General features: G+C 63.7%; 38 protein-coding genes. 24 read left to right on the plus strand and 14 right to left on the minus strand.

Annotated features, from left to right (window positions below):
• Window positions 1–65: 65 nt before the first annotated feature.
• From F2P46_RS38650 to F2P46_RS32065, 4 genes are all read right to left on the minus strand, one after another.
• Window positions 66–1,340 (minus strand): methyl-accepting chemotaxis protein, encoded by a 1,275-nt coding sequence (locus F2P46_RS38650; RefSeq protein ID WP_166898079.1) that lies wholly within the window; start codon window positions 1,338–1,340, stop codon window positions 66–68.
• Window positions 1,341–1,465: 125 nt separating this feature from the next.
• The gene (locus tag F2P46_RS32055) at window positions 1,466–1,666 is read right to left on the minus strand and encodes a hypothetical protein (protein ID WP_166898081.1); all 201 of its coding nucleotides are present in this window, start codon (window positions 1,664–1,666) and stop codon (window positions 1,466–1,468) included.
• A 280-nt stretch (window positions 1,667–1,946) separates the two neighbouring features.
• Window positions 1,947–2,615 (minus strand): hypothetical protein, encoded by a 669-nt coding sequence (locus tag F2P46_RS32060; RefSeq protein WP_166898083.1) that lies wholly within the window; start codon window positions 2,613–2,615, stop codon window positions 1,947–1,949.
• 3 nt (window positions 2,616–2,618) lie between these two features.
• Window positions 2,619–4,322: a hypothetical protein gene (locus tag F2P46_RS32065; RefSeq protein ID WP_166898084.1), complete on the minus strand. Its 1,704-nt coding sequence runs from the start codon at window positions 4,320–4,322 to the stop codon at window positions 2,619–2,621.
• Window positions 4,323–4,555: 233 nt separating this feature from the next.
• Here F2P46_RS32065 and F2P46_RS32070 point away from each other — a divergent pair, with 233 nt between their 5' ends.
• The 10 genes from F2P46_RS32070 (at window position 4,556) to F2P46_RS32115 (ending at window position 14,521) form a co-directional block, all read left to right on the plus strand.
• Window positions 4,556–4,798, plus strand: coding sequence for a XapX domain-containing protein (locus F2P46_RS32070; protein ID WP_166898086.1), 243 nt, complete (start codon window positions 4,556–4,558; stop codon window positions 4,796–4,798).
• Window positions 4,795–6,642: an amidohydrolase gene (locus tag F2P46_RS32075; protein WP_166898088.1), complete on the plus strand. Its 1,848-nt coding sequence runs from the start codon at window positions 4,795–4,797 to the stop codon at window positions 6,640–6,642. The genes F2P46_RS32070 and F2P46_RS32075 overlap by 4 nt, the downstream gene beginning before the upstream one ends.
• A 34-nt stretch (window positions 6,643–6,676) precedes the next feature.
• Entirely contained in the window at window positions 6,677–7,360 is a 684-nt protein-coding gene (locus F2P46_RS32080) for a hydrolase (RefSeq protein WP_166898090.1), read from the plus strand.
• 88 nt (window positions 7,361–7,448) lie between these two features.
• Window positions 7,449–8,417 (plus strand): alpha/beta fold hydrolase, encoded by a 969-nt coding sequence (locus F2P46_RS32085; protein ID WP_166898140.1) that lies wholly within the window; start codon window positions 7,449–7,451, stop codon window positions 8,415–8,417.
• Complete coding sequence (locus F2P46_RS32090; RefSeq protein ID WP_166898091.1) at window positions 8,414–9,100, plus strand: YoaK family protein; 687 nt, start codon at window positions 8,414–8,416, stop codon at window positions 9,098–9,100. Before F2P46_RS32085 ends, F2P46_RS32090 begins: the two co-directional genes overlap by 4 nt.
• Window positions 9,097–9,654, plus strand: a complete 558-nt coding sequence (locus tag F2P46_RS32095; RefSeq protein ID WP_166898093.1) for a TMEM175 family protein — start codon at window positions 9,097–9,099, stop codon at window positions 9,652–9,654. Before F2P46_RS32090 ends, F2P46_RS32095 begins: the two co-directional genes overlap by 4 nt.
• 85 nt (window positions 9,655–9,739) lie before the next feature.
• Entirely contained in the window at window positions 9,740–12,814 is a 3,075-nt protein-coding gene (locus tag F2P46_RS32100) for a sensor histidine kinase (RefSeq protein WP_166898094.1), read from the plus strand.
• On the plus strand, window positions 12,811–13,443 hold the full coding sequence (locus tag F2P46_RS32105; RefSeq protein ID WP_166898096.1) for a response regulator transcription factor: 633 nt from the start codon (window positions 12,811–12,813) through the stop codon (window positions 13,441–13,443). Before F2P46_RS32100 ends, F2P46_RS32105 begins: the two co-directional genes overlap by 4 nt.
• Window positions 13,444–13,573: 130 nt before the next feature.
• Entirely contained in the window at window positions 13,574–13,969 is a 396-nt protein-coding gene (locus F2P46_RS32110; RefSeq protein ID WP_166898098.1) for a hypothetical protein, read from the plus strand.
• Window positions 13,970–14,086: 117 nt separating this feature from the next.
• On the plus strand, window positions 14,087–14,521 hold the full coding sequence (locus F2P46_RS32115) for an AraC family transcriptional regulator (protein WP_166898099.1): 435 nt from the start codon (window positions 14,087–14,089) through the stop codon (window positions 14,519–14,521).
• Window positions 14,522–14,527: 6 nt separating this feature from the next.
• On the opposite strand, the gene F2P46_RS32120 is transcribed toward F2P46_RS32115, so the two are convergent.
• Window positions 14,528–15,313, minus strand: a complete 786-nt coding sequence (locus F2P46_RS32120) for a helix-turn-helix domain-containing protein (protein WP_166898101.1) — start codon at window positions 15,311–15,313, stop codon at window positions 14,528–14,530.
• 326 nt (window positions 15,314–15,639) lie between these two features.
• Between F2P46_RS32120 and F2P46_RS32125 the strand changes: the two genes are divergently transcribed.
• The 4 genes from F2P46_RS32125 to F2P46_RS32140 all read left to right on the plus strand — a co-directional run bounded on the left by F2P46_RS32125 (window position 15,640) and on the right by F2P46_RS32140 (window position 19,495).
• Entirely contained in the window at window positions 15,640–16,272 is a 633-nt protein-coding gene (locus F2P46_RS32125) for an MSMEG_1061 family FMN-dependent PPOX-type flavoprotein (protein WP_229509546.1), read from the plus strand.
• A gap of 92 nt (window positions 16,273–16,364) precedes the next feature.
• Window positions 16,365–17,138: a CPBP family intramembrane glutamic endopeptidase gene (locus F2P46_RS32130; protein WP_166898103.1), complete on the plus strand. Its 774-nt coding sequence runs from the start codon at window positions 16,365–16,367 to the stop codon at window positions 17,136–17,138.
• A 269-nt stretch (window positions 17,139–17,407) separates the two neighbouring features.
• The gene (locus F2P46_RS32135; RefSeq protein ID WP_166898105.1) at window positions 17,408–18,721 is read left to right on the plus strand and encodes a family 16 glycosylhydrolase; all 1,314 of its coding nucleotides are present in this window, start codon (window positions 17,408–17,410) and stop codon (window positions 18,719–18,721) included.
• A 321-nt stretch (window positions 18,722–19,042) separates the two neighbouring features.
• Window positions 19,043–19,495 carry a hypothetical protein gene (locus tag F2P46_RS32140; RefSeq protein ID WP_166898107.1) on the plus strand — a complete coding sequence of 151 codons (453 nt, stop codon included), beginning with the start codon at window positions 19,043–19,045 and terminating at the stop codon, window positions 19,493–19,495.
• Window positions 19,496–19,676: 181 nt separating this feature from the next.
• Here F2P46_RS32140 and F2P46_RS32145 read toward each other — a convergent pair whose 3' ends face one another.
• Both F2P46_RS32145 and F2P46_RS32150 read right to left on the minus strand, forming a co-directional pair.
• On the minus strand, window positions 19,677–20,351 hold the full coding sequence (locus F2P46_RS32145; protein ID WP_166898108.1) for a hypothetical protein: 675 nt from the start codon (window positions 20,349–20,351) through the stop codon (window positions 19,677–19,679).
• A 6-nt stretch (window positions 20,352–20,357) separates the two neighbouring features.
• A complete protein-coding gene (locus F2P46_RS32150; protein ID WP_166898110.1) occupies window positions 20,358–20,957 on the minus strand; it encodes a short chain dehydrogenase in 600 nt (199 codons plus the stop codon).
• A gap of 103 nt (window positions 20,958–21,060) precedes the next feature.
• On the opposite strand from F2P46_RS32150, the gene F2P46_RS32155 reads away from it, so the two are divergent.
• Entirely contained in the window at window positions 21,061–21,945 is an 885-nt protein-coding gene (locus F2P46_RS32155) for a LysR family transcriptional regulator (RefSeq protein WP_166898112.1), read from the plus strand.
• Window positions 21,946–22,148: 203 nt separating this feature from the next.
• On the opposite strand, the gene F2P46_RS32160 is transcribed toward F2P46_RS32155, so the two are convergent.
• From F2P46_RS32160 to F2P46_RS32170, 3 genes are read right to left on the minus strand one after another with little or no spacing between them, the layout of a single operon-like run.
• Window positions 22,149–23,588 (minus strand): efflux transporter outer membrane subunit, encoded by a 1,440-nt coding sequence (locus tag F2P46_RS32160; protein ID WP_208296862.1) that lies wholly within the window; start codon window positions 23,586–23,588, stop codon window positions 22,149–22,151.
• 17 nt (window positions 23,589–23,605) lie between these two features.
• Window positions 23,606–25,213, minus strand: coding sequence for a DHA2 family efflux MFS transporter permease subunit (locus tag F2P46_RS32165; RefSeq protein ID WP_166898114.1), 1,608 nt, complete (start codon window positions 25,211–25,213; stop codon window positions 23,606–23,608).
• A gap of 9 nt (window positions 25,214–25,222) precedes the next feature.
• Window positions 25,223–26,383, minus strand: coding sequence for an HlyD family secretion protein (locus tag F2P46_RS32170; protein ID WP_166898116.1), 1,161 nt, complete (start codon window positions 26,381–26,383; stop codon window positions 25,223–25,225).
• A 109-nt stretch (window positions 26,384–26,492) separates the two neighbouring features.
• Between F2P46_RS32170 and F2P46_RS32175 the strand changes: the two genes are divergently transcribed.
• Together F2P46_RS32175 and F2P46_RS32180 are read left to right on the plus strand one after the other, a co-directional pair.
• Window positions 26,493–27,164 carry a TetR/AcrR family transcriptional regulator gene (locus F2P46_RS32175; protein ID WP_166898118.1) on the plus strand — a complete coding sequence of 224 codons (672 nt, stop codon included), beginning with the start codon at window positions 26,493–26,495 and terminating at the stop codon, window positions 27,162–27,164.
• 86 nt (window positions 27,165–27,250) lie between these two features.
• Window positions 27,251–27,436, plus strand: a complete 186-nt coding sequence (locus F2P46_RS32180) for a hypothetical protein (protein WP_099875462.1) — start codon at window positions 27,251–27,253, stop codon at window positions 27,434–27,436.
• 214 nt (window positions 27,437–27,650) lie between these two features.
• Here the strand turns inward: F2P46_RS32180 and lpdA are convergent, their stop codons facing one another.
• From lpdA to aceE, 3 genes are all read right to left on the minus strand, one after another.
• Window positions 27,651–29,465, minus strand: a complete 1,815-nt coding sequence (gene lpdA / locus F2P46_RS32185) for a dihydrolipoyl dehydrogenase (protein WP_166898120.1) — start codon at window positions 29,463–29,465, stop codon at window positions 27,651–27,653.
• 13 nt (window positions 29,466–29,478) lie between these two features.
• Window positions 29,479–30,831, minus strand: coding sequence for a dihydrolipoyllysine-residue acetyltransferase (gene aceF / locus F2P46_RS32190; RefSeq protein ID WP_166898122.1), 1,353 nt, complete (start codon window positions 30,829–30,831; stop codon window positions 29,479–29,481).
• A gap of 151 nt (window positions 30,832–30,982) precedes the next feature.
• Complete coding sequence (gene aceE, locus F2P46_RS32195; protein WP_166898124.1) at window positions 30,983–33,679, minus strand: pyruvate dehydrogenase (acetyl-transferring), homodimeric type; 2,697 nt, start codon at window positions 33,677–33,679, stop codon at window positions 30,983–30,985.
• 297 nt (window positions 33,680–33,976) lie between these two features.
• On the opposite strand from aceE, the gene folD reads away from it, so the two are divergent.
• The 6 genes from folD (at window position 33,977) to F2P46_RS32225 (ending at window position 39,844) form a co-directional block, all read left to right on the plus strand.
• A complete protein-coding gene (gene folD / locus F2P46_RS32200; protein WP_166898126.1) occupies window positions 33,977–34,831 on the plus strand; it encodes a bifunctional methylenetetrahydrofolate dehydrogenase/methenyltetrahydrofolate cyclohydrolase FolD in 855 nt (284 codons plus the stop codon).
• Between the two features lie 72 nt (window positions 34,832–34,903).
• A complete protein-coding gene (locus F2P46_RS32205) occupies window positions 34,904–36,988 on the plus strand; it encodes a M3 family metallopeptidase (protein ID WP_166898127.1) in 2,085 nt (694 codons plus the stop codon).
• Between the two features lie 26 nt (window positions 36,989–37,014).
• Entirely contained in the window at window positions 37,015–37,647 is a 633-nt protein-coding gene (locus tag F2P46_RS32210; RefSeq protein WP_166898129.1) for a glutaredoxin family protein, read from the plus strand.
• Between the two features lie 8 nt (window positions 37,648–37,655).
• Window positions 37,656–38,081, plus strand: coding sequence for a DNA polymerase III subunit chi (locus F2P46_RS32215; RefSeq protein WP_166898131.1), 426 nt, complete (start codon window positions 37,656–37,658; stop codon window positions 38,079–38,081).
• Window positions 38,078–38,452 (plus strand): hypothetical protein, encoded by a 375-nt coding sequence (locus F2P46_RS32220; protein WP_166898133.1) that lies wholly within the window; start codon window positions 38,078–38,080, stop codon window positions 38,450–38,452. The genes F2P46_RS32215 and F2P46_RS32220 overlap by 4 nt, the downstream gene beginning before the upstream one ends.
• Window positions 38,453–38,698: 246 nt before the next feature.
• On the plus strand, window positions 38,699–39,844 hold the full coding sequence (locus F2P46_RS32225; RefSeq protein ID WP_166898135.1) for a branched-chain amino acid ABC transporter substrate-binding protein: 1,146 nt from the start codon (window positions 38,699–38,701) through the stop codon (window positions 39,842–39,844).
• Window positions 39,845–39,926: 82 nt separating this feature from the next.
• Here the strand turns inward: F2P46_RS32225 and F2P46_RS32230 are convergent, their stop codons facing one another.
• A complete protein-coding gene (locus F2P46_RS32230; protein WP_166898137.1) occupies window positions 39,927–40,235 on the minus strand; it encodes a c-type cytochrome in 309 nt (102 codons plus the stop codon).
• A 185-nt stretch (window positions 40,236–40,420) separates the two neighbouring features.
• Here F2P46_RS32230 and F2P46_RS32235 point away from each other — a divergent pair, with 185 nt between their 5' ends.
• Window positions 40,421–40,651: a TIGR04438 family Trp-rich protein gene (locus tag F2P46_RS32235; protein ID WP_166898138.1), complete on the plus strand. Its 231-nt coding sequence runs from the start codon at window positions 40,421–40,423 to the stop codon at window positions 40,649–40,651.
• Window positions 40,652–40,788 lie beyond the last annotated feature (137 nt).

Genomic DNA, 40,788 nt, shown 5'->3' on the forward strand with positions numbered 1-40,788 from the left:
AACGTCATGTCCCTGACTCCATTACAACGCTACGCGCGCTCATCGCCAGTGCAATCGCAACTCAACTACAGCGTTGCCCTTGCTGCTTTCAGATTAAACTTACTTTGTGACACAGTAAGACTAGGCGCAACGCGCGCCGGCGCTGCGGCGCGTTCGGCGCCGTCGGCCAGCACGAACACGCCCACCACCTCGGTCAGCGACGCCGCCTCGTCATTGAGCGAGGAGGCCGCCGCCGCAGCCTGCTCGACCAGCGCCGCGTTCTGCTGGGTCGCCTGGTCCATCTGCCCGATCGCCAGGTTCACCTGTTCGATGCCGGCCGTCTGTTCCTGGCTGGCCAGGCTGATTTCGGCCATGATGTCGGTCACCCGTTTCACGCTGGAGACGATCTCCTGCATCGTGCTGCCGGCCTGGTCCACCAGGCGCGCACCGGCGTCGACCCGCTCGACCGAATTGCCGATCAGGGTCTTGATTTCTTGCGCCGCCGCCGCCGAGCGCTGGGCCAGGTTGCGCACTTCCGACGCCACCACCGCAAAACCGCGGCCCTGCTCGCCGGCACGGGCCGCTTCCACGGCCGCGTTCAAGGCCAAAATATTGGTCTGGAAAGCAATACTGTCGATGACGCCAATGATGTCGACGATCTTTTTCGACGATTCATTGATCGACGCCATCGTATCGACCACTTGCGAGACCACCGCGCCGCCCTTGACCGCCACCTCCGAGGCCGACAGCGCCAGCACATTGGCCTGGCGCGCGTTGTCGGCATTCTGGCGCACGGTGCTGGTCAGCTCTTCCATCGAGGAGGCGGTTTCTTCCAGCGTACCGGCCTGGCTTTCGGTGCGGGCCGACAAGTCCAGGTTGCCGGCCGCAATTTCAGACGAGGCGGTCGTGATGGTGGCCGTGCCGGCCCGCACCTGGGCCACGATGGCCACCAGGCTGTCGCGCATGCCTTTCATGGCGAACAGCAAGCTGCTGTTGTCGCCGTTAACGGTGTCGATCTGGACCGCCAGGTTACCGGCGGCAATGCTGGCCACCACATTGGCCGCGTAATCGGGCTGGCCGCCGAGCTGGCGCAGCAGGCCGCGGCTGATATACCAGGCCGCCACCGACCCGACCGCCACCGCAATCGCGCACAGCACCGCCATCCACAGCAGGAAGGAACTGGCCAGGGTCGACGCGTTATCGGCCTGCACCCCGGTCATCTTCTCTTCCAGGTCGATCAGGCGGTTGATGCTGGCCAGCCAGCCTACAAAAGCCGGGGCCGCCTGCTGCGCCAGCAGGGCGTGGGCCTCGGGCAGCTTGTCGGCCAGGCGCAGCGCGATCACGTTGGCGATCAGCGGCATGGTCTTGTTTTCACTGTCCTTGATACCGGCCAGCGCGGATTTTTCCTCGGATGTGGTATCGGCGTGGCCGACCAGCGCATCGAGCGGCGCGGCCGAGCGCGCATAGTTGTCGGCCAGTTGCTTGATCAGGTCCAGATGCGGCTGGCGCCAGCGGCGTCGGCCGCCAGCACCATGTCGCGCAGCGCGATGGCGCGGTCATGCACGCTGCCACGGAAATTGATCGCGTAGCGCTGCTTGACGTTATTGACCTTGTTGATTTGATTCAGGCTCGCTTCGATGCTGCCCACGCTCGAAATCGCCATCGCCGACAGCACCACGATCAGCAAAAAAAACGCCGCCGAAGCCCACCGCCAGGCGGCGTCCGATGCTCATTCCAGAAGTATTCATGTCTCGCTCGCGAACGTTATATAAGTGCCATGTGGCACCATCAATAAACGCTAGCACGGGCGTGGGTGCGCACAGTGGCCTCCGGTCAAAACCGAGCGAATGTTCGGAGAAATCATCGTCAGGACAAGGAAAACCCCGCGAATGCGTGGTTTTCCTGTCTGAACACAAGGCCATGATTGGCGTTTCATTCATGCACGGTTGAATTGAACAATCCCGCTGCTAGCGACCGTCCCACCAGAGAGCGGGATCGACCCCTACCGGCAAGCCCTCGACCCTGTAGTTGTCGAGCCGGCCGCCCTCCATCAAACAGTAGCGGCAATGCTGGCCGTCGGTGCATTCGCGCTTGCAGAACCGTTCGAGGTCGTCGATGGCCGCGTTCAGCCGGGCGGCGTTGACCTCGTACGCCTCGGTCGGCGTTCTGGCGTCGAAGGAGAATGGCAACCATGCGTCGCTATGCGGAAATATCTCAAAATCCCTGCAATTGAAATGCACGTCGATACTGAGCAATCTGTCGTGGGTTGATAACGTCCCGTCGTCGCCGATCAATCGTGTCCGCCCGTTTATGCTGATCAGCGAGGGGAATATATCGTCCCGTAAATGCTGCTGGCGCTTGACTTCCTCGATGACCAACTGATCGAAGCGCGTCCCCGGCGTGTAGGCAATATCGACGAATTCCTCATGATGTTTGCTCCCTGGCCCGCTGGCGTGCCAGTTCAGGCACTGGATTTGCGACGGGATGAACAGTTCTCTCTCGCTCAGCAAGGCGATGCACGGATCGAGTTGACCCAGAAATTGCATGAAATCGGCCGCCTGGTCGCCGCTACGGGGGGAGTCAAACGGCACGAACTCGTACGTCCAATAGGCCATCGTATAGATTGATCTATTCATGCCTTATCGTCCAAGCAGCGTCGCCGCCGTGGTGAAGGCGGGACGAATATCGTTCGGCACCGCTTTCATCTTGTCGAGCGCTTTCTGCACGTCCGGCCGGATGACCACGTACTTGCTCATCATCTCCTTGGCGCGGGCATAATCGCCGGTCGCCTCGATCGTCAAAAACTCGCGGTTCAAGTCGATCACCGCCTGCTTGATCTTCTTGAAATCGACCGAAAACGTGCCGTCGCCGTGCGACACGAAGCCGCCTTGATCGAGCAGGTAATTGAGCTGGATCGCCATGCCGCGCGCATGCGAATCGGTCAGCCCGAAATGCAGCGTGCGAAAGGCCGACGCCAGGAAGGTGTTATACAGCTTGCGCTCGGCCAGCGCGCCCTGCCCCAGCGTGTCTTTCAGTTGGCCCTTGTCCATCATGTACGCCAGCGCCCACAGGCCGGCCATGTCGGCCTTGGCTTCCTCGATGGTCGAATAGGCGTCTTTCAGATCCTGGCGCGGGGTCGATGGCTTGCCGTCTTGCGTGGTGGCGTGCGGTCCCAGACCGTGCGTGATTTCGTGCGCCAGGATATGCGTGAAAAAGGAATCGAAATCGAGGTCCTTTTGCGCCTCCGGGCGCAGTACCAGTTTGGTAATCGGCGTCAAGGTCGACTTGAACTTCGCTTCCTGGATATTTTTCAGCATCACGCGCTTGGAACCGCGCTCACTGATGATGCGCTCGTCGTTCGGCAGGTTGTACGCGGCCGTCTGCACGCCCATATTGCCGTCGCCGGCGCCATACACCTGGTTCACCACCACCATCGGCGCCAGCGCACCGACCTTGGGATTGCGGTACTGCTTGTCGAGCGGAAGGTTGTCTTCCAGTTCCTGCATGTGCTTGCTGAAAAAATCGAGCTTGCGGGTTTCTTTCTCGTCGCGGATATTCACATACGCCTCGAATGCCGCCTTGTAGCCGAACAGTTCATCGTTATACGTTTCGTAGGGGCCGATGGTGATGTCGACCGGCGCATCGAGGTCCATCCACGCAAAGTCGGACGCCAGGTAATCGTTCGATAAAAACGCATCGGCGCGCAGGGTCAGGAATTTTTTGAGCGAGGCGTTATCGGTGGACGCCGCCGCTTCGCGCAGCAAGGTCGCCAGCTTCCCGAGCTCGGCCTTGTACTCCTCGGCATACGTCACCGTCTTGAATGTGCCCTCGGCGCCGTTGCGGATGGTGGTGAAGAACCACTGCGCCTGTTCCTTGTCTTTCGAGGCGAGCGCGTTCATCCATGCTTCGAGCGCGGCCTTGGTGGCGCCTTCGGGGTAGAAATTGGCGCCTTCCGGTTTCTTGGACGGGATGGTGATGCCGGCGTACGTGGCGGGCATGAATGAATTATTCCCGTCGAGGATGGACCAGGGGCCTTTGTTCAGCCAAAAATAGTCCAGCCGGGCCTTGCCGAGGGCGGTTTTGTCTTTTTTGAGCGCGCTCCACAGGGCTTCGTTATGCGCCCAGCGCTGGCGCAGCTGCAAGGTATCGATGATTCTGGCCGCTTCGATCAGTTTGACGATGGCGGCCTTGTCGCCTTTGGACAGGGCCGACGTATCGGCGCGCAGCTCGACCGGCGCGTAGCGCTTGGCCATCTGCTTCAGTTGCACCACATTGGCGGGTTGCTCGGCGGCGTTTGCGGCGCCAGCCAGCATCAGCAGGACGGGAAGGATAAGTTTTTTCATGGGACCTTGGAGAAGATAGGTAGCCGTCCCCACCCCGTCGTTCCCGCGCAGGCGGGAAGTCGGTTCCGGCAATGCCGGGAACGACGCGGCGTGGGCGGCAGGACGGACGCGGCAGGCATCCGACGACGAGAATGGCAAAAACAGCATCCTGATTCTATCCCGCCTGCGCCCGGCCTTCCATACTCGTTTCGACAGGACCACCATCCGGCCCTGCCAATCTGAAGGAGTAAGCAATGTATCTGATGTCGATCGGAGCCGGCGTGCTGGTAGGGATCATATACGCGTTAATCAACGTGCGTTCGCCCGCGCCGCCGGTCGTCGCACTGTTGGGGCTGCTTGGAATGCTGATCGGCGAACAGATGGTGCCCATCGCCAAGCGCGTCATCGCCGGCGAACCTTTGAGCATCGCCTGGTTCAAAACCGAATGCACCCCGAAAATCACCGGCCTCCCAGCCAAAGACAAGGATTCCGCATGAGCGCCTCCCTGATTCTCATCAACGGCCGTTTCCACACCACCGACCGCGCCAACCCGATCGCCAACGCGGTCGCCATCGCCGACGAGCGCTTCCTGGAAGTGGGCGAGCTTGAGGCCGTGATGCGCCACCGCGGCGCCACCACCGACGTCATCGACCTGGCCGGGCGCACCGTCATCCCGGGCCTGAACGACTCGCACATGCACCTGATCCGCGGAGGCCTGAACTACAACCTCGAACTGCGCTGGGAAGGCGTGCCCTCGCTGGCCGACGCCATACGCATGCTGCGCGAACAGGCCCAACGCACGCCCTCGCCGCAATGGGTGCGCGTGGTGGGCGGCTGGACCGGATTCCAGTTCGCCGAAAAGCGCATGCCGACCATCGAGGAACTCAACGCCGCTGCCCCCGACACGCCGGTCTTCGTGCTGCACCTGTACGACCGCGCCCTGCTCAACGGCGCCGCGCTGCGGGCGGTCGGCTACACCCGCGACACCCCCAACCCGCCGGGCGGCGAGATCGTGCGCGACGCCGCCGGCCACCCGACCGGCATGCTGATCGCCCGTCCCAACGCGATGATCCTGTACGCCACCCTGGCCAAGGGTCCGGCCCTGGCGCTCGAACACCAGGTCAACTCCACGCGCCAGTTCATGCGCGAACTCAATCGCCTGGGCGTGACCAGCGTGATCGACGCCGGCGGCGGCTTCCAGAACTTCCCCGACGATTACGCCATCGTCGACCAGCTCGCGCGCGACAAGCAGCTCACCGTGCGCATCGCCTACAACCTGTTCACCCAGAACAAAGGCGCCGAACTGCAGGACTTCCAGGCCTGGACCAAGATGATCAAGCCGGGTGACGGCAGCGACTACTACCGCCATAACGGCGCCGGCGAAATGCTGGTGTTCTCGGCCGCCGACTTCGAAGACTTCCTCGAACCGCGTCCCGAACTGGCCGCCGGCATGGAAGACGAACTCGAAAAGGTCGTCCGCCACCTGGTCGAGCAGCGCTGGCCGTTCCGCCTGCACGCCACCTACGACGAATCGATCTCGCGCATGCTCGACGTGTTCGAAAAGGTCAACCGCGACATTCCCTTCGACGGCCTGCGCTGGATGTTCGACCACGCCGAAACCATCACCCCGCGCAATATCGACCGCGTGCGCGCGCTCGGCGGCGGCATCGCCATCCAGCACCGCATGGCCTTCCAGGGCGAGTACTTCGTCGAGCGCTACGGCGCCGAAGCGGCCCGCCACACGCCGCCGATCGCCCGCATGCTGGAAGCCGGCGTGCCGGTTGGCGCCGGCACCGACGCCACGCGCGTGGCCAGCTACAACCCGTGGACGGCGCTCTACTGGCTGGTGTCCGGCCGCACCGTCGGCGGCTTGCGCCTGTACGGGGCCGACCAGCAGATGCCGCGCGCCACCGCGCTCGAACTGTGGACCTCGGGCAGCGCCTGGTTCTCCAGCGAGCAGCATCGAAAGGGGCGCATCAAGGCCGGCCAGCTGGCCGATCTGGCAGTGTTGTCGGGCGACTTCTTCAGCGTGGCGGAAGACGACATCAAGGCGCTCGAATCGGTGCTCACCGTCGTCGGCGGCAAGGTGGTGTACGGCGCGGGCGACTTTGCCCCATTGGCGCCGGCCCCGATTCCGGCGCTGCCCGACTGGTCGCCCGTGAACGCCTACGGCGGCCATTACCGGCCCGCAGCCAACACCCGCAGCGCGCTGCCGCACCTGTGCGCCGGATCGTGCGGCGTGCATGGCCACGCGCATGGCATCGCGCGCAAATCGACCATTCCGGTCACCAGCCACACCGGCTTCTGGGGCGCGCTTGGCTGCAGCTGCTTCGCGTTCTGACCAGCCCGATTTTTCAACCAAAGGAGTGCATTGCATGAATCCGAAACTCGACGTCCTGACCCCGCAAAACTCGCAACTGATCTTCATCGACCACCAGCCGCAGATGGCGTTCGGCGTGCAGTCGATCGACCGCCAGGTCCTCAAGAACAACACGGTGGCGCTGGCCAAGGCCGCCAAGGCCTTCAACATCCCGACCGTGATCACCACCGTCGAAACCCAGGCGTTTTCGGGCCACACCTATCCGGAACTGCTGGACGTGTTCCCGAACCAGAAAATCCTCGAGCGCAGCTCGATGAATTCGTGGGATGACCAGAAAGTGCGTTACGCACTCAAAGCCAACGGCCGTAAGAAAGTCATCGTGGCCGGCCTGTGGACGGAAGTGTGCAACAACAGCTTCGCGCTGTGCGCCATGGCCGAAGGCGATTACGAAATCTACATGGTGGCCGATGCTTCGGGCGGCACCTCGAAGGAAGCGCACGACTACGCCATGCAACGCATGATCCAGGCCGGCGTGGTGCCGGTCACCTGGCAGCAAGTCATGCTCGAATGGCAGCGCGACTGGGCGCACCGCGAAACGTATGACGCCGTCATGGCGATCGTGCGCGAACACTCGGGCGCGTACGGCATGGGCGTCGACTACGCCTACACGATGGTGCACAAGGCGGCCGAACGCACCACGGGCGAGCACGAAGTGCTGGCGCCGGTGCCGGCCAAGTAATCCAGTTTTACGACTACCCCGTCGTTCCCGCGCCAAGGCGACCCTCGGCGCGGGAATGACGGAGACTAACGACAATAAGAAAGCCATGATGTCCACCAACGAGAACCCGAAAACCCTCTCCCGCCGCGCAGCCATTACCGCTGGCGCTTCCCTGGCCGCCGCCATCCCGCTGGCCGCCATCTCCTCCGGCGCCCAGGCTGCCCCCGCCGCCTCCGCCGCCATCAAACGCAGCGCCAGCACCATCACCACCAAAGACGGCGTCGAACTCTATTACAAAGACTGGGGCACTGGCCAACCGGTGGTGTTCTGCCACGGCTGGCCCCTGAACAGCGACAGCTGGGAATCGCAGATGTTCCACCTTGCGAACAACGGTTTCCGCGTCATCGCCCACGACCGCCGTGGTCACGGCCGCTCCAGCCAGCCGTGGACCGGCAACGACATGGACCACTACGCCGACGACCTGGCCCAGGTCATCGAAGCGCTGGACCTGAAAAACGCCATCCTGATCGGTTTTTCGACCGGCGGCGGCGAAGTGGCCCGCTACGTCGGCCGCCACGGCACCAAGCGCGTCGCCAAACTCGGCCTCATCTCCGCCGTGCCGCCGCTGATGCTCAAGACCGCCGACAATCCGGGCGGCCTGCCGATCGACGTTTTCGACGGCATCCGCGCAGCCTCGGTCAAGGACCGCTCGCAGTTCTACCTCGACCTGGCCTCCGGCCCGTTCTACGGTTTCAACCGCCCCGGTGCCAAAGCCTCGCAAGGCCTGATCAACGCCTGGTGGATGCAGGGCATGATGGCCGGTCACAAGAACACCTACGACTCGATCAAGGCGTTCTCCGAAACCGACTTCCGCGCCGACCTGAAAAAGTTCGACAAGCCGACCCTGGTCATCCACGGCGCCGACGACCAGATCGTGCCGATCGACGCCGCCGGCAAGGCATCGGCCGCCATCGTCAAGCACGCCAAGCTGATTATCTACCCTGGCGCCCCGCACGGCCTGACCGACACCCATAAGGACCAGGTCAACGCCGACATTCTCGCCTTCGCCAAATCGTGACCCCCGACCAGCGCAACCGCCTGCGCAGCATCGACATGGGCTTCCTGGCGGGCTATGTGGACACCCTGGGCTTCGTCGCCCTGTTCGGATTGTTCACCGCCCATGTCACCGGTAACTTCGTGTTGATCGGGGTTGCGCTGGCCGACGCCTCCAAGGCCTCGATCCTGCTCAAGTTCCTGGCCTTTCCCGCCTTTATCGCGGGGATCGCCATGGCGCGCCTGCTGATCCTGGCCTGCGACAAGCGCCAGTGGCCGGCGTTGAAACTGGCCTTGCTGCTGCAAGTGGTCCTGCTGGCCGGCTTCATGCTGGCCGGGATGGCCGCCTCGCCCATCGGCGAGACTGCCTCCACCCTGGCCATGACGGCGGGCCTCTTGGGCACCGCCGCCATGGGCGCGCACAGCGCCAGCAGCCGCCTGCTACTGGCGCAACTGGCGCCCACGTCGATGATGACCGGGAACGTGACCCAGGTCGTCATCGACAGCATCGACGTGCTGCGCGGCGCCGGCGAAGCCGCCACCAGCGCGCGCTGCGGCAAATTCTTCTGGCCCTTGCTCGCCTTCGGCATCGGGGCCATCGCCGCCGCCTTTGCGTTCATGGCCTTCGGCTTCATCGCCCTGATCGTCCCGATCGGCATCCTGTGCGCCGAAATGGCGCTGCCCGAGCCAGGCAAGGGGGCCGCATGAACAAAGTGCGCCTGGAAGCGTTCAGCGATGGCGTCATCGCCATCATCATCACCATCATGGTGCTGGAACTGAAAACCCCGCACGGCCCGGCGCCACACGACCTGGCGCCGGTGCTGCCGGTGATGCTGCGCTACCTGCTCAGTTTTATCTATGTGGGTATCTACTGGATCAACCACCACTACCTGTTCGACAAGGTGCAGAAGGTCGACGGCGTGGCCATGTGGGCCAACCTGCACCTGCTGTTCTGGATTTCGCTGATCCCGTTCGTGACCGCGTGGGCCGGCGAGCATCCGTTCGATTCGGTTCCGGTGGCGATGTACGGCGCGGTGCTGCTGATGTGCTCCATCGGTTTCGTGGTGCTCGACGAAGTGCTGCGCAGGAGAGGCGCAATGCATGCCGGATCCACGCGCCCGAGCTGGATGGAGCGCAAGAACCTGGCGTCGATGCTGCTGTATGCGCTCGCGATCCCGCTCGCGCTGTGGTACGCGCCGGCCGGCTCCGTCGTGCACGTCGTCGTCGCCCTGCTCTGGCTGCGCCCCCGCGCGCATTCTTAGAACCATGGCGCCGGTGGTATCATCGCGCGCCATGAACAGCGACTTTGCCGGCCGCTGCCCGCCCGGCGAACAGGACCCACATCGTATGACACCGCACAGCATGTCCAGCACACCGTGGCGGCGTAAGGCCGCCCTTGTGCTGGTGCTCGCGTTCAGCGCCGTGGCGCAGGCACTGGCGCAGGTGCGCTCGTTCGAGCAGCTGGAGCACCGGCGCTGGGTCGCCGCCGACGGCGGCCCGAGCCAGGTCGGCGCCATGGCCCAGACGCGCGACGGCTACCTGTGGCTCGGCACCAATGAATCCCTGTTCCGCTTCGACGGCGTGCGTTTCGTGCGCTACGAAGCGCCCGGCCTGAACACGCTCAATATCGTCGCCTCGCTGCTGGCCGTGAACGACCAGCTGTGGGTCGGCCTGCGCTTCGGCGGCGTACGCGTGATCGGCCCGGGCGGCATGCGCGAACACCTGCCCGGTCCCAACCTGCCCGAAGGCGCCATCTACAGCCTCGCGCGCGACCGTGACAAAGCTATCTGGGTCGCCGCCGACGATGGCCTGGCGCGCTACAACGGCGCCCACTGGGAACGGATCGGCTCCGACTGGGGCTTCCCCGGCAAAAAAGCGCGCGCGGTGTTCGTCGACGGCGGCGGCACGCTGTGGGCCGCCAACGAAAACCGCCTCCTGTACCTGCCCAAGGGCGAACGCCGTTTCGTCGACAGCGGCCTGGCGGTGGACTGGGTCGGCCAGATCGCGCAGGCGCGCGACGGCGCCATCTGGCTCACGGAGCGCTACAGCGGCAAGATCCATCGGGTGCTGCTGTTCGATGGCCACCTGACGACCGGCACCCTCGCCATCGAGACACCGGCGATCGGCCTACTGTTCGACCGCAGCGGCGGCCTGTGGATCAGCACCACCGGCAACGGCGTGCAGTACGTCGACAATCCACGCAGCATTGGCGCCATCAACACGCGCACCACGTTTTCGGCGCGCGATGGCTTGAGTTCGGACTTCATCTGGAAGATGCTCGAAGATGGAGACGGCAACCTTTGGGTCGGCAGCAACGGGGGGCTGGACCGCTTTCGCCAGCGCGCGCTGACGCCCGCCGGTTTTCCGGCCGGCTCGCTCAACTTCGCCCTTGTCGCCGGCAGCGACGGCAGCCTGTGGGCCGGTCCCAGCAACCGGCCTGCGATGCGCCTGATGGATGGCGCCATGGACGTGCTGGACATGCCGGCGCCGGTGTCCTGCGCCATGCGCGATCTTGACGGCGTCATCTGGATGGGCGGCCCGTCCGGCATCTGGCGCTCGCGCGGCGCGCGCCTGGAAAAATTCGCCGACCTGCCGCCGGCCGCGCTGGCCGAATCGTCGGTGCGCGCGATGGCGCGCGACGCCGGTGGCGACCTGTGGGTCTCGTTCAACCGGCTTGGCCTGTTCCGCCTTCACGACGGCGTGTGGATCGCCACGCCGCCGCCATCGCCCTCGGCCAACCAGCGCATGCCCGTTTCCGCTTCGGCGGACGCCAGAGGGCGATTGTGGTTCGGCTACCGCGACAATCTGCTGGTCACGCGCGACGGTGGCGACGAAAAAAACGGCGGCGAAAAGCGCTGGGGCGAGGCGGACGGCATGGACATCGGCCACGTCACCACCATCACCCATCACGGCCAGCGCACCTGGGTCGGCGGCCAGCGCGGCATCGGCTACATCGACGGCCAGCGCTACCACACGCTGCGCCTGCCCGACAACGGCTTGTTCGCCAACATCTACGCCATCATCGTGGTGCCGGTCAAGGATGGCCGGGGTGACGACCTGTGGGTGCATTCGCGCTCGGGCATCTTCCAGCTGACCGCCGCCGAACTGGCGCGCGCGTATGCCGATGCGAGCTACCGCATCGGCTACCGCTCGTACGACCTGATGGGCGGGCTGGCGAACGACCCGTACCAGGTGCTGCCGCTGCCGACGGCGGTGCGCAGCCGCGACGGGCGCTTGTGGTTCTCGACCAGTAACGGCGTGGCCTGGATCGATCCGGACCGCCCCCGTCCGGAACAGGCCGGGCCGACGGTGCTGATCGAATCGGTGCAGGTGGACGGCGTGCGCGCGGCCTCCGGCGCAGCGGCCACGCTTGCTCACGGCGCGCAACGCATCGTGATCGACTACACGGCCCTGAGCCTGTCCGCGCCCGAACGCCTCAATTTCCGCTACCGGCTCGATGGCTACGACACGGGCTGGCAGGATGCGGGACGCCAGCGCCAGGCCGTCTACACGGGCCTGGGCGCCGGCAAGTACCGCTTCCGCGTGGTGGCGCACAACCAGGACGGCCTGCCCAGCACGCGCGAAGCCGTGTTCGACTTCGCCATTCCGCCGGCGCTGTACCGCCAGCCGCTGTTCCTGCTGCTGGCCGGGGCGCTCGGCTTCGGCGCCTTGTGGATGCTGTACCGGATCAATATGCGGCGCGCCGCCGAGCGCCTGCGCGAACGCATCGAGGAGCGCCACAGCGAACGCGAACGCATCGCACGCGACCTGCACGACACCTTGCTGCAGGGCGTGCATGGCTTGATCCTGCGCTTCCAGGCGATTGTCTACACCATCCCGGCCGGAAGTCCGGCGCGCCACAGCCTGGAAGATGCGCTCGACCGCGCCGACCAGGTGCTGATCGAGGGGCGCGACCGGGTGCGCGACCTGCGCATCGGCGCCATCGACCTGAGCGAACTGTACGACGCCTTGCACAAGCTGGGGGCGGAACTCGAACAAAAAGGTGGTGCGCGCTTTTCGCTGACCGTGCGCGGCACGCCGGCCCAATTGCGCCCGCTGGTGCGCGACGAGGTGTACCAGGTCGGGCACGAAGCCATCGTCAACGCCTTCCGCCACGCCCATGCGCTGCATGTGAAGGTCGATATCGACTACGGCGCGCGCCTGTTCCGGATGACGGTCGGCGACGACGGGCTGGGCATCGACGCGAGCTACAGGACGCCGCAGGGACGCCCGGACCACTGGGGCTTGCGCGGCATGCACGAGCGGGTCGCGCGCATCGGCGCGCAACTGCTCATCGACAGCGACCCGGCGCGCGGCAGCGAGATCCGGCTCGGCATCAAGGCGCAGCTGGCCTACCGGCGCCCGCAACGGCGCCTGTTCGCATGGCTGCGTACAAAAAACGATAAAAGGGGAGAACCATGAATCCTGAGACGCCACCCATCCGGGTGCTCGTATGCGACGACCATCCGATGATGCGCGAAGGGATCGCCGCCGTCATCGCCAGCCAGCCGGACATGTGCCTGGCCGGCGAAGCGGGCGACGGGCGCGAGGCGGTGGCGCAGTACCGCGCGCCGCGGCCGGATGTGGCGCTGATCGACATCCAGATGCCGGACATGAACGGGATCGAAGCGATCCAGGCGATCCGCGCAGAATTTGCGCAGGCGCGCATCGCGGTGCTGACCACCTACCGGGGCGACGCGCGCGCGTTGCAGGCCATCCGCTCGGGCGCGCAGGCTTACCTGCTCAAGAGCGCCCTGCGCAAGGAGCTGACCGAGGCGATCCGCGCGCTGGCGGCGGGCCAGCGCTATTTTCCGGCGGAGATCGCGGCCGAACTGGCCAACCACCTGGGCCAGGAACGCCTGACCCCGCGCGAGGTGCAGGTGCTGCAACTGATCGCGCGGGGCCACAGCAACAAGCAGGTGGCGGGTGAGCTGGTGCTGTCGGAAGATACCGTCAAGGGGCACCTGCGCAATATCATGGACAAGCTGGGGGCGAACAACCGCACGCACGCGGTGACGATTGCGATCGAACGGGGGTTTATCGGTTTGTAAAGCGGCTGGCGTTTCGTGCCACTGGCGCCCAAAGTCGGGTAGGATAAGCCACCTGTTGATGAAACAGACATCATTAACAAGCTGGCAAACAATCCGCGCCGACAGCGCAACTTGCTGACAAAGGGTCCCGATGAATTTCAGGCGCTTCACCAGATCGCGATGGGGTTCGGTTTTTTTGTCCATCGTCTTGTTCGCCGGCGGTTTTGTGATCGCCATGGCGCTGCTGGGCCTTGTTTCGTTCTCCTGGCCGGACTGGAATACGGTCCTGAAATCGGGATGCCTGTTTGCCGTGCTTGGCGCCTATTATGGATCGATCGCGGCGCTTGACGGCAGATCGTCCATGGCTGCCGGCGACTATCCGCTTCTTCGCACCTTGTTGTGCAGCGCATTCGCCGCTGCCGCTGGTCTTGTCGCGCAGGCGTGGCCGCCGGCCACGATCAGCCACGCGTGGCTCGCCGGCGGCGCTGCCATCGGCGGCGTGCTCGGATGGATCGGGTGGGCCTGGGCGAAATACATCAGTCTCTAGCAGAGCACCAACACTTTTGGGGGGGTGCGCACTCACCTGAGCGGCCCTGTTCGCCCAAGCCCGCTTCACGCATCATTCGTCGCTGACGCCAGATCGTCGGCCACCCTGGAGCGAAGCATGCAAGCGACCCTGATTTCCCCCCTTTCAAAGGCGCCGCCGGTGCGCCCCTGTCACCACGCGGCGGCGCTGCCAGTGCCGCTACCGGCTGCGGATGAGGGCAAAGGCGCCCTCGCCGCCTGGCAAGTGCGCCAGCTGACCGCGCATATCGACGCCAACCTGTGCGCGACCCTGCGCACCACCCATCTCGCCGCCACCGTGGGACTGAGCGTGAGCCACTTCTCGCGCGCCTTCAAGAATGCGGTCGGCGTGCCGGCCCGCGTGTACGTGCTGCGCCGGCGCGTGGCGGCCGCCTGCGAGGCCATGCTGGCCGGCGACGAGCCGCTGACGCACATCGCGCACGCGCACGGCTTTTGCGACCAGTCGCATTTTTCGCGCGCCTTCCAGATGCTGATCGGGATGGGGCCGCAGGCCTGGCGGCGCAGCCAGCGCTGAACGGTCTTAACTCGCCGGCAGCGCGCGCCGGTAAGCCGCCGGCGTGGCGCCGAACTCGCGCGCGAACAGCTTGATGAAGGCGCTCGCGCTGGCATAGCCCAGGTCCATGGCCACCGTGGTCACCGGCTTGCCGGCGGCGAGCATTTCGAGCGCCCGCATCAGGCGTGCGCGCTGGCGCCAGGCGACGAAGCCGAACCCGGTTTCGGCGCTGAAGCGGCGCGTGAGCGTACGTGTACTCATGGCCGCCGCTTCGGCCCAGCGTTCGAGGTCGCGCTGGTCGGCCGGATCGTCGATCAACGCACGCGCCACGCGCTGCAAGCGCGAGTCGCGCGGCAGCGGCAGTCCGAACGGCGCCGGCGGCGCGTGCCGGATCTCGTCGAGGATCAGCTGCGCCACGCGCTCGCGCTGCGCGTCGAGCGGATCGAGCGCCCACGTGGCGGCGCGCAGCACCGCTTCGCGCAACAGGCTTGAGGTACGCAGCGTGCAAGGGCGCTGCGGAAGGTCGGCGCATGCCGGTTCGGCCACATACACGCTCCAGCCCGAAAACGGCCCGTGCGAACGTACCGAATGAAAGTGATGCGGCGGCAGCCAGACCGCATGAATCGCCGGCACGATCCACTGGCCGTCTTCCACGCCGACCGACAACAGTCCGCGCATGGATCCCATCAGCTGGCCGCGCGCGTGCCGGTGACCGGCGGAAGTGCGCTCGCGCTCCTCGCTGCCGGCAGCGACGATCACGACGGGTCCTTCCGAGGTATTGATATGGGCGGGATCGAGGGTCAGGTCGGACATGGCGGATTCGAGCAAAATGTTGGCCGATATAGTGTACAGCGGACAGGCGGCTTTGCTTATCCTGCGTTTTTATCCTTCCGGAGACAAGCATGCGAGCACACGATATCCTTCCCGACGATACAAATGAAGCCAGCTTTGCCGGCCTGGCGATCCGCAAGGGCACGGTGGCGGCCTTTCTCGCCAATGCGCGCGCCTTTGCCGATCCGGCGCTCGCGGCCGATGCGCGGGCCGCCGTGCTGGCCGATATCGAAGCGGACCTGCCGGCGCTGCGCGCGCTCGGCCTGTTCGAGGTTCTCGAGATCAGGCACGCGCCGCTGCGCGCCCTGCTGCGCGCCCTGCTGCGCGGACAGGCAGCGGCCACGCAGCCGGACCTGGACGCGCTGTATGCGGCGCCGGCGGAGCGCATCCAGAAGGCGGTGCTCGAGCGCCTGGTGCCGATGCACGAAGACTATCTGAAAGCGGCGACCTTCTTCTCGTTTGCGAGCGGGCGCGCGCAAGGACTCGATGTGTCGCCGCGCGGCGGGCCGCCCGGATTCGTGCAGGTGCTCGATGCGCGCACGGTCGCCTTTGCCGACTGGCCGGGCAACAACCGCATCGAGTCGATGCGCAACCTGGCCGACGACGAGCGCGCCGCGATGCTGTTCCTGTTCCCGGGGCTGGAAGTATTCATGCGCATCAACGGACGCGCGCGCGTGAGCACCGATGCGGCGCTGCTGGCGCGGCTGGCCGAGGGCGGCAAGGCGCCGAAAACGGCCATCGTGCTGGCGATCGACGAGGTGCTGATGCATTGCGGTAAAGCGATCAACCGCGCGCGCCTGTGGCGGGAAGAGTCGCGCCTGGAGCACGCCGGCCTGCCGACGGTGGGCCAGATGCTGGCGTCGATGGCGATGATCGGCGAGGCCGATGTGGCCCAGGCGAATGCGCACTACGCGCATGCGGTGCGCAACGATCTGTATTAAGGGCCTGTTCCGGCCGGCCAGGCCATCTGGGATAATGTCCGCCAGCGATACATGGCGACTTTTTCGGATCTCACTGGCCGGCGGAAAAACGAATGAAACGATTGCACCTGACCGCGCCGCTGGCGTTGGCAGCATTGGCCGTGTGGCTGCTACTGACGCTGGGCGGACAGTGGCTCCAGGCGGGGAGTGGCCAGCACTCGCTGGCCGATGCGGCCGGCGGCGGCATCGGCGTGGGGTGGCTGCTGGCGGCGGGTTTTGCCGCCATCGTCGCCCTGGCTTCGCGCGACCGCCGCGCCGCAGGCCTGTTTGCGCCTGCGCCAATGAGATCGGCCCGGCTGGTGTGGTTGCCTTTGCTGTATGCGCTCCTGATGCTGCTGGTGGCCTGGGCCGACGGCTGGCCGGCGCGCGGCGTGCTGCTGCTGGTCGCCTGCAATACGGCGCTGGTGGCGCTGTCGGAGGAACTGATGTTCCGCGCCGTCTTGTTGCAGGGCTTCCTGGACCGCTTCGCGATCTGGCCGGCCGTGTTCCTGTCTTCCGTCGTGTTCGGCGCGGTGCATGCGGCCAACGGCTTCGCCAGCGGCGACGCCGGCGCCGCGCTGGTGCAGTCGGTGTCCGCCTTCTTGCAGGGCCTGGCCTACAGCGCCATCCGCCTGCGCACGCGCTCGATCTGGCCGATGGTATTGGTGCATGGGCTGTGGGACTTCTCGCTGATGTCGTCGATGCTGTCGGCCAGCTCGGGCGGCGACGACTCGGTGCTGCCGTATGCCGCGCTGTTCGCCGTGTTGCCCATGTGCCTGTATGGCTTGTATCTGATGCGCGCCGTGCGTGGTCATGCCATGCCGGGGATGGCGGCGCCGGCGACGTAACGGTCATCTCCTGCTCGTCAGCCTCGCGCTTGCTGTGGCGTGCGATTTGGGTGTGGGCCGCCGCCCGAGACGGCGAAACCTTGGCGTAAATACGACAGAACCGCTCCGAAAGTGACATTAGCTTCGTGCAGGTTTTGACAATATCTCAAATGTGCAAGATACTCAGTTCGGATGGAAGCGTTTCCATCAAGGTCGTCATTGCCGGTAGCATCGGCTAGAAGTGCTTGCAGCCCGCACGTAAACCAACTATCAATTCGGAGACTTTCAACATGAAAACAAAGACGATTAACGTCTTGCTGGCATCAGCATTGAGCGCCGGCGCCATCGCCGGTTGTGGCGATAACGCGGCGCGCGAGCGGGTCGACGGCGGGCAAGCCCCCGTTGCCCCGGTGCAGACAGCGACGCAAGCCGGTTCCAGCGCCAACATCGCCGCCATCTGCATACTCCAGGCTGAAAATTATTCCGACGCGTTCGACACCACGGCTGGCAACACAGGTAACCAATACCGCGCCGACAACGTCGATATTGAAGCCACTAGCGACGCCGGCGGAGGTTATGACGTTGGCTGGACTGCCAATGGCGAATGGCTGGCGCACAACAACATCACCTTCCCCACCAGCGGCGCCTATACCTTTGCGTACCGTGTCGCCGCCCCTTCGGCTGGCGGCGTGATTTCCACCGACCTCAACGGAGGCACGATCCCGCTGGGCAGCACCTCGGTTCCCGCAACGGGCGGCTGGCAGAACTGGACCACCGTGCAGCGCACCATCAACATCAATGCCGGCACGTACAACCTCGGCACCTTCATCAGCAGCGCCGGCTTTAACCTTAACTGGATCAGCATCGCCGGCGCGAGCTGCGGCACCGCGCCACTACCTGACGGCTGGACGCTGGCCTGGGCGGACGAGTTCAACGGCACCTCACTCGACACATCAAAGTGGAACATCGAGGTCAACGGGGATGGTGGCGGCAACAACGAGTTGCAGTACTACACCGCGCGTTCGGAGAACATCCGTGTCACCGGCGGCGAACTGGTGATCCAGGCGCGCAAGGAAGCCTACATGGGCAAGCAGTACACCTCGGGCCGCATTACCACCCAGAACAAGGCCAGCTGGCAGTATGGCCGGATAGAAGCGCGCATGAAAATCCCGACCGGCAAGGGTACCTGGCCGGCTTTCTGGATGCTGGGTAACTCCATCAACAGTGCGCGCTGGCCGGCCAGTGGTGAAATCGACATCATGGAGCACATCAACTCCGAAGCGGTCACCCACGGCACCATCCACTGGTCGGATCAGAACAACGCGTATGCCAATTACGGCGGCCCATCGGGCAACCTGGACTTCTCGCAGTACCACGTGTATGCCGTGGAGTGGGATGCCTCGATGATCCGCTGGTATGTGGACGGAAACAAGTTCCACGAAGTCAATATCGCCGGCGGCATCAACGGCACGTCGGAGTTCCATGCGCCGTTCTTCCTCCTGTTTAACCTGGCGGTCGGCGGCAACTGGCCCGGCAGCCCGGATGGATCGACCGCCTTCCCGAACCAGATGCAGGTTGACTACGTTCGCGTTTATCGCAGGTAATACTGAGCTGGAGAGAAAGCATTTTCTCTCCAGCTGTTTACCCTTCGGCGGGTCCGCACGCGTGGCGGCGCAGGCGGCGGCAATCAACCCGCCACCGTCATATCGACCCTGCAAGAAACTCCCTTGCAAGCACTGGCAAAAGGACGTTTGAAAGAGGTTCTCGTTGCCGCCTCAACATTTGCGGTGTGCTGATGATGGGGACAATCCCACTGCAGCGCCCCTCTCTGCAATTCGAAGGCCCCGATTTACGCCTGCCGGATCTGACCGGATCATCGCTCGCCGCGCTTTCCGCCTGGCTTCAGCATTACCTTGGAATGCCACATGAAACACCGTTTGCCATGGATGCTCGCGGCATTGACCGCCAGTTGTACTTTTCCCCTTGCCGCCAACGCGAAGCTCGACGACCCGGTTTTCCCCGAGCGCGGCGTACCGAAGTGCGAGCGCAATGTTGACGGTTTCGTCGGCGACAAGGGAGAACGCTTTTCCGCCACCGAGTATCAACATGGGTCGTACCTGGACGTCGATACAGTTCTCCGCTTCTATACGGAACGCTTCGGGCGCGCGCCCACGCAAGACAAGGGCGATCCATTTTCCTGGGCATTCAGGGAGAACGGTGCGGAAATGAGCTATCTGGTGCGTCCGATGGAAGCGGGAGGTCTTTGGTACCACTGCAATAGCATCCCATCGGACGTTCGGACGGTCGTGTTCGTCTCGACGGTGTACTCGTCAGACATCCGCGCGACGCCCCGCAAGCGGGCCAGGCAGGTCAAATAGAACGCATCCGCGCCTGACGATCCAAGTACCCGCCCATAAATAAGTGTGATTTTTTCCTTCCATAGCCGGCGCGCTGCGGCGTTGCCCTCCGCTCGCAGTGCTCGCACTGCGTCGCGTCGGGCGCCTTGCATCGCATCCAGCTATGTTCGGCAAAAACTCACATTTATTTCTGCGCGGGTACTTAGTCGTCAGCGACAGGGAGCCGATACTGCAGCGCTTCTACAGTCCACATGCGCTGTTCGCGCTTGTTCCAGGTAAGCAGGCCAATCAAGTCACCTTCGGCGTCATATACACGCAGATTGGCCGGGCTGCGTTCTCCGGGACCAGGTCCGCAATACGCTCCCACAAAACAGGACTTCGGTTCGACCACGCCAAAATCGCACTGCGCATGTTTGAGGAGAGGCTGCGCGACATTCATCAACTGATATCGCGACCCTCCACAACAAAGCGCCCGGGGCGCTTGGCACCGTCCCATGCGCCAGCGCAGTTGGTCTTCGATTTCCTTGAGCGCGCCTGCCGCATCCATGTATTCGGTATCGCCCGGATAATCCACTTTCCGGCCACCCCGCGCGGCGCCGTAGGCGTCTTCAAAAACCCGCACAGAAGCAATATCCTCCACCAAGCAAAGGCAATCGCAATCCTTGCACCACGCCGGGCGTATATTGACCGACAACAGATCGTCATAGGCCACTTGATTTCCCACCGGTTCCATCCCCACGTAATACCACGCCTCGCGAAATGCAAACTCAAATTTTTCGTGGCAGCTGCTGCACGCATAATAACTGGGGAACATCGAGGTCTCGGGCGGATGGCGGAATGGCTCATTATCCGCCGGGTCCTCACGACCAACAAGCATGCCGGCCTACCACACCCGGTACACCTGCCCCGTCTGCGCACCTTCCACGCTGCGGCTGTACGCCAACGCCACGCGGCTGGCCGGCGTCGCCTCGAATCCATAAAAATACGGCCCATACGCATCGAGCGATTCTTCCAGCACCGTCGGGCTGATGGCGTTGATGCGCATTCCGCGCGGCAGTTCGATCGCCGCGCCGCGCACAAACCCTTCCACCGCGCTGTTGACCATGCTGGCCGACGCGCCAAAGCGGATCGGCTGCTCGCCCACGATGCCGCTGATCAGGGTGATCGATCCGCCGTCGTTCAAGTACTCGGCCGCCACCTGCGCCACATTCACCTGCCCCATCAACTTGCTGGCGATACCGACCTGGAACTGCTCCGGCCCCAGTTCGGCCAGCGGCCCGAAATGCACCGCGCCCGCCGCCACCACTACGGCATCGACCTTGCCGACTTGCCCGAACAGGGCGCGCACCTGGGCGATGTCACGGATATCGGCGCGCACGTCGCCGCTGTTGGCGCCGACGCTCACGATCTCGTGGCGCACGGCCAGATGGGAAGAAACCGCCTTGCCGATGGTGCCGCTGGCACCGATAACGATGATTTTCATAGTGACTCCAGAAAGAAGAATGCGGAGTAACAGTATCTCGCCGTTAGCAATGAAGATAAATGGGCTACCATGACGGATATTACATACTAAAAATTCGGAATCGATGGACAAGCTGCGCAGCATGGAGATTTTCACGGCGGTGGTCGACGAGGGCAGCTTCACGGCGGCCGCCACGCGGTTCGACATGTCGGCGGTAATGGTCGGCAAGCACGTGCGCTTTCTGGAAGAGCTCCTGGGCGCGCGCCTGCTGGCGCGCACCACGCGGCGCCAAAGCCTGACCGAAATCGGCGAACAGTTCGTGGAGCAGTGCCGCAGCATCCTGGAACAGGTACGGGCCGCCGAATCGGGCGCGGAAGCGATGCGCCTGGCGCCGCGCGGACGGTTGCGCATCAGCGCCCCGGTGACGTTCGGCAGCGAGTCGCTCTCGCCGCTGCTGCCCGCCTACCTCGCCCGCTATCCCGAAGTGAGCCTCGACCTGGAACTGAACGACCGCCTGGTCGACGTCGTCGACGATGGCTACGACGCGGCCATCCGCATCAGTGAACTCGACGACTCGGGCATGATCGCGCGCCGGCTGCGTCCCTACCGCATGCTGATCTGCGCTTCGCCGGAGTACCTTGCGCGGCACGGCACGCCGCGCGTGCCGGCCGACCTGGCGCGGCACGAATGCCTGGACTTCATGCATTGGAAAAAACTGGTGCGCTGGCGCCTGGGCGACGACGACGGCAGCGTGCCGGCGCGGGTCAGCCGCTTCCGCTCGAACAATGGCCAGGCGCTGAAACAGGCGGCGCTGGCCGGCTTCGGCATCGTGATGCAGGCGCAGGTCATGCTGGCCGACGAAGTGGCGGCGGGGCGGCTGGTGTCGCTGATGGAAGCACACATTCCGCCGCCGCGCACCATGCACGTGCTGTATCCGCGCGACCGCCAGGCCACGCCGAAACTGACAACGTTTATCGATTTTCTGCTGGAGCACTTCGGCCCGCTGTAGTACGCATTGCGCACGACAGCGGGAAGCGCTTAGAGCTTGTCTCGGTAGGCCGGGGGAAGCGGAGGGCGACATGCGCGTAGGCGATGCATGGCGGGCGCGGGCAAGGCGTGAGGAGGCCGCATGGCTAGCCATGCAACGACGAACAACGCTGCCCCCGCCCGCCAGGCGCGCCAGCTGCGACTGCGGCCTACCGAGACAGGCTCTTAGCGCGCCGCCTGGGCGATGGTCGCCTCGGCCGCTGGCTGGGTCCAACCGCCGCCGAGCGAACGCGCCACGGCCACGCTGGCCAGCAGGCGCTGGGTGCGGATCTGGGCGGCGGCGCGGTCGGCCGTCAGGGAACTGCGCTGGGCGTCGGTTACGTCCAGATAGGTCGACAGGCCACGCTCGTAGCGTGCCTGCGCCACCAGGTAGGCGCGCGCCGCGGCCTGCTGCGACTGGGCCTGCACTTCACCCTGGCGCTGGCGCTGCTGCACATCCGACAAGGCATCTTCCACTTCGCGCAGGGCCGTCAACAGCTTGGTTTCGTGATTGGCGCGCGCTTCGGCGTAACGCGCCTGCGACATGGCCAGGTTGGCTTTGTTGCGGCCGCCATCGAAAATCGGCAGCGACAAGGCCAGCGGCCCCACCGAGAACTGGCGCGCACCGCTGTCGGTCAGGTTTCGCAGGCTCTCGGAAGCGAAACCGAAATTGCCGGTCAGGGTCAGCGACGGATAAAACGCGCCTTCCGATACCGCCACCTGCGCATTGGCCGCGCGCAGGCCGGCCACGCTCGAGGCCAGGTCGGGCCGCTGCGCCAGCAGGGTGGCCGGCAGGCCGACTGGAATGCTTGGTGGCGCCGGCAGCTCCGTCTTGTCCATGGCGGCGATCAGCGGCGACGATGGCGACACGCCAACCAGGGTGGCCAGGCTGTGTTCGAGCAGGTTGCGCTGGCGCTGCACTTCGTGCAAGTCCGCCTCGGCGTTGCCACGCTCGATGCGGGCGCGCGAGACATCGAGTTCATTGGTCAGGCCGGCGCCAAACCGCGCTTCGACCAGTTGCTGCGATTCACCGCGGGTGGCCAGCGCATTTTTCAGGATCGCCAGTTCGGCATCCATGCCGCGCAGCTGCCAGTAGGTGCTGGCCACCTGCGCCGACAGCAGCAAGATCACGCCGTCACGGTCGTCCTGTGCCGCCAGCGCCTGGGCGTCGGCCGCTTCGACCACGCGCTTGACGCGGCCCCACAGGTCCAGCTCGTACGAGAGCGAGCCGCCGACGAAGTAGTTATTCCCTTCGATCGAACGGTGCCCCAGGGCCAGGCCCTGCGAGGTCTCGGCCGAACTGCGGGAATTAGCAACCGAGGTGCTGACGTTCACGCTCGGCGAGAGCGCCGCGCGCAGGTTGCCCATCTGGGCCTGCGCCTGCAGCAGGCGTTGCGCGCTCGCTTTGACGCCAGGGTTGTCACGCACGGCGCGCTGCTCAAGGTCGTTCAGGGTGGCGTCGCCGAACACGCTCCACCAGCTTGCCGGCAGGCGCGCGCCAGCCTGGCTGTCGGCGCCGGCGTGACGCCAGGCCGGGTTGGCGAGGGCGACAGGTTCGACGAAATCGGCGCCGATGGTGGCGCAGCCGGACAGCGCCAGCAGCGCGCACAGGATCAGTGGCTTCAAGATGATTCTCCCTACTTTTAATGAGCGCCCGCGCCGGGACCGGACGGGGCTTTGACGTTGTCGGCGAACAGCAGCGCGCCGACGCAAGCGAACAGGAATACGGCCATGATGACAAAGCCATCGTTGTAGGCCATGACATAGGCTTCGCGCCGCACCACGCCGCCGATCACGGCCAGTGCCTGGTTGGCGGCGGTGGCCGGGTCGATGCCGTTGGCCACAAAGGCGGCGGTCAGCTGGTCCAGGCGTTCCTGGACCGGGGCCGACATGGCGGTGACCGACTGGCCGATGATCGCCGAGTGAAAGTGCTCGCGGTTGGTCAAGCTGGTGGCCAGCATGGCGATGCCGATCGAGCCGCCCAGGTTACGCGTCATGTTGAACAGGCTCGATGCGGACGAGGTGTCGGCCGGTGCGATTTTGTGCATCGCAAAGCTCGACAGGGTCAGCATGATGAAAGGCTGGCCCAGGGCGCGTACGACCTGAGACCAGAACAGCTGGTCGTACCCGGTGCTCGCATCCATGTGCGAATTCATCAGGCACGAAATTCCAAACAGGGTAAGGCCGATCGAGCACAAAATGCGGTTGTCGACCTTGGACGAGAGCGCGGCGGCGAACGGCATGACGAACAATTGCGGCAGGCCGGCCCACATGATCACTTCCCCGATCTGCATCGGCGTGTAGCCGGCGATCTGGCCCAGGTACAGCGGCAGCAGGAAGGACGAACCGTACAGGCCCATGCCGATCACCGCCGACAAAATCGTGGCGACGATGAAGTTGCGCTGCCCGTACAGGCGCAGGTTCACGAACGGATCGGGGCGCGTCAGGCTGGTAACGACCCAGCCCACCAGGCCAATGAGCGAGAGGCTGGCAAAGGCGATGATGAAGTTCGATTCGAACCACTCCTTCGAATTGCCCTCTTCCAGGAAGATGGTCAGGCAACCGAGGCCCATGGCCATCAGGAAGATGCCGAGCCAGTCGGCCTTGAGCAGCAGGCGCAGGTTGCTCGGACCACGGTCCAGGCCCCACCAGATGCCGCCGATCAGCAACAGGCCTGGCACCCAGTTAATGTAGAAGATCGACGGCCAGCCGTAGATTTCGGACAGGTAGCCGCCCAGGGTCGGCCCCATGGCCGGGGCCAGGGTCGCGGTCAAGCCGAAAATGGCCATGCCGACCGAACGGCGCGAGGCCGGCAGCTTGGCCATGACCAGGGTCATCGCCATGGGAATCAAGGCGCCGCCGGTAAAGCCTTGCAGCGCGCGGAACACGATCATGCTTTCCAGGTTCCAGGCCGAGCCGCACAGGGTCGAGAACACCAGGAACAGCGCGGTGGTGCCCATCATGTACATGCGCATGCCGAACACGCGCGCCAGCAGCGCGGTCATCGGGATGACCACGATTTCGGCGCACAGGTAGGCGGTGGAAATCCACGAGCCTTCTTCCTGCGTGGCCGACAGGGTGCCCAAAATGTCTTTGAGCGAGGAGTTGGTGATCTGGATATCCAGGATCGCCATGAAAGCGCCCAGCATGCCGGCGGCGACGGCGATCCAGGTGCGCATGTCGACCTTCTCGGCGATCGGCGGCGCTGCCGCCATTCTGCCGGCGGTCATGGTGTTGGTCGGGCTGCTCATGAAATGTGCTTAGTGGGCTGCGGGGGCGGCAACCGGGGCGGTCGCGGTCTTGGTGGCGGGAGCGGCCTGGCCGATGTCGATTTCGGCCAGTGCCGACATGCCCGGCACCAGGCGGCCTTGCAGGGCCTTGACGTCTTCGGCGCGCAAGACGATCTTGACCGGCACGCGCTGGACGATCTTGGTGAAGTTACCGGTGGCGTTATCGGCCGGCAGCAGGGCGAACTGGTTGCCCGAGGCCGGCGAGAAGCTGTCGATGCGCCCGACCAGCGGATGCTTCGGCATGGCGTCGATCACCACATGCACGGCTTGGCCGGGATGCAGGTCGGCCAACTGGGTTTCCTTGAAATTGGCGGTGATCCAGACGTCGTCCTGCACGATGGCGGCAAGCTGCTGGCCCGGCTGGACGCGCGCGCCCACTTCCACGCTGCGGCGGCCAAGGCGGCCTTCGACAGGCGCCAGGATGCGGTTGTAGGCCAACTGCTGCTGGGCGTCTTTCAACTGGGTTTGCAGGACCTTGATCTGGGCCTTGACGACATCGCGCGCGGCGCCGGCGGCGGTGATCTGGGCCTGGGCCGCGACCACGGTGCCGCGCCGGGCGGAGACGTCGGCGACGGCACCGGCGCGGCCGGCGTTGGCGGCATCGAGTTCGGCTTTCGAAACGGCCTTCATCTGCGAGGTATACAACTGGCCGAAACGCTCGGCGTCCTGTTTGGCGCGCAGCAGCAGCGCTTCCGATTGCACCACCTGGGCCGAGGCGGCGGCGGCCTGCGCACGCACCTGTTCCACCTGGGCGTCGGCCTGCAGCACCTGCTGCTGCGCGCTGACGATCTGCGCCTGGATCTGTTCGACCTTGACGCGCTGGTCGGCCGGATCGAGTTCGGCGATCACATCGCCGGCCTTGACGTTCTGGTTATCTTCCACCAGCACGCGGGTCACCACGCCGGAAATGCGGGCCGATACCGGGTGCACGTGGCCGGACACGAAGGCATTCTCGGTCTCGACGAAATGGGAGCTGCGGTACCACATGCGGCCACCGGTGCCGATCGCCACCACGGCGATCAGGGCCAATACGCCGCGCACGCGCCAGTTGGGCGGGGTCGCGGCGGGGGCGGCGACGGTTGGAACGGCGGCGAGTTCTTTTGGCTCGGCCTTGGCTTGTGCTTGCGACATGGTACTGCTCCGATAATGAAATGGGGTAGGGGCATTATTCCCTAAGCATTTCACCAAGTCAAGAAATGAAACGGTTGCATTTCATTTTGGATTGAATTACAGTGATGGCATGACGACAGCCTCCCCTGCCCCACCAGTACCGGCCGCCCCAGCTAGCAAGTCGGCGGGCCGGCCGCGCGCCTGCGAGCTCGAAGCGCGCCACAACAACCTGATCCAGACCGCTGGCGAACTGATGCTCAAGCACGGCTACAGCAAGGTCAGCCTGGAAACCATCGCCCGTGAAGCCCACGTGGCGGTGCGCACGATCTACGTCAAGTTCGGCGGCAAGGCGGGCTTGTTCCAGGCGGTGCTGCTGGCCAACCGCAGCCGCTTCTTCACGGCCAGCGCGGTGGAAAGCGATATGCGCCCGCTCAAGCAGGCCATTTCCGAATTCAGCCTGCAGTTCTTCGACATGATCAGCGCGCCCGAGGCCTTGAGCATGCAGCGCATGGTGATTGCCGAAGCGGCGTCGAATCCGGAATTATCGACCTCGTTCTACGAAGCCGGGCCGCGCCAGACGCGCGAGATGCTGCTGCGGTATTTCGCGCGTGCCGACGTGCGGGCGCAGTTGCGCGAGGATCTGGCGCTGGAATTGATTCCGACGTTCTTGCTCAATTGCGTGCAGGGGGAGTACTTCGGACGGTTCTTGTTCCAGCCGGTTGCGCAGGCGCGCGCCGAGGTGGTAACGGCGCTCGAGCAGAGGCTCGATCTGTTCTATCGCAGCGTGCTGCGCGCGCCGTAAGCGGCCGTGTGCCCCGGAGAATGTGCGTCATCGCACCGAAGTGGTGCGTTTTTTCTGGCACAGTTGCCTCTTTCAAGGAGGATGGTATGAGCAAGTCGGCTCGCTACGAATGGCATGATCAGCAAGCGTCACTGAATGAACGGATGAAGGGTTTTCTGGAAAACCCGAACATGGAACAACTCGAAGCGGTCGTCGCGGAGATGCACGCGTATGCTGCCGCCGCACGTTCGGGGAATATCGAGATTCCTGCGCGGTGGGTGAGTTTTCACTAAACTTCACGGCTAATGTCAAAGCCACTTAGCACCGTCGTTCCCGCGCAGGCGGGAACCCAAGGTCGTACCGTACCAGCGGCTTTACGACAACTTGGGTTCCCGCCTGCGCGGGAACGACGCTATAGAGGTACTTGGCCATCGCAACCGCCGAAAAAAAGCCCCGTTGACGCATACACGTGAACGGGGCTTTTTCTATTCCTGCGCTTACTACAGCTTACTTCTTGCGCACCGGCGGCAAGTCGGTGCACACGCCTTCATACACTTCCGCCGCCATGCCGATCGACTCGCCCAGGGTCGGGTGCGGGTGAATCGTCTTGGCGATATCGATGCCGTCGGCGCCCATCTCGATCGCCAGCGCGATCTCGCCGATCATGTCGCCCGCATGCGTGCCCACGATCCCGCCACCGACAATGCGGTGCGTCTCGGCGTCGAACAGCAGCTTGGTGAAGCCCTCGTCACGCCCATTGGCAACCGCGCGACCGCTGGCGGCCCAAGGGAAGTGCCCTTTTTCGAGCTTGATGCCCTTGGCTTTCGCCTCGTCTTCGGTAATGCCGACCCATGCCACTTCGGGATCGGTATACGCCACCGATGGAATCACCTTGACGTCGAAGAAAGCCTTCTCGCCATGCGCCGCTTCGGCCGCGACGTGCGCTTCGTGCACCGCCTTGTGCGCCAGCATCGGCTGGCCCACCAGGTCGCCAATGGCGAAAATGTGCGGCACATTGGTGCGCATCTGCGCGTCGACCGGGATGAAACCGCGGTCGGTGACCGTCACGCCAGCCTTGTCGGCAGCGATCTTGCCGCCGTTCGGGCTGCGGCCCACTGCAACGAGCACCATATCGTAGATCTGCGGCTCGGGCGCGGTGACGCCGGCTTGCGCCGCTTCGAAGCTCACTTTGATGCCCTCTTCCAGCGCTTCCACAGCGACCGTCTTGGTCTTGGTCATGACCTTGTCGAAGCGCTTCTCGTTGAACTTCTGCCAGACCTTGACCATGTCGCGGTCGGCGCCCTGCATCAGGCCATCGAGCATTTCGACGACATCGATGCGGGAACCGAGGGTCGAGTACACGGTGGCCATTTCCAGGCCGATGATGCCGCCGCCGATGACCAGCATGCGTTTCGGGATCTGGCGCAGTTCCAGCGCGCCGGTCGAATCGACGATGCGCGGATCTTTTGGCACGAACGGCAGGTTGACCACGGCCGAACCGGCGGCGATGATCGCCTTCTGGAACTGCACAACCTTCTTGCTGCCGTCGGCGGCCGTCACTTCGATGTGGTTGGCGCTGACGAACTGGCCGACACCCTGCACCACATTGACCTTGCGCATCTTGGCCATGCCCGCCAGACCCGTGGTCATCTTGCTGATGACCTTGTCCTTGTAGGCGCGCAGCTGGTCGATGTCGATGTCCGGCTTGGCGAAGCTGATGCCGTGCTTGGACATGGCTTGCGTTTCATCGATCACGGCCGCCACGTGCAGCAGCGCTTTCGATGGAATGCAACCAACGTTCAGGCACACACCGCCGAGCGAAGCGTAACGCTCGATCAGCACCGTGTTCATGCCCAGGTCGGCCGAGCGGAATGCCGCCGAGTAGCCGCCGGGACCTGCACCGAGCACCATCATTTCGCATTCGATGTCGACCTTGCCGTCGTACTTGGCCATGGTTGGCGCGGGCGTCGCTGCCACCGGCGCCGCGGGCGGCGTCGGATGCGCTGGCGCCTGCGATTCGGCGGGAGCAGCTGCGGCGGCGGGAGCGGCGGCGGCAGGTGCGGCAGGTGCGGCAGCAGCATCGCCGGCAGCGTCGAGCACCAGCAGCATCGAACCTTCGGCGATCTTGTCGCCCACCTTGACTTTGATTTCCTTGACCACGCCGGCGTGACTGGCCGGAATTTCCATGCTGGCCTTGTCGGATTCGACGGTGATCAGGGATTGGTCGACCTTGATCGTGTCGCCCACCTTGATCATCACTTCAATAACTTCAACTTCCTTGAAGTCGCCGATATTCGGTACTTTTACCTCGATTGTGCTCATCGCTGTGTCGTCCTTATAACAAGGTCTTGCGCAGATCGGCCATGACTTCGGCCAGATATGCGGTGAAGCGCGCGGCCATGGCGCCGTCGATCACGCGGTGATCGTACGACAGCGACAGCGGCAGCATCAGGCGTGGCTGGAAGGCCGCGCCGTCCCACACCGGCTTCATCGACGACTTGGACAGGCCAAGGATCGCCACTTCCGGTGCGTTGATGATCGGCGTGAAGGCCGTGCCGCCAATGCCGCCGAGCGACGAGATGGTGAAGGTCGCGCCCTGCATGTTGGCTGGACTGAGCTTGCCGTCGCGCGCCTGGGCCGACAGCTCGCCCATTTCGACGGCGATCTGCGAGATCGATTTCTTGTCGGCGTCCTTGATGACCGGAACCATCAAGCCGTTCGGCGTATCGGCCGCGAAGCCGATGTTGTAGTACTGCTTGAGAATCAGGTTGGCGCCGGTGGCGTCGATCGATGCGTTGAACGCCGGGTACTTTTTCAGCGCGGCGACGCTGGCCTTGATCACGAAAGCGAGCATGGTCAGCTTGACGGTCGACTTGGACTTGGCCAGCGCGGCGTTCGAATCGACGCGGAACTGTTCCAGGTCGGTCACGTCGGACTCGTCGAACTGCGTCACGTGCGGGATCATCACCCAGTTGCGGTGCAGGTTCGGGCCACTGATTTTCTTGATGCGCGACAGCGGCAGCAGTTCGGTCGGGCCGAATTTGCTGAAGTCGAGCGACGGCCATGGCAGCAGGTCGAGACCGACGCCGGTACCGCCGCCCGAGGCCTTGGAGCCGTTGCCAGGCGACGCGCTCGCGAGCACGCCCTTGACGAAGTTCTGCACGTCCTGCTGGGTGATGCGGCCCTTCGGTCCGCTGCCGGGCACGCGCAGCAGGTCGACGCCGAGTTCGCGCGCGAACTTGCGGATCGATGGCGAGGCGTGGGCCTTGGCGTTCGATTGGGCAGGTGCGGCGTCGGCGGCGGGTGCGGCTGGTGCTGGCGCTGCGGCTGGTGCCGGCGCAGCGGCTGGTGCCGGCGCAGCGGCGGCAGGCACCGGGGCGGCTGCGGCCGCTGGCGCAGGTGCGGCTGCGGCGGCTGACGCAGGTGCGGCGGCTGGCGCGGCTGCTGCATCGTCGCTTTCGAGAATCAGCAACAGTGCGCCTTCGGCGACCTTGTCACCGACTTTGATCTTGAGTTCCTTGACCACGCCGGCATGGCTGGACGGGATCTCCATGCTGGCCTTGTCGGATTCGACCGTGATCAGCGACTGGTCGACCTTGATGGTGTCGCCCGGCTTGACCATCAGTTCGATGACTTCGACTTCCTTGAAGTCGCCGATGTCCGGGACTTTGACTTCCACAATGCTCATAGCGTTTACTCCGTTCTTATTCGTTTAGTCGGGCGTCTGCGGCACCCCGGACTTGGGTTCCCGCCTGCGCGGGAACGACGAGGCTAGCTCCGTCGTTCCCGCGCAGGCGGGAACCCAATTTCAGCACGAGGGCGCAAACGCCGTGGCAAAGTTACTGGGTCACCGGATTCGGTTTTTCAGGATTGATGCCGTACTTGGCAATCGCATCGGCCACCACGGACGTTGCAATCACGCCCTCGTCGGCCAGCGATTTGAGCGCCGCCACGACGATATAGTAACGGTTCACTTCAAAGAACTCGCGCAGCTTGACGCGGCTGTCGGAGCGGCCAAAACCATCGGTACCGAGCACTTTGTAGGTGCGGCCCTTCGGCATGAACGCGCGGATCTGTTCGGCGAACAGGCGCATGTAGTCGGTCGTGGCGATGATCGGACCGGTGGTCTTTTCCATCAGCTGCGTCACGTACGGCAGGCGTGGGGCGTCGGTCGGATGCACCATGCTCCAGCGCTCGGCGTCCTGGCCGTCGCGGGCGATCAGGGTCAGCGACGGCGCCGACCACACGTCGGCCGCAATGCCGAAGTCCTTCTGCAGCAGTTCGGCCGCGAAGATCGATTCGCGCAGAATCGTGCCCGAACCAATCAGCTGCACGCGCTGCTTGGCAGCCGCGTCGCCCGCTTGCAAGAGGTACATGCCTTTCAGGATGCCCTCTTCCGTGCCGGGGGTCAGGCCTGGCTGCTCGTAGTTCTCGTTCATCAAGGTGATGTAGTAGAACACGTCTTCCTGTTCCGCCACCATGCGGCGCAGGCCGTCCTGGACGATGACCGCCACTTCGTGCGCGAAGGTCGGATCGTACGGCAGGCAGTTCGGAATGGTCGCCGCCATCACGTGGCTGTGGCCATCTTCGTGCTGCAAGCCTTCGCCGTTGAGGGTCGTGCGGCCCGCCGTGCCGCCCATCAGGAAGCCGCGTGCGCGCATGTCGCCCGCCGCCCACGCCAGGTCGCCGATGCGCTGCATGCCGAACATCGAGTAGAAGGTGTAGAACGGGATCATGATCCGGTTGTTGGTCGAGTACGAGGTCGCCGCGGCGATCCACGAGCTCATGCCGCCCGCTTCGTTGATGCCTTCCTGCAGAATCTGGCCGGCCTTGTCTTCGCGGTAGTACATGACCTGGTCTTTATCAACCGGCTCGTACAACTGGCCCTGTTGATTGAAGATGCCGATCTGGCGGAACAAGCCTTCCATCCCGAAGGTACGCGATTCGTCGACCAGGATCGGCACGATGCGCTGGCCCAGGTTCGGGTCGCGCAGCAGGGTCGAAATGATGCGCACGAAGGACTGCGTGGTCGAGATTTCGCGGCCTTCGGCGGTCGCGTCGAGCACGTTCTGGAATGCCGACAGCGCAGGCACCGGCAGCGATTCGGCAGCTTGCGGACGGCGCTGCGGCAGGTAGCCGCCCAGCAGTTCGCGGCGCTTGTGCAGGTAAACCATTTCGGGCGCATCGTCGGCCGGCTTGAAGAACGGAATATCGGCCAGCTTGTCGTCCGGGATAGGGATCGCAAAGCGGTCGCGCATTTCGCGGATCGCTTCGTCGTCGAGCTTCTTGGTCTGGTGCGCGGTGTTGCGCGCTTCGCCGGACTTGCCCATGCCGAAGCCCTTGACGGTTTTCACCAGCAGGACGGTCGGGGTACCCTTGTTTTCCTGCGCGATCTTGAAGGCGGCGTAGATCTTGTGCGGATCGTGGCCGCCGCGTGTCAGGCGCCAGATGTCGTCGTCGGTCATGTTGGCGACCATTTCGAGCAGCTTCGGATGCTTGCCGAAGAAGTTCTTGCGCACGTAGGCGCCGTCCTTGGCCTTGTAGTTCTGGTATTCGCCGTCGACGGTTTCCATCATCACGCGCTGCAGGATGCCTTCTTTGTCCTTGGCCAGCAGGGCGTCCCAGCCCGGTCCCCAGATCACCTTGACCACGTTCCAGCCGGCGCCGCGGAAGTCTGCTTCGAGTTCCTGGATGATCTTGCCGTTGCCGCGCACAGGGCCGTCAAGGCGCTGCAGGTTGCAGTTGACGACCATGACCAGGTTGTCGAGGCGCTCGCGCGCGGCCATGCCGATCGCGCCCATCGATTCCGGCTCGTCCATCTCGCCGTCGCCGCAGAAGACCCAGACCTTGCGGTTGGAGGTGTCGGCGATCGAACGCGCGTGCAGGTACTTCAAGAAGCGCGCCTGGTAGATCGCCATCAGCGGGCCCAGGCCCATCGAGACGGTCGGGAACTGCCAGAAGGTCGGCATCAGTTTCGGGTGCGGGTACGACGACAGGCCCTTGCCGTCGACTTCGCGACGGAAATTGAGCATCTGGTCTTCCGACAGGCGCCCTTCGAGGAAGGCGCGCGCGTAGATACCGGGCGACGAGTGCCCTTGCAGGTACAGCAGGTCGCCGCCATGGTCGGCGGTCGGCGCGCGCCAGAAGTGGTTGAAGCCGATGCCGAGCATGTTCGCCAGCGAGGCGAAGCTCGAAATGTGGCCACCCAGGTCGCCGTCGGCGCGGTTGGCCTTGACCACCATCGCCATCGCATTCCAGCGCATCCACGAGCGCAGGCGCTCTTCGTACTCCAGGTTGCCGGGGCAGTGTTCTTCGAGATGGGTGGGAATGGTGTTGACGTAGGCGGTGTTGCTGGAAAACGGGATGTGGGCGCCGCGGCGGCGGGCCAGGTCGACCATGCGTTCCATCAGGTAGTGCGCGCGGTCGGTGCCTTCATTTTCAATGACGGCTTCGAGCGCGTCGAGCCACTCCTTGGTTTCGAGCGTGTCGGGATCGTTGGCGGCTGCTGCCGTCAACTGGTCGAGTTGAGCTGACATTGATGCGTCTCCTTTGTTAGTGCCCTGCCCGATCGACATCGCGGCGGACGTTTTGCTGATTATTTACCAATACCAAAATTAGTGCAGCAATTCTAACAGTAGTTTTCTGCTTTTTCAAATTGCGATATATCGTTTCATATCGTGATAAATTGCTTTCCGTGAACGTAAACTCCATATTTCTTTCAAGGCAAGAGTATGGTCGCTTGCAGGGATTCGGGGCACGCGATAGCAGCAGTGGCTTTATAATCCCGCTTTTGTCCCGCTCTTTTCCTCCCACTCTTGCTCCGGCTAAAAATCATGTCCGCTCAACTGATCGATGGTGTTCTCCTCTCCCAACAATTACGCGCAGAAATCAAGCAGCGCGCCAGTGTCCTGACCGCCAAAGGCAAGCAGCCCGGCCTGGCGGTGATACTGGTGGGGGAAGATCCGGCCAGTCACGTGTATGTGCGCAACAAGGTCAAGGCTTGCGCGGACGTGGGTTTTCATTCGATCCTGGAAAAGTATGACGCCGACCTGAGCGAAGCGGCTTTGCTCGAACGCATCGCCAGCCTGAACGCCGACCCGGCCATCCACGGCATCCTGGTGCAGATGCCGCTGCCGAAGCACATCAACCCGAACAAGGTGATCGAAGCGATCTCGACCACCAAAGACGTGGACGGCTACTCGGTCCTGAGCGCCGGCGAACTGATGACCGGCCTGCCGGGTTTCCGCCCGTGTACCCCGTACGGCTGCATGAAACTGATCGAAAGCACCGGCTATGACTTGCGCGGCAAGCACGCCGTTGTCATCGGGCGCAGCAACACGGTCGGCAAACCAATGGCGCTGTTGCTCTTGCAAGCGAACGCCACCGTGACCATATGCCATAGTGCGACGCCGGACCTGGCTTACCACACACGCCAGGCCGATGTGGTGGTGGCCGCCGTGGGACGCCGCAATACGCTCACCTTTGATATGGTCAAACCCGGCGCGATCGTGATCGATGTGGGCATGAACCGCGACGATGACGGCAAACTGTGCGGCGATGTCGATACCGCGGCGGTGCGCGAGGTGGCCGCCCACATCACCCCGGTGCCGGGCGGCGTGGGGCCGATGACGATTACCATGCTGCTGATGAACACGGTCGAAGCGGCCGAACGCGCGCGTTTAGCGTAAAACACGTACACGCGCCGGCGCGACTGACGTTGAATTGAAACCGCCATTTGAAACCGACTTGAGGAAACCACCATGATTACCGATACCAGCAATCCCCTGCTCGATTTCAGCGACCTGCCACGTTTTAACGATATCAAGCCGGAGCACGTTACGCCGGCCATCGACCAGTTGATCGCGCAGGCGAGCGCGGTCGTGGCCGAGCTGGAAGCGCCGGCCGACGATGTAACATGGGACAACTTCGTCATTCCGCTGGAAGAAGCGACCGAACAGCTGGGCCGCGCCTGGGGCGTGGTCAGCCACCTGAACAATGTGGTGGATACGCCGGAACTGCGCGCCACCTACAACGACAACCAGCCGAAGGTGACCGAATTCTGGACCGCGCTGGCCCAGAACGAAGCGCTGTTCGCCAAGTACAAGGCGATTCGCGCCAGCGCCGCCTACGACACGCTGTCGGCGGCGCGCAAGCGCATCGTCGACAACGCCCTGCGCGACTTCCGCCTGGGCGGGGCCGAACTGCCGGAGTCGAAAAAGGAGCGCTTTGCCGCCATCCAGGAGCAGCACGCCAGCATCTCGACGCGCTTTTCGGAAAACGTGCTCGACGCCACCAACGACTACAAGCTGACGGTGGAAGAGGAAGCCGACCTGGCCGGCCTGCCGGACGACGTCAAGCAAGCCGCGCGCGCCGCCGCCGAGAAAGACGGCAAGGCCGGCTGGCAGTTCACCCTGCACTTCCCATCCTACTTCCCGATCCTGCAATTTGCCGACAAACGCGAACTGCGCGAAACGATCTACCGCGCCAGCGCCACCAAGGCGTCCGAAATGGGCACCGTGTTCAGCGAGCTGGAAAAATGGGATAACAGCAGCAACATCGCCAGTTTGCTGGCATTGCGCGACGAAGAAGCCAAATTACTCGACTATCGCAATTTTGCCGAAGTTTCGCTGGTGCCGAAAATGGCCCAGAGCCCCGAACACGTGATCGAATTCCTGGAAGACCTGGCGCGCCGCGCGCGTCCTTTCGCCGAGCAGGACCTGGCCGAACTGCGCGCCTTTGCCAAGGATGAACTCGGCATCGACCAGGTCGAAGCCTGGGACCTGAGCTACGCGTCCGAAAAACTGCGCGAGCGCCGCTACGCCTTCTCGGCCCAGGAAGTGAAGGAATACTTCCCCGAACCGAAAGTCGTCGACGGCCTGTTCCGCCTGGTGCAAAGCCTGTTCTCGGTCGACATCAAGCCCGATACGGCCGCCGTCTGGCATCCGGACGTGCGCTTTTTCCGCATCGAGAAGGGCGGCAAGCTGGTCGGCCAGTTCTACCTCGACCTGTACGCGCGCAGCGGCAAGGGCGGCGGCGCCTGGATGGACGACGCCCGCGGACGCCGCCTGCAAACCGGCGGCCTGCTGCAAACACCAGTGGCTTACCTGACCTGCAACTTCACGCCGCCGGCAACCGTCGATGGCCAGTTGCAGCCGTCCCTCTTCACACACGACGAAGTAACGACCCTGTTCCACGAATTTGGCCACGGTTTGCACCACATGCTCACGCAAGTGGATGAAATCGCCGTCTCCGGCATTTCCGGCGTGGAGTGGGATGCGGTCGAACTGCCATCGCAATTCATGGAAAACTTTTGCTGGGAATGGGACGTGCTGCAGCACCTGACCGCCCACGTCAAGACCGGCGAACCGCTGCCGCGCGCGCTGTACGACAAGATGCTGGCCGCCAAAAACTTCCAGTCCGGCCTGCAAACCCTGCGCCAGGTGGAGTTTTCGCTAGTCGACATGCACCTGCACTACGACTTCGACCCGGCCAGCGCCCAAACGGTGCAAGAACTGATCAACGACGTGCGCCAGAAGTTCTCGGTCATGATGCCGCCCGCATTTAACCGTTTCCAACATTCTTTCGGACATATTTTTGCCGGAGGGTACGCCGCCGGTTACTATAGCTACAAGTGGGCTGAAGTATTGTCCGCCGATGCGTACGCCGCCTTTGAAGAAGCGGTCGAGGCCGGCGGCGGAGCCCTTTCCGAAGAAACCGGCAAACGCTTCCAGCAAGAGATACTGGCCGTCGGCGGTTCGCGCCCCGCGCTCGAATCGTTCAAGGCTTTCCGTGGCCGCGAGCCCAGTATCGATGCGCTGTTGCGCCACAGCGGCATGCAGTCCTGAAAGACCGTGCCAGCAGGAGAATTGTAATGACAGTAGCAAAAAAGATGGCTGGCACGATGATGGCACTGCTGTTGTGCGCAGGCGGCGCCGGCGCGCAACAGATGTACAAGTGGGTCGATGCGTCGGGCAAGGTCACGTTCAGCGACAAACCGCCGCCGGCCAACGCCAAGCCGATCGAAATCAAGGCCGGCGCCGGCGGCGCGGCCACCGTGCCGCTGCCGTATGCGCTGGCGCAGGCGGTGCGCGCGCATCCGGTGGTGCTCTATACGCGCAATAAATGCGACTATTGCGACCAGGGCCGCACCTTCCTGAAAGAGCGCGGGATTCCGTTCATCGAGAAAACCGTGCAAACGGGCGCCGATGAAATCAAGCTGAAGGAAGCGGGCGGCGACGGCCGCATGCCCTTCATCAAGATCGGCCGCGCCAAGTCGACCGGTTTTGAACCGGCTGCCTGGAATTCGATGCTGACCGACGCTGCCTACCCTGAAAAGAAGATTCTTCCTTCGGGGTATCAGTATGCTAAGCCAAGCCCGGCCTCCCCGCCGGAACCGGAAGCACCGAAAACGGACGACAAAGGCAAGCCGGGCGAGGCCGACCGCAAAGGCGCGCCGGCCCCGGCGCCAGGTGAAAAAACCGCGCCGCCCGGCTTCGTATTCTGAGGTCGACGATGACGCGGATCGATTTCCATACCAATATCCCGGACAAGCTGAGCTACGCCTGCCGGCTGGCGCGCAAAGCCGTTGCCAGCCGCGCCCGCGTGGTGCTGCTGGCCGAGGATGCGGCGCAGGCGCAAGCGCTGGACGAAGCCCTGTGGACCTTGTCGGAAACCGATTTCCTGCCGCACGTGATGGCCGGCGACCCGCTGGCCGCGCACACCCCGATCATCATCGCCCACGACGCCGCGGCCGAGCTGCCGCATCATGACATGCTGGTCAACCTGACCCGGGCCACGCCGGCCCAGCTCGATCGCTTCGCGCGCCTGTTCGAAATCATTTCTACCGATGAAAGCGACGCCGCCGCCGGACGCAAGCGCTACGTCGCCTACAAGCAGCAATCCTATCCATTGACCCACTTCGTCGCAGGCCAGTCATGAGCCAGGCTCGTCCATTCGACCCGAATATTCCTGTATTGACGGAATTGTTTTCCGATAAGGGCGAGGCGTTGGCCGAGCCCGCCGCCGAGAGCGTGCCGGCAGACCAGGCAAGCGCGCCGGCAGGCGCCGATCCGGAATGGGCGGCGCTGGAACGGCGCCTGTCCGACCGCATCGTCCAGCAACTCCAGGGAAGCGTCGATATCATGCTCGAACACCGCCTGCGCGAGAGCATGGAACAGGTGCTGCGCCAGGCCGTTGGCGATATCACGGCCGAGCTGCGGCGCGGCCTGCAAGACAGTATCGACGCGATCGTCGCGCGCGCCGTCGCGCAAGAGCTGGGCGCGCTGCAACAGCGCCAGCCGCCGCCCTGATCGCCCCACCCCGCGCCCGCCCGGGGCCGGCGCCTTTCATTTGCTTACAAAACAGCGTCAATTGCGTGCGGCGCGCTGTGCACGCATGCCTGCCACGCGCGTTTATGGTGAGCAGCGTCAAATTGTTGCGAAAATTCTGACAATCGGCTTTGCGTTGCATTTAAATTGTTGTACCTTTTGCCCTACACAAAATTTTCGAAACGGCGCCACGAGCGCTGTCTGTTTTCAATCCAATGGAGAATGCACATGCAGTTAACGACCAAACTCATTCCACTCGCAATCGCCATGGCCTTCGCCGGCAGCGCCAGCGCACAAGATATCGTCAAGATCGGCCACGTCGGTCCAATCTCGGGCGCCAGCGCGCACCTGGGCAAGGATAACGAGAACGGCGCCAAGATGGCCGTGGAAGAATTGAACGCCAAAGGCTTCATGATCAATGGCAAGAAGGTCAAGCTTGAACTGGTGCTGGAAGACGACGGCGCCGATCCCAAGCAGGGCACGGCCGTGGCGCAAAAACTGGTCGATGCCAAGGTCAACGGCGTGATCGGCCACCTCAATTCGGGCACCACCGTACCGGCTTCGCGGATTTACCACAACGCCGGGATTCCCCAGATTTCCCCGTCTTCCACGATTCCCGAATACACCAAGCAAGGCTTCAAGTCGGCCTTCCGCGTGGTCGCGAACGACAACAAGCTCGGCGGCACCCTGGGCCGCTACGCGGTCGACACCCTGAAAGCGACCAACATTGCGGTGATCGACGACCGCTCGGCCTACGGCCAGGGCGTGGCCACCGAATTCCTCAAGGGCGCCAAAGCCCAGAATCCGGCGGTCAAAATCGTCGGCAAGGAATTTACCAGCGCCACCGCGACCGACTTCACCGCCATCCTGACCTCGATCAAGAACAAGAAGCCGGACCTGGTCTTCTTCGGCGGCATGGATGCGGTCGGCGGCCCGATGCTCAAGCAAATGAAAGCGCTCGGCATCAACGCCAAGTTCATGGGCGGCGACGGCATTTGCACCGAATCGCTGGCGCGCCTGGCCGGTGACGGCGTGGGCGAAGGCAACGTCACCTGCGCCGAAGCGGGCGGCGTGACCGGCGAGCAAGAAAAATCGTTCGCCGACTTCGTGGCGCGCTACAAGAAACGCTTCCCGAACGAAAGCGTGCAGTTGTATTCGCCGTATGTGTACGATGCGGTGATGGTGATGGCGACGGCGATGCAGAATGCCAAGTCGGCTGACCCGGTCAAGTACCTGCCGGAACTGCAAAAAATCAAGTATCAGGGCGTTACCGGCCTGATCCAGTTTGACGACAAGGGCGACATCAAGGATGGCGCACTGACCATGTTCACCTTCAAGGGTGGCAAGAAGACCAAGATGTCCGTGGTCAAGTAAGCGCTGTCGGGCGTTGGCTGCGGCCAACACTTGCGGCATAAAAAAACGCGCTGACAGCGCGTTTTTTGTTGGGTGCGGCGATTTACTTCTGGGCCAGGATCCATTTCACCAGGGTACGCGCGTCAGCGTCGCTCACCTGCGGATTGGCTGGCATCGGTACCGCGCCCCACGCGCCGGCGCCACCCTTCAAGACTTTGCCCACCAGCTTGGCTTCGGCATCCTTCTGGCCGGCATACTTGGCCGCAACATCCTTGTAGGCTGGCCCGACTACCTTGTTCGCGACCGCGTGGCAAGCCATGCAATTTTTTGCTTTTGCCAGATCGGCGTTTGCCATGGCGCTCGACGACGCCAGTGCCGACAATACCGTGAACAACATCAAGGACCGTTTCATGTATTTCTCCAGAGTGAACAACTGAGTGCAATTTTACCGTGTTTCGTCAATGCGAATGTGCGGCCACACGCTCTATAACGGGTCAAGCGTGTGGATGGTTGACCCAACTATTTGCCAGAGGACACGATTTTACTGCCCCTCCGGGACAATTGTTTGTAAGATACGCATATGAAAAGGAGTTTGTCATGCCAGTGATTCTATTAATTGCAGCGCTTGTGGGCCTGCGCTATTTCGAAGTCTGGCGTTTTGCCGCGTTGTCGTGGTGGTGGATCATCGGGCTGATGTTCGTGGCCTTCCTGTGGTTCGAGTTTGTCGAAAAGATTTTCGGACTGGACAAGAAAAAAGCCCACAACGTCGATGAGCAACGGCGCAAGGACCGCATCAAGGAAGCGTTTGACAAGGCGAACAAGCGCTAGCAGCCTGTCGGACTTGGAGAGTCGAAGCGGAAAAATAGCTGGGCGAGGCCAGATTTTGACGATTTCGCAGTGCCAATAGCGAGCTATTGGCCGAGAAAGCGGCGAAATATGGGCCGTCCCAGGTATTTTTGCAGCCG

Source organism: Massilia sp. CCM 8734 (assembly GCF_011682155.1).
Taxonomy (GTDB): domain Bacteria; phylum Pseudomonadota; class Gammaproteobacteria; order Burkholderiales; family Burkholderiaceae_D; genus Telluria_A; species Telluria_A rubra.

Coding starts and splice junctions, on each gene's coding strand:
- F2P46_RS32135 (WP_166898105.1), top strand. CDS start 17,408: ATGAAAACAAAGACGATTAACGTCTTGCTGGCATCAGCATTGAGCGCC.
- F2P46_RS32070 (WP_166898086.1), top strand. CDS start 4,556: ATGTATCTGATGTCGATCGGAGCCGGCGTGCTGGTAGGGATCATATAC.
- F2P46_RS32210 (WP_166898129.1), top strand. CDS start 37,015: ATGACAGTAGCAAAAAAGATGGCTGGCACGATGATGGCACTGCTGTTG.
- F2P46_RS32215 (WP_166898131.1), top strand. CDS start 37,656: ATGACGCGGATCGATTTCCATACCAATATCCCGGACAAGCTGAGCTAC.
- F2P46_RS32230 (WP_166898137.1), bottom strand. CDS start 40,235: ATGAAACGGTCCTTGATGTTGTTCACGGTATTGTCGGCACTGGCGTCG.
- F2P46_RS32130 (WP_166898103.1), top strand. CDS start 16,365: ATGAAACGATTGCACCTGACCGCGCCGCTGGCGTTGGCAGCATTGGCC.
- F2P46_RS38650 (WP_166898079.1), bottom strand. CDS start 1,340: ATGCCGCTGATCGCCAACGTGATCGCGCTGCGCCTGGCCGACAAGCTG.
- F2P46_RS32110 (WP_166898098.1), top strand. CDS start 13,574: ATGAATTTCAGGCGCTTCACCAGATCGCGATGGGGTTCGGTTTTTTTG.
- lpdA (WP_166898120.1), bottom strand. CDS start 29,465: ATGAGCACAATCGAGGTAAAAGTACCGAATATCGGCGACTTCAAGGAA.
- F2P46_RS32080 (WP_166898090.1), top strand. CDS start 6,677: ATGAATCCGAAACTCGACGTCCTGACCCCGCAAAACTCGCAACTGATC.
- F2P46_RS32115 (WP_166898099.1), top strand. CDS start 14,087: ATGCAAGCGACCCTGATTTCCCCCCTTTCAAAGGCGCCGCCGGTGCGC.
- F2P46_RS32145 (WP_166898108.1), bottom strand. CDS start 20,351: ATGCTTGTTGGTCGTGAGGACCCGGCGGATAATGAGCCATTCCGCCAT.
- F2P46_RS32065 (WP_166898084.1), bottom strand. CDS start 4,322: ATGAAAAAACTTATCCTTCCCGTCCTGCTGATGCTGGCTGGCGCCGCA.
- F2P46_RS32105 (WP_166898096.1), top strand. CDS start 12,811: ATGAATCCTGAGACGCCACCCATCCGGGTGCTCGTATGCGACGACCAT.
- F2P46_RS32150 (WP_166898110.1), bottom strand. CDS start 20,957: ATGAAAATCATCGTTATCGGTGCCAGCGGCACCATCGGCAAGGCGGTT.
- F2P46_RS32170 (WP_166898116.1), bottom strand. CDS start 26,383: ATGTCGCAAGCACAAGCCAAGGCCGAGCCAAAAGAACTCGCCGCCGTT.
- F2P46_RS32060 (WP_166898083.1), bottom strand. CDS start 2,615: ATGAATAGATCAATCTATACGATGGCCTATTGGACGTACGAGTTCGTG.
- F2P46_RS32075 (WP_166898088.1), top strand. CDS start 4,795: ATGAGCGCCTCCCTGATTCTCATCAACGGCCGTTTCCACACCACCGAC.
- F2P46_RS32085 (WP_166898140.1), top strand. CDS start 7,449: ATGTCCACCAACGAGAACCCGAAAACCCTCTCCCGCCGCGCAGCCATT.
- F2P46_RS32155 (WP_166898112.1), top strand. CDS start 21,061: ATGGACAAGCTGCGCAGCATGGAGATTTTCACGGCGGTGGTCGACGAG.
- F2P46_RS32205 (WP_166898127.1), top strand. CDS start 34,904: ATGATTACCGATACCAGCAATCCCCTGCTCGATTTCAGCGACCTGCCA.
- F2P46_RS32140 (WP_166898107.1), top strand. CDS start 19,043: ATGAAACACCGTTTGCCATGGATGCTCGCGGCATTGACCGCCAGTTGT.
- F2P46_RS32235 (WP_166898138.1), top strand. CDS start 40,421: ATGCCAGTGATTCTATTAATTGCAGCGCTTGTGGGCCTGCGCTATTTC.
- aceF (WP_166898122.1), bottom strand. CDS start 30,831: ATGAGCATTGTGGAAGTCAAAGTCCCGGACATCGGCGACTTCAAGGAA.
- F2P46_RS32120 (WP_166898101.1), bottom strand. CDS start 15,313: ATGTCCGACCTGACCCTCGATCCCGCCCATATCAATACCTCGGAAGGA.
- F2P46_RS32100 (WP_166898094.1), top strand. CDS start 9,740: ATGACACCGCACAGCATGTCCAGCACACCGTGGCGGCGTAAGGCCGCC.
- F2P46_RS32175 (WP_166898118.1), top strand. CDS start 26,493: ATGACGACAGCCTCCCCTGCCCCACCAGTACCGGCCGCCCCAGCTAGC.
- F2P46_RS32220 (WP_166898133.1), top strand. CDS start 38,078: ATGAGCCAGGCTCGTCCATTCGACCCGAATATTCCTGTATTGACGGAA.
- F2P46_RS32095 (WP_166898093.1), top strand. CDS start 9,097: ATGAACAAAGTGCGCCTGGAAGCGTTCAGCGATGGCGTCATCGCCATC.
- F2P46_RS32180 (WP_099875462.1), top strand. CDS start 27,251: ATGAGCAAGTCGGCTCGCTACGAATGGCATGATCAGCAAGCGTCACTG.
- F2P46_RS32165 (WP_166898114.1), bottom strand. CDS start 25,213: ATGAGCAGCCCGACCAACACCATGACCGCCGGCAGAATGGCGGCAGCG.
- aceE (WP_166898124.1), bottom strand. CDS start 33,679: ATGTCAGCTCAACTCGACCAGTTGACGGCAGCAGCCGCCAACGATCCC.
- F2P46_RS32225 (WP_166898135.1), top strand. CDS start 38,699: ATGCAGTTAACGACCAAACTCATTCCACTCGCAATCGCCATGGCCTTC.
- folD (WP_166898126.1), top strand. CDS start 33,977: ATGTCCGCTCAACTGATCGATGGTGTTCTCCTCTCCCAACAATTACGC.